Origin of the sequence: Corynebacterium tuberculostearicum (assembly GCF_030229345.1) — a bacterium.
Taxonomy (GTDB): Bacteria; Actinomycetota; Actinomycetes; order Mycobacteriales; family Mycobacteriaceae; genus Corynebacterium; species Corynebacterium tuberculostearicum_G.
Genome location: NZ_JASPGP010000010.1, coordinates 56799 through 113532, shown reverse-complemented (window position 1 = coordinate 113532; position 56734 = coordinate 56799). Strand labels below are relative to the sequence as shown.

56 protein-coding genes and 1 tRNA gene (1 of these 57 running past the window's edge) are annotated in these 56734 nt (G+C 58.5%); 31 read left to right on the top strand and 26 right to left on the bottom strand.

Annotation, left to right across the window (positions count from 1 at the left end; translation table 11 throughout):
- Window positions 1-39: 39 nt before the first annotated feature.
- Complete coding sequence (gene ychF / locus QP884_RS08340; RefSeq protein ID WP_284821679.1) at window positions 40-1125, bottom strand: redox-regulated ATPase YchF; 1086 nt, start codon at window positions 1123-1125, stop codon at window positions 40-42.
- A 47-nt stretch (window positions 1126-1172) separates the two neighbouring features.
- Here ychF and QP884_RS08335 point away from each other — a divergent pair, with 47 nt between their 5' ends.
- The 3 genes from QP884_RS08335 to QP884_RS08325 all read left to right on the top strand — a co-directional run bounded on the left by QP884_RS08335 (window position 1173) and on the right by QP884_RS08325 (window position 4615).
- Window positions 1173-2642: an AI-2E family transporter gene (locus QP884_RS08335; protein ID WP_284821678.1), complete on the top strand. Its 1470-nt coding sequence runs from the start codon at window positions 1173-1175 to the stop codon at window positions 2640-2642.
- Window positions 2643-2678: 36 nt separating this feature from the next.
- Window positions 2679-3749 (top strand): DNA recombination protein RmuC, encoded by a 1071-nt coding sequence (locus QP884_RS08330; RefSeq protein ID WP_239228024.1) that lies wholly within the window; start codon window positions 2679-2681, stop codon window positions 3747-3749.
- A gap of 62 nt (window positions 3750-3811) precedes the next feature.
- Window positions 3812-4615, top strand: a complete 804-nt coding sequence (locus QP884_RS08325; RefSeq protein WP_284821677.1) for a DUF6542 domain-containing protein — start codon at window positions 3812-3814, stop codon at window positions 4613-4615.
- A gap of 65 nt (window positions 4616-4680) precedes the next feature.
- On the opposite strand, the gene QP884_RS08320 is transcribed toward QP884_RS08325, so the two are convergent.
- Window positions 4681-5631, bottom strand: a complete 951-nt coding sequence (locus QP884_RS08320; protein WP_284597196.1) for a 4-hydroxy-3-methylbut-2-enyl diphosphate reductase — start codon at window positions 5629-5631, stop codon at window positions 4681-4683.
- 141 nt (window positions 5632-5772) lie between these two features.
- On the opposite strand from QP884_RS08320, the gene xseA reads away from it, so the two are divergent.
- From xseA to QP884_RS08305, 3 genes are read left to right on the top strand one after another with little or no spacing between them, the layout of a single operon-like run.
- Complete coding sequence (gene xseA / locus QP884_RS08315; protein WP_284821676.1) at window positions 5773-7014, top strand: exodeoxyribonuclease VII large subunit; 1242 nt, start codon at window positions 5773-5775, stop codon at window positions 7012-7014.
- 21 nt (window positions 7015-7035) lie between these two features.
- Window positions 7036-7305 (top strand): exodeoxyribonuclease VII small subunit, encoded by a 270-nt coding sequence (locus QP884_RS08310; protein ID WP_005323588.1) that lies wholly within the window; start codon window positions 7036-7038, stop codon window positions 7303-7305.
- Window positions 7305-7673: a hypothetical protein gene (locus QP884_RS08305; RefSeq protein WP_284821675.1), complete on the top strand. Its 369-nt coding sequence runs from the start codon at window positions 7305-7307 to the stop codon at window positions 7671-7673. Before QP884_RS08310 ends, QP884_RS08305 begins: the two co-directional genes overlap by 1 nt.
- Here the strand turns inward: QP884_RS08305 and QP884_RS08300 are convergent.
- Window positions 7657-8226, bottom strand: coding sequence for a DUF4245 domain-containing protein (locus tag QP884_RS08300; RefSeq protein WP_049378465.1), 570 nt, complete (start codon window positions 8224-8226; stop codon window positions 7657-7659). The two genes, QP884_RS08305 and QP884_RS08300, sit on opposite strands and share 17 nt — an antisense overlap.
- Before the next feature lie 188 nt (window positions 8227-8414).
- On the opposite strand from QP884_RS08300, the gene glpX reads away from it, so the two are divergent.
- The 4 genes from glpX to QP884_RS08280 all read left to right on the top strand — a co-directional run bounded on the left by glpX (window position 8415) and on the right by QP884_RS08280 (window position 13273).
- Window positions 8415-9428 (top strand): class II fructose-bisphosphatase, encoded by a 1014-nt coding sequence (glpX, locus tag QP884_RS08295; protein WP_284821674.1) that lies wholly within the window; start codon window positions 8415-8417, stop codon window positions 9426-9428.
- An 85-nt stretch (window positions 9429-9513) separates the two neighbouring features.
- Window positions 9514-10914, top strand: coding sequence for a class II fumarate hydratase (locus tag QP884_RS08290; protein ID WP_284821673.1), 1401 nt, complete (start codon window positions 9514-9516; stop codon window positions 10912-10914).
- A gap of 173 nt (window positions 10915-11087) precedes the next feature.
- A complete protein-coding gene (locus tag QP884_RS08285) occupies window positions 11088-11711 on the top strand; it encodes a TetR/AcrR family transcriptional regulator (RefSeq protein WP_284821672.1) in 624 nt (207 codons plus the stop codon).
- A complete protein-coding gene (locus QP884_RS08280) occupies window positions 11705-13273 on the top strand; it encodes an MDR family MFS transporter (protein ID WP_284821671.1) in 1569 nt (522 codons plus the stop codon). The genes QP884_RS08285 and QP884_RS08280 overlap by 7 nt, the downstream gene beginning before the upstream one ends.
- A gap of 303 nt (window positions 13274-13576) precedes the next feature.
- On the opposite strand, the gene QP884_RS08275 is transcribed toward QP884_RS08280, so the two are convergent.
- The 5 genes from QP884_RS08275 to QP884_RS08255 all read right to left on the bottom strand — a co-directional run bounded on the left by QP884_RS08275 (window position 13577) and on the right by QP884_RS08255 (window position 18416).
- Window positions 13577-14689, bottom strand: a complete 1113-nt coding sequence (locus tag QP884_RS08275) for a hypothetical protein (RefSeq protein WP_284821670.1) — start codon at window positions 14687-14689, stop codon at window positions 13577-13579.
- Between the two features lie 68 nt (window positions 14690-14757).
- Window positions 14758-15327, bottom strand: a complete 570-nt coding sequence (locus QP884_RS08270; protein ID WP_284821669.1) for a GNAT family N-acetyltransferase — start codon at window positions 15325-15327, stop codon at window positions 14758-14760.
- A gap of 78 nt (window positions 15328-15405) precedes the next feature.
- Window positions 15406-16770, bottom strand: coding sequence for a PhoH family protein (locus tag QP884_RS08265; protein WP_239235475.1), 1365 nt, complete (start codon window positions 16768-16770; stop codon window positions 15406-15408).
- A gap of 183 nt (window positions 16771-16953) precedes the next feature.
- Window positions 16954-17595: an LGFP repeat-containing protein gene (locus tag QP884_RS08260; RefSeq protein ID WP_284821668.1), complete on the bottom strand. Its 642-nt coding sequence runs from the start codon at window positions 17593-17595 to the stop codon at window positions 16954-16956.
- Between the two features lie 146 nt (window positions 17596-17741).
- Window positions 17742-18416 (bottom strand): LysR family transcriptional regulator substrate-binding protein, encoded by a 675-nt coding sequence (locus QP884_RS08255; protein WP_284821667.1) that lies wholly within the window; start codon window positions 18414-18416, stop codon window positions 17742-17744.
- Between the two features lie 71 nt (window positions 18417-18487).
- On the opposite strand from QP884_RS08255, the gene QP884_RS08250 reads away from it, so the two are divergent.
- Window positions 18488-18817: a DUF5997 family protein gene (locus tag QP884_RS08250; RefSeq protein WP_023021891.1), complete on the top strand. Its 330-nt coding sequence runs from the start codon at window positions 18488-18490 to the stop codon at window positions 18815-18817.
- Here QP884_RS08250 and glyA read toward each other — a convergent pair.
- Window positions 18814-20097, bottom strand: coding sequence for a serine hydroxymethyltransferase (gene glyA, locus QP884_RS08245; protein WP_005323605.1), 1284 nt, complete (start codon window positions 20095-20097; stop codon window positions 18814-18816). The two genes, QP884_RS08250 and glyA, sit on opposite strands and share 4 nt — an antisense overlap.
- A 118-nt stretch (window positions 20098-20215) precedes the next feature.
- On the opposite strand from glyA, the gene coaA reads away from it, so the two are divergent.
- A complete protein-coding gene (gene coaA, locus QP884_RS08240) occupies window positions 20216-21142 on the top strand; it encodes a type I pantothenate kinase (RefSeq protein WP_284821666.1) in 927 nt (308 codons plus the stop codon).
- A 3-nt stretch (window positions 21143-21145) separates the two neighbouring features.
- Here the strand turns inward: coaA and QP884_RS08235 are convergent, their stop codons facing one another.
- From QP884_RS08235 to mca, 3 genes are read right to left on the bottom strand one after another with little or no spacing between them, the layout of a single operon-like run.
- Window positions 21146-21922 (bottom strand): isoprenyl transferase, encoded by a 777-nt coding sequence (locus QP884_RS08235; RefSeq protein ID WP_284821665.1) that lies wholly within the window; start codon window positions 21920-21922, stop codon window positions 21146-21148.
- 12 nt (window positions 21923-21934) lie between these two features.
- Window positions 21935-22246, bottom strand: coding sequence for a hypothetical protein (locus QP884_RS08230; protein ID WP_204609642.1), 312 nt, complete (start codon window positions 22244-22246; stop codon window positions 21935-21937).
- A 3-nt stretch (window positions 22247-22249) separates the two neighbouring features.
- Window positions 22250-23140 carry a mycothiol conjugate amidase Mca gene (gene mca / locus QP884_RS08225; protein ID WP_284821664.1) on the bottom strand — a complete coding sequence of 297 codons (891 nt, stop codon included), beginning with the start codon at window positions 23138-23140 and terminating at the stop codon, window positions 22250-22252.
- Between the two features lie 95 nt (window positions 23141-23235).
- Between mca and QP884_RS08220 the strand changes: the two genes are divergently transcribed.
- From QP884_RS08220 to QP884_RS08210, 3 genes are all read left to right on the top strand, one after another.
- The gene (locus QP884_RS08220) at window positions 23236-23706 is read left to right on the top strand and encodes a DUF4307 domain-containing protein (RefSeq protein ID WP_284821663.1); all 471 of its coding nucleotides are present in this window, start codon (window positions 23236-23238) and stop codon (window positions 23704-23706) included.
- A gap of 120 nt (window positions 23707-23826) precedes the next feature.
- Complete coding sequence (gene greA, locus QP884_RS08215) at window positions 23827-24348, top strand: transcription elongation factor GreA (RefSeq protein WP_005323614.1); 522 nt, start codon at window positions 23827-23829, stop codon at window positions 24346-24348.
- Between the two features lie 41 nt (window positions 24349-24389).
- The gene (locus QP884_RS08210; protein WP_005323615.1) at window positions 24390-24668 is read left to right on the top strand and encodes a hypothetical protein; all 279 of its coding nucleotides are present in this window, start codon (window positions 24390-24392) and stop codon (window positions 24666-24668) included.
- Window positions 24669-24712: 44 nt separating this feature from the next.
- Here the strand turns inward: QP884_RS08210 and QP884_RS08205 are convergent, their stop codons facing one another.
- The 7 genes from QP884_RS08205 to QP884_RS08175 all read right to left on the bottom strand — a co-directional run bounded on the left by QP884_RS08205 (window position 24713) and on the right by QP884_RS08175 (window position 30860).
- The gene (locus QP884_RS08205; RefSeq protein WP_284821662.1) at window positions 24713-26296 is read right to left on the bottom strand and encodes a hypothetical protein; all 1584 of its coding nucleotides are present in this window, start codon (window positions 26294-26296) and stop codon (window positions 24713-24715) included.
- Window positions 26297-26604: 308 nt separating this feature from the next.
- Window positions 26605-27324, bottom strand: coding sequence for a DUF3558 family protein (locus tag QP884_RS08200; RefSeq protein ID WP_284821661.1), 720 nt, complete (start codon window positions 27322-27324; stop codon window positions 26605-26607).
- A gap of 365 nt (window positions 27325-27689) precedes the next feature.
- Complete coding sequence (locus QP884_RS08195) at window positions 27690-28439, bottom strand: Bax inhibitor-1/YccA family protein (protein WP_284821660.1); 750 nt, start codon at window positions 28437-28439, stop codon at window positions 27690-27692.
- 210 nt (window positions 28440-28649) lie between these two features.
- A tRNA-Leu gene (locus QP884_RS08190) sits at window positions 28650-28726 on the bottom strand.
- A 40-nt stretch (window positions 28727-28766) separates the two neighbouring features.
- The gene (locus QP884_RS08185) at window positions 28767-29732 is read right to left on the bottom strand and encodes a Ppx/GppA phosphatase family protein (protein ID WP_049379137.1); all 966 of its coding nucleotides are present in this window, start codon (window positions 29730-29732) and stop codon (window positions 28767-28769) included.
- 10 nt (window positions 29733-29742) lie between these two features.
- Window positions 29743-30291: a DUF501 domain-containing protein gene (locus QP884_RS08180; protein WP_198492793.1), complete on the bottom strand. Its 549-nt coding sequence runs from the start codon at window positions 30289-30291 to the stop codon at window positions 29743-29745.
- 8 nt (window positions 30292-30299) lie between these two features.
- Window positions 30300-30860: an FtsB family cell division protein gene (locus QP884_RS08175; RefSeq protein ID WP_150850942.1), complete on the bottom strand. Its 561-nt coding sequence runs from the start codon at window positions 30858-30860 to the stop codon at window positions 30300-30302.
- A 98-nt stretch (window positions 30861-30958) separates the two neighbouring features.
- Here QP884_RS08175 and QP884_RS08170 point away from each other — a divergent pair, with 98 nt between their 5' ends.
- From QP884_RS08170 to QP884_RS08160, 3 genes are all read left to right on the top strand, one after another.
- Window positions 30959-31489 carry a ribonuclease gene (locus QP884_RS08170; protein ID WP_284821659.1) on the top strand — a complete coding sequence of 177 codons (531 nt, stop codon included), beginning with the start codon at window positions 30959-30961 and terminating at the stop codon, window positions 31487-31489.
- A gap of 35 nt (window positions 31490-31524) precedes the next feature.
- Window positions 31525-32109 carry a hypothetical protein gene (locus QP884_RS08165; protein ID WP_005329004.1) on the top strand — a complete coding sequence of 195 codons (585 nt, stop codon included), beginning with the start codon at window positions 31525-31527 and terminating at the stop codon, window positions 32107-32109.
- A gap of 116 nt (window positions 32110-32225) precedes the next feature.
- Window positions 32226-33401, top strand: coding sequence for an HNH endonuclease signature motif containing protein (locus tag QP884_RS08160; RefSeq protein ID WP_284821658.1), 1176 nt, complete (start codon window positions 32226-32228; stop codon window positions 33399-33401).
- On the opposite strand, the gene eno is transcribed toward QP884_RS08160, so the two are convergent.
- From eno to QP884_RS08145, 3 genes are all read right to left on the bottom strand, one after another.
- Window positions 33391-34668 carry a phosphopyruvate hydratase gene (gene eno / locus QP884_RS08155; protein WP_005329008.1) on the bottom strand — a complete coding sequence of 426 codons (1278 nt, stop codon included), beginning with the start codon at window positions 34666-34668 and terminating at the stop codon, window positions 33391-33393. The genes QP884_RS08160 and eno overlap by 11 nt on opposite strands.
- Before the next feature lie 90 nt (window positions 34669-34758).
- Window positions 34759-35520: a lytic transglycosylase domain-containing protein gene (locus QP884_RS08150; RefSeq protein WP_005323641.1), complete on the bottom strand. Its 762-nt coding sequence runs from the start codon at window positions 35518-35520 to the stop codon at window positions 34759-34761.
- Between the two features lie 11 nt (window positions 35521-35531).
- Complete coding sequence (locus QP884_RS08145; RefSeq protein WP_034668562.1) at window positions 35532-36119, bottom strand: MazG nucleotide pyrophosphohydrolase domain-containing protein; 588 nt, start codon at window positions 36117-36119, stop codon at window positions 35532-35534.
- 57 nt (window positions 36120-36176) lie between these two features.
- Here QP884_RS08145 and QP884_RS08140 point away from each other — a divergent pair, with 57 nt between their 5' ends.
- Window positions 36177-37652, top strand: coding sequence for an amino acid permease (locus tag QP884_RS08140; RefSeq protein WP_284821657.1), 1476 nt, complete (start codon window positions 36177-36179; stop codon window positions 37650-37652).
- Here the strand turns inward: QP884_RS08140 and mfd are convergent, their stop codons facing one another.
- The 3 genes from mfd to QP884_RS08125 form a co-directional block, all read right to left on the bottom strand.
- The gene (mfd, locus tag QP884_RS08135; RefSeq protein WP_284821656.1) at window positions 37653-41291 is read right to left on the bottom strand and encodes a transcription-repair coupling factor; all 3639 of its coding nucleotides are present in this window, start codon (window positions 41289-41291) and stop codon (window positions 37653-37655) included.
- Window positions 41292-41897, bottom strand: a complete 606-nt coding sequence (locus QP884_RS08130; protein ID WP_284821655.1) for a TetR/AcrR family transcriptional regulator — start codon at window positions 41895-41897, stop codon at window positions 41292-41294. It lies immediately after the preceding gene.
- Between the two features lie 159 nt (window positions 41898-42056).
- On the bottom strand, window positions 42057-42773 hold the full coding sequence (locus tag QP884_RS08125) for a trimeric intracellular cation channel family protein (RefSeq protein ID WP_225747260.1): 717 nt from the start codon (window positions 42771-42773) through the stop codon (window positions 42057-42059).
- A gap of 122 nt (window positions 42774-42895) precedes the next feature.
- On the opposite strand from QP884_RS08125, the gene QP884_RS08120 reads away from it, so the two are divergent.
- The 12 genes from QP884_RS08120 (at window position 42896) to QP884_RS08065 (ending at window position 55572) form a co-directional block, all read left to right on the top strand.
- Window positions 42896-44092: an MFS transporter gene (locus QP884_RS08120; RefSeq protein WP_284821654.1), complete on the top strand. Its 1197-nt coding sequence runs from the start codon at window positions 42896-42898 to the stop codon at window positions 44090-44092.
- A 67-nt stretch (window positions 44093-44159) separates the two neighbouring features.
- Window positions 44160-45605: a bifunctional UDP-N-acetylglucosamine diphosphorylase/glucosamine-1-phosphate N-acetyltransferase GlmU gene (glmU, locus tag QP884_RS08115; protein ID WP_284821653.1), complete on the top strand. Its 1446-nt coding sequence runs from the start codon at window positions 44160-44162 to the stop codon at window positions 45603-45605.
- A 15-nt stretch (window positions 45606-45620) separates the two neighbouring features.
- Window positions 45621-46595 (top strand): ribose-phosphate diphosphokinase, encoded by a 975-nt coding sequence (locus QP884_RS08110; protein ID WP_005323655.1) that lies wholly within the window; start codon window positions 45621-45623, stop codon window positions 46593-46595.
- A 129-nt stretch (window positions 46596-46724) separates the two neighbouring features.
- The gene (locus QP884_RS08105) at window positions 46725-48101 is read left to right on the top strand and encodes a YkvI family membrane protein (protein ID WP_284821652.1); all 1377 of its coding nucleotides are present in this window, start codon (window positions 46725-46727) and stop codon (window positions 48099-48101) included.
- 225 nt (window positions 48102-48326) lie between these two features.
- A complete protein-coding gene (locus QP884_RS08100) occupies window positions 48327-48977 on the top strand; it encodes a 50S ribosomal protein L25/general stress protein Ctc (RefSeq protein ID WP_284821651.1) in 651 nt (216 codons plus the stop codon).
- A 91-nt stretch (window positions 48978-49068) separates the two neighbouring features.
- A complete protein-coding gene (gene pth / locus QP884_RS08095; protein ID WP_284821650.1) occupies window positions 49069-49599 on the top strand; it encodes an aminoacyl-tRNA hydrolase in 531 nt (176 codons plus the stop codon).
- Window positions 49600-49604: 5 nt separating this feature from the next.
- Window positions 49605-50465, top strand: a complete 861-nt coding sequence (locus QP884_RS08090) for a fumarylacetoacetate hydrolase family protein (RefSeq protein ID WP_284821649.1) — start codon at window positions 49605-49607, stop codon at window positions 50463-50465.
- Between the two features lie 76 nt (window positions 50466-50541).
- Window positions 50542-51429: a polyphosphate kinase 2 gene (gene ppk2 / locus QP884_RS08085; protein WP_284821648.1), complete on the top strand. Its 888-nt coding sequence runs from the start codon at window positions 50542-50544 to the stop codon at window positions 51427-51429.
- 29 nt (window positions 51430-51458) lie between these two features.
- On the top strand, window positions 51459-52637 hold the full coding sequence (locus QP884_RS08080; RefSeq protein ID WP_284821647.1) for a sensor histidine kinase: 1179 nt from the start codon (window positions 51459-51461) through the stop codon (window positions 52635-52637).
- Window positions 52630-53289, top strand: a complete 660-nt coding sequence (locus QP884_RS08075) for a response regulator transcription factor (RefSeq protein WP_284821646.1) — start codon at window positions 52630-52632, stop codon at window positions 53287-53289. The genes QP884_RS08080 and QP884_RS08075 overlap by 8 nt, the downstream gene beginning before the upstream one ends.
- Before the next feature lie 86 nt (window positions 53290-53375).
- Window positions 53376-54089 (top strand): ATP-binding cassette domain-containing protein, encoded by a 714-nt coding sequence (locus QP884_RS08070; RefSeq protein WP_284821645.1) that lies wholly within the window; start codon window positions 53376-53378, stop codon window positions 54087-54089.
- Window positions 54082-55572, top strand: a complete 1491-nt coding sequence (locus QP884_RS08065; protein WP_284821644.1) for a hypothetical protein — start codon at window positions 54082-54084, stop codon at window positions 55570-55572. Before QP884_RS08070 ends, QP884_RS08065 begins: the two co-directional genes overlap by 8 nt.
- Window positions 55573-55707: 135 nt before the next feature.
- On the opposite strand, the gene QP884_RS08060 is transcribed toward QP884_RS08065, so the two are convergent.
- A protein-coding gene (locus QP884_RS08060; RefSeq protein ID WP_005329046.1) for a glyceraldehyde-3-phosphate dehydrogenase crosses the window boundary here: on the bottom strand, window positions 55708-56734 show its 3' portion. 428 nt of this gene lie beyond the right edge of the window; the window shows 1027 of its 1455 coding nt (coding positions 429-1455); the start codon falls outside the window, past its right edge — the gene reads right to left on this strand; it ends in the stop codon at window positions 55708-55710.

The following is a 56734-nucleotide window of genomic DNA, read 5'->3' as shown; positions in this document are numbered from 1 at the left end:
CTTCTCCTTCTGACAAAGGGCCAGTTCAAAGGGGTGGGATTAGCCGCCGATCTTAAAGTCGCACACATCGCCGTCCTGCATGATGTAGTCCTTGCCCTCTTGGCGGACCTTGCCATGCGCACGAGCCTCGGCCATGGAGCCGGCGGCTACAAGGTCATCGAAGGAAACGATCTCGGCCTTAATGAACTTCTTTTCAAAGTCGGTGTGGATGACTCCAGCGGCCTGCGGTGCGGCAGAGCCCTGTTTAATAGTCCACGCACGGGCCTCCTTCTCACCGGCGGTGAGGTAGGTCTGCAGACCCAGGGTGGCAAAACCTGCCTTAGCCAGGGTGGCTAGGCCCGGCTCATCTTGGCCTACGGCCTCGAGCAACTCACGGGCTTCGTCTTCTTCCAGCTCAAGCAGCTCGGTTTCCGTCTGCGCATCGAGGAATACGGCCTCGGCCGGGGCGACGAGCTGGCGGAGTTCTTCCTTCTTAGCGTCGTCGGTAAGCACTGCTTCGTCCGAGTTAAAGACATAGAGGAAAGGCTTAGTCGTCATCAGGTGCAGATCGCGCACGAGGGCGAGGTCAATCTCGCCCTCCTTCGCGGCGGCGAAGAGGGTGCGATCATCTTCCAGAATCTCCTGGGCCTTCTTGGTTGCTTCTACCTCGGCGGCCAAGTCCTTATTCTTGCGCGCATCCTTTTCCAGGCGAGGCAGGGCCTTTTCGATGGTCTGGAGGTCCGCAAGAATGAGCTCGGTATTAATAACGGAGATATCGTTGCGCGGGTCCACCTTGCCATCGACGTGAATGACATTGTCATCAGAGAAGGCGCGTACTACCTGGCAAATGGCGTCTGCCTCGCGGATATTAGCTAGGAACGCGTTGCCCATACCTTCACCCTGCGAAGCGCCGGAGACGATGCCGGCGATGTCCACGAAGGACACGGTGGCAGGAAGGATGCGCTCAGAGTTAAACATCTCCGCCAGTTGGGTCAAGCGGGAATCCGGCAGCTCCACCAGGCCCACATTGGGCTCGATGGTGGCAAACGGGTAGTTCGCCGCCAGGATCTCGGAACGGGTCAGGGCATTAAACAAAGTGGACTTGCCCACATTGGGCAGGCCGACGATTCCTAGTGTAAGACTCACGGGGCCAATCCTAACGCACCCGCCTTCTTTTAAGGCAAGATGGTGGGGTGAATTCTGATAACCAACCGCTGCCCGATAACCCCCAAGCGGGCCTGGGCGATAAGTTTGATGAAAGCTTCGACACCAGCAAGCTGGAGGATGTATCCCCACATCCACCAGGCGATCAGGTAGACCGCTCCGTCATCGCCGGCGAGGTGGTTAAGGCCGCTTCCCTATGGGCCGTTCGCCTGCTCATCATCTGCGTATTCCTCTACGCCCTCTACCGTTTGCTGGGTAACTTCTGGCAGGGGCTTTTGCCAGTTCTTTTGGCCCTTATTATCTGCACCGTTCTGGCACCGGTGGCTAAAAAGCTGCGCAATATTGGCCTTCCCGCCGCGTTGGCGGCCGCCGTAACCATTTTGGTTTCTTTCACGGCTGTTGGCGGCCTCATTGCTTTTGTTGCCCCAGATTTCATGCGGCAATCCCGGTCGCTGTATCTGCAGACGGTCTCCGGCATCCAAAGCCTGCAGCTCTGGGCCCAGGGCCCACCGCTTAACCTCGATAGCGATGACATGAGTAGCTACATCGACGAGGCGGCGTCCTGGCTGCAGCAACGCGCCGGTGCCATCGCCGGATCGGTCTTTACCGGCATCGGCACCGCCACCTCCATTTTGGTCACGCTCTTCATCGTGTTGGTGCTGACCTTCTTCTTCCTGAAGGACGGCGCTAAGTTCCTTCCCTGGCTGCGCGATGCCACGGGCAAGCGCGCCGGCTGGCATCTGACGGAGCTGCTTACTCGCGCCTGGAATACGCTGGGCGGCTTCATTCGCGCGCAGGCAGTGGTTTCGCTTGTCGACGCCGTCTTTATCGGCGTCGGCCTCGCCCTTATCGGCGTTCCGCTGGCCATGGCTTTGGCGATCATCACCTTTATCGCGGGCTTCATCCCCTTCGTCGGCGCGATCGTAGCCGGCGCCCTCTCCGTCACCATCGCGTTGGTCTCCCTTGGCGTAACCAAGGCTCTTCTCGTCCTCGGCTTGGTGTTGCTGGTCCAGCAGTTGGAAGGCAATGTTCTCTCGCCCTGGCTGCAGTCCAAGGCCATGGACCTGCACCCGGTCATCGTCCTGGTTTCCGTCACGGTAGGCTCAGCTCTCTTTGGCCTGATAGGTGGCTTCCTCGCGGTTCCGGCGGCCGCTATGTTTGCGGTGGCCTACCGCTACGGCCAAGACATGATGAAGCTGCAGTCGGGCGAAAAGACCGCCGCTGATCTGGACTTTTCTACCGTGGCTGGTTATCTCATCGGCCGCTACACCGAAGACCAAGGGCGCTATAAGCGCGAGGCATGGCTCAAGATGCCGGACTATGCAGCCCCAGAAGGCGCGTTTGCCGACGTCTCCGCGGACGGCGATTCCAATTCCCTCGACGCCGCCCTCAATGTGGAATCCACCCCCAAGGAGCATGACAAGCCCGGCATGCGCGCAAACCTGCGCCGCGCCCGCGACGCCTTCGAAGGCCTTTTGAACGGAGATTCGAAAAAATAATGGGTCGTGTCGGCGGCGCGTGCCATGCTGGAAGTCATGACTTCCACTTTGCCCGTGCTGCTACTTTTTATCGGCCTCATCCTCGGCGCGGTAATGGGCTGGCTGGCCCATTCTTACTCCGCTACGCGCTCCGCGCCGAGCGCCGAGCACCGCGCGCTACAAGACTCGCAGCGCCGCCAAGCCGAACTCCAACCGCTAGAAAAGGCCATGGACCGCTTGGGATTTCAGCTCCAAGAAATTGAGGAGGACCGCACCGCGCTGCTCGCCTCCCTCTCCAGCCAGGTGCAGGCGGTGACCCGCACCTCCTCCCGCCTGACCGAACGCACCGACAAACTAGTAACCGCTTTGCGCTCGCCCAATGTGCGTGGCCGTTGGGGCGAGGTGCAATTAGAGCGCGTGGTGGAGCTAGGCGGTATGACCAAACACGTGGACTTTGATTGCCAGGTCTCCGCCCCATTAGGCGGACGCATCGTCCGCCCTGACATGCTCATCAATTTGGCCGGTGGCCGCCACATCATCGTCGATGCCAAGGTTCCTTTTACCTCTTACCTTGACGCCCTAGAAACCGATGACCCAGAAGAGCACGCCGGCTTCCTCCGCCGCCACGCGCACCTCATGCGCGGCCACGTCCAAGCACTATCGCAGAAGGACTATATTGAGGCGTTTCAACCAACGCCCGAGTTCGTCATCCTCTTCGTTCCCGCAGACCCCTTCCTTGATGCCGCACTATCGGTGGATCCAGAACTAATCGAGTATGCCTTTGAACGCAATGTAGTCATCGCCACCCCCAGCTCACTTTTTGCCCTCCTGCGCACGGTGGCCATGGGGTGGCACCAGGAAGACATTTCCGCCAAGGCTAAGGAGGTCCAGCGCTTAGGGCGCGAACTGTATACGCGCCTGAATACGCTTTCTGATCACTACAGCAAGGTGGGCCATAACCTGGAGAAAGCAGTCGAGGCTTATAACGCCACGCTTTCTTCGCTTGATTCCCGCGTGGGCGTGACCGCCCGCAAATTGCATGAGATGGATATCCCCGGCCGCACGGATCGCACCCCGCGGGAGCCCTTGCCTATTGATACCTGGCCGCGCGGGAATTCGGCACTATAAATCCGCCGCTTTCGTGCGTGGAAATAGCCATGGGCCGGCGGCAACCGGTAGGATCTTCCGACGTGTCACAAGCCAAGCAAAGAAAGTCCTCCACCGCCCAAAGCTCCGGTCTCCCCAGCATCACGCTGGGCAAGGGCCTTGGGCTGCTCGCGGCACTCTTGCTCACGGGCGCGTTGATTTCCATCCTGATGGGTTCCATCGGGTGGGCTTACCTCGCGTTCCTTGTCATCGGCTCGCTGCTGGTGGCGCTCATCGTAGAAGAACGCGGCCTCTTCCTCACCGTGGCTTCTATCCCCATTGTGTATGCCATAACGGTGGGCGTGGCCGGTTTCTTTATCACCAAGGCCAACTTGCCAGACGGCGCATCGGCGTTTTCCAAGACGGCGATCGTCACCGCGGCGTTCCCCCTTGTCCAGAGGTTCCTGTGGCTCCTCATTGCCTTCGTGGGTGCGGCAATCATCGCCTGGCTGCGCTGGGCACGCTATCGCAAGACGGCCAAGCGCACCGCCGAAATGGAAACCGCTTCCCGCCGTGCCGACGCCGAACAAGACCGCCGCAACCGCGAGGAACGCCTATCGGTTGCAGACTTGATGGCGCGCGATAAACCGGCAAAGAACTCCAAGCAGTCTCAAGCCGCTCCGCAGCGCGCCCGCGCCTCGCACACGTTAAAGAAGTCACGCCCCGCGCCCAAGGATCGCCTGCGTGGGCGCGACCGTGAAGAGCGCCGCCGAATGCAACAAGAGGAACGCGACAATCCGCTGCGCCCGGATCCAGCCCGGCGCGCTGGCGATTCCGTCCCGGCGTCTCAGCAGGAGAAGGAACAGCCCAAGCAAGGTTGGGACGATAACCTCTACGACGAGGATTAAAGCACAAAGAAAGGCCCGTTTCCGGGCCTTTCTTTCGTTTTAACTGCCGTATAGGCAAACGCTACTTAGGTGCGTGCTGGGCGCAGGTCGCGCGGTAGGGCGAAGGTAATCGTCTCAGTAGAGGTAGTTACCTGCTCTACGTCGCTATAACCGCGTTCGTCCAGGAACTCCAGCACTTCGCGTACCAGCAACTCAGGTACCGAAGCACCACAGGTTACGCCGACGGTCTGGACGCCTTCCAGCCAGGCTTCGTCGATTTCCTTGGCAAAATCAACGAGGTGGGAAGCCTTGGCGCCTGCCTCCAGCGCCACCTCAACCAAGCGCACCGAGTTGGAGGAGTTCTTAGAGCCCACCACAATCATCAGGTCGCACTGTGGCGCAATGGCCTTGACGGATTCTTGGCGGTTTTGGGTGGCGTAGCAAATATCGTCTGAAGGCGGGTTCTCCAGGTGTGGGAAGCGCTCGCGCAGCTTATTGACAATGGTGATGGTCTCATCCACCGATAGCGTGGTCTGGGACAGCCAAATAAGCTTCTCATCCTGCAAGAAATCTGGCAGCTTGGCGACGCCCTCGACGCCGTCCACGAGGTGGGTGACCTCTGGTGCTTCGCCTGCGGTGCCTTCCACTTCTTCGTGGCCTTCGTGGCCAACCAAGAGAATGTGGTAACCATCGCGCTGGAAGCGCTGGGCTTCCTTGTGCACCTTGGTCACCAATGGGCAGGTGGCGTCTAGAGTAAGCTGCTTGCGCTGCGTTGCCTCTGCGCGCACGGCTGGGGAAATACCGTGGGCGGAGAAGACTAGGTGGGCGCCTTCTGGGGCCTCAGAGGCCTCGTCGACGAAGATGACGCCGCGTTCTGCCAGAGACTCTACGACGTAACGGTTGTGCACGATTTGTTTGCGTACATAAATGGGCGCGCCGTACTTTTCCAGCGCCTTTTCTACGGTCTCAACCGCGCGGTCCACGCCTGCGCAGTATCCGCGCGGGGCCGCGAGGAGAACATTTTTACCATCAGTCATGGCTCCCAGAGTATCGAAACACTACGCAAAAAAATAGTGAGGCCTAACGTCACCTTTCTGGCTACCCCGAGCGGGACAATCAACTGCGCTGGCCCCTAAACTAGACGGAAGAACACGGCAGACTGAAGAAAGGGAGGCTGTGTGAATCAACCGGCAAATACACCGGATACTCCCTGGCCCGTTGGCAAGGTCAATGACCAAGTCAAGGGCTGGATCGAGCGCCTGGGTTACCTGTGGGTAGAGGGTCAGTTGACCCAAATTAACTTCAAGCCCACCTGGAAGCTGTCCTACCTCACGCTGCGTGACGTACAACAGGAAAAGTCCGTGCAGTTAACCTGCCCATCATCGATGCTGCAGTCATTATCGGCGCCGCTAAAAGACGGCGACCGCGTAATTGTCCATGGCAAGCCAGCCTTTTACGCGGGACGCGGTTCCTTTTCACTGTGGACCACCGAAATTCGTCATGTAGGCATTGGCGATCTGCTTGCTCGCATTGAAAAGCTGCGCCAACAGCTGGCTACTGAAGGCCTTTTCGATCCCGCACGCAAGCGGCCCCTCCCCTACCTGCCACACAAAATTGGGCTGATTACCGGCCGCGGCTCGGCTGCAGAGCGGGATGTGATGGCGGTAGCCCATGACCGCTGGCCAGCGGTGCAGTTCCGCGTCCTCAATACCGCGGTCCAGGGTGCGAATACCGTACCTGAGGTTATTGATGCGCTCCAGCAGCTTGATGCGGATCCTGAAGTCGACGTCATCATCATCGCCCGTGGCGGCGGCTCCGTCGAAGATCTGCTTCCCTTCTCAGAAGAAGCACTGCAACGCGCAGTGGCTGCGGCCGGCACCCCGGTAGTCTCTGCCATTGGCCACGAGCCGGATAGCCCAGTGCTCGATAACGTCGCCGACCTGCGCGCCGCCACGCCTACCGACGCCGCCAAGCGCGTCGTGCCCTCTGTGGCCGAGGAACGCGCCATAATCGCAGAAGCTCACTCTCGCATGGCGGCCGCGCTGCGCGGCTGGGTGGAAAGGGAACGGCGCGGCCTCGACAATATTCGTTCCCGGCCTGTCATGGCGGACCCAATGACCCCCATCCGTGCGCGCCGCGAAGAGGTGGAGCGCACCCGCGCCACCATGCGGCGAGAAATTGAAGTCATGGTGGAGCGAGAAACCCGCCACGTGGAATCGCTGCGCGCCCGCGTTTCGGCCTTGGGCCCGTCGGCGACTCTCGCCCGCGGATACTCCATTGTCCAGGTAGTGCCCAAGGACGGTTCCGGGCCCGAGGTTGTCACCTCTTATAAGCAATCCCCGCCCGGCGCTCAACTGCGCATTCGCGTGGGCGATGGATCTATTACCGCAGTTTCTATGGCCTCCCAGGCCGCCGATTAATCACCAGACGAGGAGAAAATCATGTCCGATGACACCATTGGTACCGGCCAGCCAGGCCAGGATGCTTTTACCCCAGTAGAAGAATTGAGCTATGAGCAAGCCCGCGATGAGCTCATTGAAACCGTTAAGATTCTCGAGCTCGGACAAATGGGCTTGGATGAGTCGCTGAAGTACTGGGAGCGCGGCGAGGCCCTTGCCCGTGCGTGCGAGGCGCACCTCGACGGCGCGGCGAAGCGTGTGGAAGACGCGCTCGACAAGGCCGAAGAAGCAGACGCTGAAGGAGACGAGTAGTGCAGATCTATGGTTATCCAGGCGAGCGCGTGGACTTTGTATCGAAATCCGCGGCCGCCGGTTCCATCATGGCGGGAGACTCCCGAGAATTCGTAGAAGAATTCTTCGGCCCTGCACACACCCGCGACGATAATGAGGTGAGCTACTTCTCCCAATCCGTGGTGCTGCGCTTTACGGACGACAAAGTACGCGAGATTGCCATTTATCCGCAGCGCTCGCAGCGCGAGCGCATCGATGTCTTTGCAGGAAAAACACGCCTCAGCGGCCTAGACTCGCAGGCCCTAGCTGAAGTTATAGCCCAGGCCCGCGACGGACTTAGCGCCACCGCCGCGGAAGAAGGCTTGGGCGAGGTTATTTTTCGGCTATAGGTGCGGCGTCGATAAACGCAGCGGTAGCAGCCTCAAAGTCACTGTCGTCCGCGGCGCCGGAGATGATGAGGCGGGCATCGCCCAAATCCGTAACCCAGAGGCGGCGCACGGAATCATCGTCGCTTTCTAGCACCCGCACTTGGTGCCCCTTGACCTCGCGAGCGGATTCAATGCCGCGGTAGTTGGCGTCGTACGTCTCGCCTGCCTTATCGGCCGCGACCTGCGTTTGTGTAGACTCCACAAACCCTTGGTCAGCGGTCACCCAGCTGACCACGGTGGCGTTCTCGCCGCCCATATCTACGCGGCGGGCAGCATTGGCCTCCCAGCCCTCCGGCATTTCGGGATTGCGAATAGCACCGACCCCTGCGCGAGCCTGGGTGTCTAGGAAGGTTTGTTCATCCACTTCCTGCACCGCTCCCTGCTGGGTTTCGGAGTTAATTGAGCACAGGCCGGTCGCTCCCACGGCGAGCAGCATCATAATCACCACGACGGCGAGAGACAGGGAAATATCCTTCGCGCCTTCAAAAATCTTTGGTCTTTCTTCTGCAGCCACGCGCCTTAGTATCGCACGGCCTGCTTTCAAAAAGCCACACGGCCCCTTTTGCTCCGAAAGATCTGTCAATCCCCCACAAATGGGGCGCAAAATCGAACCCATTAGAGCAAAAAAGTGCGAGAATGGAAAGGTAGAGCATCAAGGGGAACACCCCTCGATGAGAAAACTATGGAAGGCAACCACTACACATGTCCGAAAATACGTCTTATCTTCCTGACCGCAACCTGGCAATGGAACTGGTTCGTGTCACCGAGGCAGCAGCACTCGCTTCCGGCCGTTGGGTAGGCCGCGGCCAGAAGAATGAGGGCGATGGCGCGGCGGTCGACGCCATGCGCAAGCTCATCAATTCCGTAGCGATGAACGGCGTCGTTGTCATTGGTGAGGGCGAAAAGGATGAGGCCCCCATGCTCTTTAACGGCGAAGAGGTAGGCACCGGCGAGGGTGCCGCGATGGATATCGCCGTAGACCCGGTCGACGGTACCCGCTTGATGGCGGAAGGCCGCCCGAACGCCATCTCCGTCATTGCGGCTGCCGAACGCGGGACCATGTATGACCCTTCCGCAGTCTTCTACATGGAAAAGATTGCCGTTGGCCCCGAGGCAGTTGGCGCTATCGACATCAACGAGTCCGTGGAATGGAATATCCAGTCCGTAGCAAAGGCGAAGAATATTCGCCCCACCGATCTGACCGTGGTGGTTCTTGACCGTCCCCGCCACGAACAGCTCATCTCTGAAATTCGCGCCGCAGGCGCCAAGGTCCGCCTCATCATGGATGGTGACGTAGCCGGCGCTATCGCTACCTGCCAGGATTCGAACTCCATCGACATGATGATGGGCATCGGCGGCACCCCAGAGGGCATCATCACCGCCTGCGCTATGCGCTGCATGGGCGGCGAAATCCAGGGCAAGCTGTGGCCGAAGGATGAAGAGGAAGCAGAAAAGGCCCGCGCCGCCGGCCATGATTTGGACCGCGTCCTTACCACCACTGACCTGGTCTCCTCTGAAAACTGCTACTTCGCTGCCACCGGCGTGACCAATGGTGACATGTTGCGCGGTGTTTCCTACCGCAATTCCGGTGCTACGACCCGCTCGTTGGTCATGCGCTCCAAGTCCGGCACCATCCGCTACATCGACTCCATCCACAAGCTGTCCAAGCTGCAGGAGTATTCCGTCGTGGACTACGACACGCCAACCAAGAAGTAGGGTTCACCCCCAAAGGCGGCCCTTCTTTTGGTTCTCCGCCATACTGGAAAGCACACACTACCCAATTAACTGAGGTGATCTTCACATGACTGAATACCGCATTGAACATGACACCATGGGCGAAGTTAAGGTTCCTGCAGATGCCCTGTGGCGTGCACAGACTCAGCGCGCAGTGGACAACTTCCCTATCTCCGGCCGTGGCCTGGAAAATGCGCAGATTCGCGCCCTTGGCCTGCTCAAGGCAGCTTGCGCTCAGGTAAATAAGGATTCCGGCAAGCTGGATGCGGAAAAGGCCGATGCCATCATTGCTGCCGCCACCGAAATCGCCGAGGGCAAGCATAACGACGCCTTCCCAATCGACGTATTCCAGACCGGCTCCGGTACCTCGTCCAATATGAATACCAATGAGGTTATTGCCTCCTTGGCACATAACAATGGCGTGGAAATTCACCCGAATGACCACGTGAACATGGGCCAGTCCTCTAATGACACCTTCCCCACCGCTACGCACGTAGCCGCTACGGAAGCTGCCGTTAATGACCTCATCCCGGGCCTGAAGGTTCTCCACGAGTCCTTGACCAAGAAGGCCAAGGAATTCGCCGATGTGGTCAAGGCCGGCCGCACTCACCTGATGGATGCCACCCCGGTTACCCTGGGCCAGGAATTCGGCGGCTACGCCCGCCAGATCGAGCTGGGCATCGAACGCATTGAGGCCACCTTGCCGCGCTTGGGCGAGCTGGCCATCGGCGGCACCGCCACCGGTACCGGCCTGAATACCTCCGCTGACTTCGGCGCCAAGGTCACCGAGGAGCTGAAGAAGCTTACCGGCGTGAAGGAACTGAAGGAAGCAGAAAATCACTTCGAGGCACAGGCTGCCCGCGATGGCTTGGTGGAGTTCTCCGGCGCCATGCGTTCGGTTGCTGTATCCCTCAATAAGATTGCCAATGACCTGCGCATGATGGGCTCCGGCCCGCTGACCGGCCTGGCCGAGATTCACCTGAAGGACCTGCAGCCGGGTTCCTCCATCATGCCGGGCAAGGTCAACCCGGTTATCCCTGAGGCCGTCACCATGGTGGCGGGCCAGGTGGTAGGCAACGACGCAGCCGTAGCCTTTGGCGGCGCTCAGGGCCACTTTGAGCTCAACGTCTTCATCCCGATGATGGCGCGCAACGTACTCGAGTCCGCTCGCCTGCTGGCAAATGCTTCCCGCGTCTTCGCCGATAAGTGCATCGATCACATCGAGGCCAACGAGGAGCGCATGAAGCACTTTGCGGAGTCGTCTACCTCCATCGTGACCCCGCTCAACTCTGCCATCGGCTACGAGAACGCAGCTAAGGCGGCAAAGCACGCCCTGCACGAGAAGATCACCGTCCGCCAGGCCGTTATTGACCTGGGATTCGTCGACGGCGAGAACCTCACCGAGGAGGAGCTGGATAAGCGCCTCAACGTGCTGAGCATGACTAACCGCGACCGCGATAACTTCTAAGTAATCGCCGCACCGCCACCCCGCCCAGGCAGGACTCGGGCGGGGTTTTCGCATGCCTGGGGTAAGGGGCGTCGGCAAGCGCTATGGCATAGCACACATTAGGGAAAACGCACCTCTAAAATCACCACTTTTGCACTTGGTGCAAGTTTGCACCGAGTGTAAAGTTGCATGGCGTGCAAGAAGAATTATCACTACGCGAGCAGAAGCGCCTCGAGACGCGCCTGCGCATTGAGGATGCCGCCACGAAGCTGGTGGATGAACAATCCTTTAGCGCGGTCACGATTGAGAGGATCTGCGAAGTAGCCGGTATTTCTCGGCGCACCTTCTTCAATTACTTCGACTCTAAGGAATCCGCCGTACTAGGTGCTCCAAGCACCGAGTTTACGGAAGAGATGCGGGAATTCTTCCTCACTGAGCCAACGACCAGCATGGTAGGACTCGTCCTCCAGTTGGTCAGGCAGCATATGGAAGGCCACCACATCAACCCGACCATCCGGGACCGCCGCAAGCGCATCTCTAATGATCCTGATGCGGCCGCGGCGGCAATAAGCCGGAAGCGGGCAAAATCCATTGAGCTTATCGACCTCATTGAAGAACGCCTCACCACAGAACCGGAGCTTCGCGTCCTCGATAGCTGCTCCGCAAGCACCGAGGCGATGCTCATCGCCGGCCTCGTCCGCGAGGCACTGTGGCTCGCGATGGCATCCCCCGATGCGGATTGCAGCAAGGACCTCCACGCGCGACTCGATACTTCCCTCACGCTAATAACAGATTTTATGAAAGGAATGCGATGGTAGATACGGCTGCTAAAGCCCCCACGCAGGGCCAATCCCGAGCCGATAACCTCGGGCTTATCTTCTCGGCTTTGATGCTCACCATGCTGATGAGCTCTTTGGGCCAAATGATCTTCTCTTCTGCTCTTCCAACCATCGTTGGTGAGCTCGGCGGCGTCGACCACATGAGCTGGGTCATCTCCGCCTTCCTTGTCACCATGACCATCGCCATGCCTATTTCCGGCAAGCTGGGTGACATGCTGGGCCGCAAGTGGCTCTATATCGGCGGTATCGCCACCTTCGTCGTGGGCTCTACCCTCGGCGGCTTTGCAAACTCCATGACGCTGCTGATCATCGCCCGCGCTGTACAGGGCTTTGGCGCAGGTTTCATGATGATTTCCTCCCAGTCCATCATCGCCGAGGTCACCTCCTCCCGTGAGCGCGGCAAGTTCATGGGCATCATGGGCGGCGTCTTCGGCCTGTCCTCCGTTCTCGGCCCCGTCCTCGGCGGCTGGTTCACCGACGGCCCAGGCTGGCGCTGGGGCATGTGGATGAACATCCCGCTGGGTATCCTCGCCATTATCGTGTGCACCCTCGTGCTGCACCTGCGCGTGGGTGATGCCGATATGAAGCGCTTTGACTGGCTTGGTGCTACCTTCATCGCCATCACCACCGCCTCCCTTATCCTCATGACCACCTGGGGCGGCACCGAGTACGAGTGGGGCTCTTCCATGATCCTCAGCTTGGGTGCCATCACCATCATCGGCGCCATCATCACCGTCCTGGTAGAGCTGCGCGCTAAAGAACCGCTCATCCCGGTTCGCCTATTCAAGAACCGCAACATGGCCCTGACCACCCTCTCCGGCGTGGTACTTGGCCTGGCAATGTTCGGCGTTCTGGGTTATATGCCAACCTACCTGCAGATGGTGCACACCCTGACCCCAACCAAGGCGGGTCTCATGATGATCCCGATGATGGTGGGCCTTATCGGCACCTCCACTGGCGTGGGCTTTATCATCGCCCGCACCGGCCACTACAAGGTCTACCCCATCATCGGCCTGGCGGTTACCGCCGGCGCCCTGTTCTGGATGTCCCACCTCTCCGTGGAGACTTCTCTGACGCAGCTGGGCTGCGAATTCCTAGTCTTCGGTATCGGTCTGGGCATGGTTATCCAGGTCCTCGTGCTCATCGTCCAGAACTCCTTCCCGCTGTCCCAGGTGGGTACGGCTACCGCGGCGAATAACTTCTTCCGCCAGATCGGCTCCGCACTGGGTGCGTCCCTGGTTGGCTCCATGTTCATCCACAATATGAAGGATGAGATGGCCACCCGCTTGCCAGAGGCTTTCCAGAAGATGGGACCGGAGGGTGCCGCCTACGCGGAGAAGTTCGGCGACGCCAATGGCGGTGCCAATAGCCTCACCCCGGATTTGGTTGCGTCCTTCCCCAAGCCCATCGAGGAAGCAATCCTCAACTCCTACAATGACGGACTGACCCCGGTCATCGCCCTCATGGTTCCGCTGGTTATCGTCGCCCTCATCCTCCTCCTGCCACTGCGCGAGGAGCGACTGAAGGAAACGATTGACTAATATCACCTTCACCTGCAGAAATACAGGCCACTAGCCAGGAGCTGCACGCCCTGCGCGATGCACTCCCGCTTGCCGACGCCCCCATAGAATCCGCCCTTGGATATGCCCCGGCGCCCTCCAAGCGGCGTTGCAAATCCAGGCCGGCCCCATCGAGGTGTGGCGCAAGCCCGCGCGCACGGTACTCCAATCCCGCGCTTTAGCCGCTTGAGCGATGACATGCGCTCACAGGCCCAGCGTTGGTTTGGTTCCTGGGACGTTCCTGCAGTGTAGCACCCAAAATGCCCCGCCCTAGGCGGGGCTTTTTTATTGCCAGAACCCCATCTGCCGCAGTACTTGTGCCCCAATTCCCAAAACGGCAACGATGGCGGCGATGATACCAATTGCCGCGCCGGCGCTTGACCCGCCGGTAACGCCGCTTATAGCCGGCTTCTTGGTGACCTTTACCGTCTGGCTGGTCGCTTCTCCGGCCGGGCGGGTTTCACCGCCACGCAAAAGGTACGGCGTAATGCTCACCTCGGCCGTGCCTTGCTGCAATGCTTCGTAGGTGCCATCCGGATGCACCGCAAGAACTTCGGGGGCAGACGAGCTTACTATCGCCCCCGGAACTGCCAACCTGGCACCATTCCACCCCGCAATGCTTACGCCGATTTTTCCGGCATCGCCCACATGGGTTCCACCGGTGAAGCGAATATCCGCGTTAGCCAGAGCGGATTCAGGTACCGCAATGGGAAATGCGTGCCGTCCTTCAAAACGTTCTGGCGTTCCCGATACCGCGTGCTCGGAATAGTGACCGGCGGTCGTGCTCCCCACCTGGGCCTGCGCAAAGTAGTGATTTGCTGGGTTGAGCATGTTGTAGAGATGGCCCGCGCCGCCATAAAAGAATCCGTTGGAGCGAATAAGCCCATTCCACTCGCTCTCGGATCCGCCATCAGTAGACCAGCTGGCGATGGCGCTATCCATCGAGGCCGCGGTGAGGTTTTCTGCGGAAAAAGCGCCAGATTTCACTGTCCACGCCTCCGCACCGCCCGCACGATAATGATCAAAGTCGAAATTTTCCTCTGCCGCACGCTGCAGAGCGGTATGCTCCAGCCCCCTGCTCCAAGTCATGCCATTGATATATGCGGTGCGGTCCGGAGCGACGTCGCGAAGCCGGGCACCATCAAACGGAAGATTGACGTCCCACGCCTGCGCGCGCAATTCACGCAACTGACGCATCACTGTATCGATATGGGACTGCAGTTCCGGCGTGGAATACACATAGGCCACACCGCCATCAACCTGGGTGATATCCAATTGGGCTACAGGTACAGAGCCCGCGGATGGATAGGACACAGCTCCCGCAGAAGGGACAGATAGTGCCCCTGCCGTCATAGCCGCAATGGTAGACAAAGCAAGGGCACGAATACGCACAGACATGGAGAAAACCTTAGAGAGAAATGCGGTACGATTACTCCCTTAACTTTATCCCTGTGCGCTGGGAAAATCTACCGCTTCTTTTCCTCCGGCTTGGGCAAAAGAAGCTCATATACGTCGGTATCGCGCCACTGGCCCGCAAGCTCGCCATAGGTCATCTTCGCCATGTGCGAGTAGGTGCCCACCTTCACGAAGCCGCGCGACTTGTGCAGCCCCGCAGAACCTGCATTTTCTGGGAAAATCCACGAATGGATGGCCCACTTGTGCAGGTCCTGACACACCTCAATCAGGCGGTCCAAAAGTGCGCCGCCGATACCGCGGCCCTGCGCCTCGGTGCCTAGGTAGATGGAATCCTCCACTACTCCGTGGAAGACGGTGCGGGTAGATACCGGTGCCGCGGAAACCCACCCCAAAACCTTAGAATCATCATTTGCCTCAACGGCCACATGCACCGAAGGCATGATCTTGCCGGCTTTGAATTCTTCAAAGGTCAGGGAGCGGGTCTCATAGGTGGCGTGCCCAGTGTTGAGCCCCTGTTCATAGATCTCTCGCATTTGCGGGTAGTCCGCCGCGGTAAAGGGGCGAATGCGGAAATCTTTCTTCTTGTCGTCCGAAGACGTCTGCTTGGCGTTCTCGCTCATATACAACATTATTACTGGGACATGCCCAGCTTCGCCACGCTGTACACATAAAGATCGCCCAACGCGAACGAACTTGGCCTAGTTGCCGCCTTCCAATAGGTCAGTGACGAGCTCCGCAATGGCAGAGCGCTCGGAACGCTGCAGCGTTATATGCGCAAAAAGCTCATGCCCCTTGAGCTTTTCAATCACTGCCTGGACTCCGTCATGGCGACCCACGCGAAGGTTATCGCGCTGCGCCACATCGTGAGTAAGAACTACTCGCGAGCCTTTCCCCAAGCGGGACAGCACAGTAAGCAGGACGTTTCGTTCCAAGGACTGCGCCTCATCCACGATGACAAACGCATCATGCAGCGAGCGACCGCGAATATGCGTCAGGGGCAAGACCTCGATGAGGCCGCGCTCGTGCACCTCTTCCATGACGTTGTCAGACACCAAACCCTCCAAAGTGTCATAGACCGCCTGCGCCCACGGGTTCATCTTGTCCGATTCCGTGCCCGGTAGGTATCCCAGCGACTGCCCGCCAACCGCATACATTGGGCGGAAGACCACAATGCGCCGGTGCTCGCCGCGCTCGAGCACCGCCTCCAAGCCGGCGCACAGCGCAAGTGCCGACTTGCCGGTGCCGGCGCGGCCACCGATGGAGACAATCCCTACGTTGGGATCCATCAGCAAATCCAAAGCAATACGCTGCTCCGCGGAGCGTCCCTGGAGGCCAAAGGCATTGATATCACCACGTACGAGCTCGACCACGCCATCAGCACTCATGCGCCCCAGCGCGGATTGCGCACCTGCCGCCAAGGTCAAGCCGCAGTGCACTGGCAGCTCCTCCACGGCGGTACCCTTTTCCGTTTCGACGCCGTCTAGCATGACTTCCCCATCACGATAGAGGGCATCGATGACATCCGAGCTGGTTTGCACCGTCGCCATTCCGGTATAGCCGGTCAAGACTACGTCCTGGGCGTGATATTCATCCGCCTGCACGCCAACCGCGCCGGCCTTTACGCGCAGGGGAACGTCCTTCGTGACCAGCACGGTGTCCTTCCCCTCGTGTGCAAGGTTAAGAGCGCACGCCAAGATGCGGTGGTCGCCTTCTGGCCCGCGGAACGCGGTAGGCAGCAAGGATTGGTCTTGATGGTTCAATTCCACGCGCAGGGTGCCGCCATCCACGTTGACCGGGACCGGCTGGTCAAGGGCCTCATAGGTAGCGCGCAGCTCCTCCAAAAAGCGAAGAGCTTGGCGGGCGAACCAGCCAAGCTCCGGGTGATGACGTTTTCCTTCCAGTTCAGAAATAACTACAACAGGAAGGACCACATCGTGTTCTGCAAATTTGCGCAGGGCCCAAGGGTCAGACAGCAAGACCGAGGTATCCACTACATAGGTCTTGGTAGCGACGGTGTTATCAGTAGTGGCAAGCGGAGTAGACAGTACAGAGGGACGAGACATGATGGCAGGGTTCTCCCTTAGTGTGCGGTAGATCAGACTTCTTCCGAATCACCCCGGATCCCCGAGGTTGCTACCCAAAGTAGGCACCGAAGGTTGAAATTACATGGGTGCAAGATGAACATTAAGAAAACGAAAAATCCCTCTGCAGCACATGCTGCAGAGGGAGAAGCTCTAAAAGAGCTTTTACTTCTCTACGGAAGAGGTGAACTTGCCGCTCTCGTCCTGGATCCAGGAGATTACGCCATCGTCGAACTGCTGGGTCCAGCCCTTGCCCTGAGCAGCCTTTTCCTCAGCAGCCTTAGGCAGGCCTACCTCAGAGTCCAGGCCGCCCTGCTCCTTCCAGGTTTCAGCAATCTTGCCGACGATAGGCTGAGCGCCCTCATCGTCGTCGAAGGTCAGCAGGTTGCCGTTATCGAAGTTAGCGAGGAACTCATCGTCGTCACCCTGCTCGATGCTCTTTACGTCGCCCCACTCAGCCTTCTTCTCTTCAATAGCGGAAGCGAAATCAGCCGGAACGTCTACGTCACCGTTAGCGGTAGCGATGGACTTGGTAGCGCCGCCCTTGTCGTCAGCGTCATCCTTGTCGTCGGCATCTTCAGAGTCAGATGCTTCCGCATCCTCGGAAGCGTCCGCGTCATCAGCGTCATCATTGGAAGTAGCCTCAGCAGCAGCGGAGCCAGCAGCGTCGGTAGCGTCTGCAGCTACGGAGCCGGCGGAATCCTTAGCGTCGTTAGCTGCATCCTCAGCATCGGAGCATGCTACGAGAGCTACGGACAGGGTTGCGGCTGCAAAGCCACCTGCGATACGACGGGTCATCTTCTGCATTACTGCATCATCCTTTCATCGAGAAAGTAAGTTAATCCTAAATTTATTGTTAAATCGTCCTTTATGACGAACAAAGCCCACCGTAACGACGACTCCCAGCTGGCGCCACCCGCTCAGACAGGAAGTAGACAGCAAACAGTAAAGGCCTACCTACGTTTGCGCTGCTTAGGGGCCTTCTTTTTCTTTTGTAACGAATTGTTAACGTTTCTCCGCGCTTGCTTCGCCTTCGCCTTTTCCTTGGCGCTGCGTTTCGGCTTCTCTTGGCGGGAGGAACGGGCCGTGCGGCCCTTAGCGACGCCCACGAAGTCCTGAATTGCTTCCCCGTCATCGTCCTTGCGCCACACCAGTGCAATCTCCGTCACCGGCACGGACTCGTCCTTAAGGCCCAACGGCACCACCTGCTTTTTACTCAGGACCTTCAGCAGGGGCCGCGGCGCAATCGCGATACCCACATTGGCCGCCACTACCTGCAAGGCGTCGCGGACGGCGGGGACATCGACAAGCCCGGAATCGGCGAGGCGGTAGTTGAGGTGTTCATCGGCGACGTCGGCAAGCGCAAGCTCCTCGCCCACCTCCGCATAGACCGAGTCTTTGGGAACGGCAATGCCAGGGGCCTCTTTATAAAGTCGCACCACATGAAAGGTGTCATCCACCCGCGCATCCGGCAAGCGCGCAAGAGCTAGGTCCACCTCGCCGGCTACCAGCGGGGCAAGCGCATCGTCCGCATCAACGGTGTACAAGCCACCATGAGCAGTATTTTCCTCGAATCGGCGGAACCACTTTCCGGGTTCTGTACCGGTGGCAAAAGCTAAGCGCAGCATAGAGGACAGTCTACTGAAAGTGCTACGGTAAAAGCGTGACTGAAGAACAAAAGCAACCATCCGGCACCGCCATGCGTGCCCAAACCGCGGCGAAGAAGCTAGGCATCTACCTGCCCGCCGCGCCGGACGAGTTCCAAAATAGTGCCATTAGCCACGAAGAGCTGCGCGAACTGCAACACAACCCACCCGAGTGGCTGCAAACCTTGCGCCGCGAAGGCCCCCATCCCCGCCCCGAGGTTGCCCATAAGCTGGGAATCTCTGTTACCGCGCTCAAGAAGAACGATATGGATAAGCCGCTGACCACAGCGGAAATCAATCAGCTCCTCCAAGAGCAGCCGGAATGGCTCCAGCAGGCCCGCGCTACCATGGCGCAGGCCCGTGGCCATGAGGTGAAGGACTAAACCAGCTTCCAGTCCTCGAGGCCCTCATACAGCGGGTAGTGCTGGGCGATCTTGTCCACGCGAGCGCGCAGGGCCTCCACATCGGCATTCTTGCCCTGGACCAGGGCGGTGCCGATAATATCTGCAACCTCGGTGAAGGCCTCGGCATCGAGGCCGCGGGTTGCCAGCGCAGAAGTACCAATGCGCAGGCCGGAAGTGACCATCGGCGGACGCGGGTCATTCGGTACGGCATTGCGGTTAACGGTAATGCCCACCTCATGCAGCAGATCCTCTGCCTGCTGTCCATCCAATTCGGAATTGCGCAGGTCCGCCAAGACCAAGTGCACATCGGTGCCGCCGGTCAGCACGTCCACGCCAGCCGCCTTGGCATCATCTGCGGTAAGGCGCTCTGCCAGAATGCGAGCACCCTCCAAGGTGCGCTCCTGGCGCTCCTTGAATTCCTCGGTAGCAGCAATCTTCATAGCAATGGCCTTGGCAGCGACCACGTGCATCAGCGGTCCGCCCTGCTGGCCCGGGAAGACGTTGGAATTGATCTTCTTGGCATAATCCTGCTTGGCCAAAATCATTCCGGAGCGCGGGCCACCCAGGGTCTTATGCACGGTGGTGGACACGATATCCGCGTGAGGCACTGGGCTCGGGTGCAGGCCGGCTGCCACGAGACCAGCAAAGTGGGCCATATCTACCCACAGGTAAGCGCCGACCTCATCAGCGATCTCACGGAAGGCCGCGAAATCCATGGTCCGCGGGTAGGCAGACCAGCCGCCGATAATCACCTTCGGCTTTTCCTTCAGCGCCTGCTCGCGCAGCTTATCCATGTCCACACGCATGGTCTCTGGATCCACCTCGTAGGCGGCGACATCATAAAGCTTGCCAGAGAAGTTCAACTTCATGCCGTGGGTGAGGTGACCGCCGTGTGCCAGGGACAGGCCCAAAATCTTGTCGCCAGGCTCAGCGATGGTGGAAAGCACCGCTGCGTTCGCCTGCGCACCGGAGTGCGGCTGAACGTTGGCGAATTCCGCACCAAAGAGTTCCTTAGCGCGGTTGCGGGCTAGGTCCTCCACGACGTCGACATGCTCGCAGCCACCGTAGTAGCGGCGACCCGGGTAGCCCTCGGCGTACTTGTTAGTGAGCACGGAGCCCTGTGCCTGGAGCACAGCGCGAGGCACAAAGTTCTCAGAAGCGATCATTTCCAGGGTTTCGCGCTGGCGGGAAATCTCTCCCTGAATTGCGCCGAATACGTCCGGATCGAGGTCGCGGAGGTCAGAGGTAAAAGAAGCCATAAAGGTGTGGTCCCCTTCTCAAAATCAAGCGGTATGGGATGCTGCATATCTTATCGTGCCATGCACCCTTAGGGGGCATACTTTTACCCACGGATTATGCAAGTGCGACAATAGAGCCATGGCGCGCACATTGGATTCGAGTCCTTACCTAGATTTTGACCGCGAGACCTGGCGTGAACTGCGTAAATCCATGCCTCAGGTGCTCACGGAAACCGAGGTGGAAAAGCTTCGCGGCCTAGGAGACCGCATCGACCTAGACGAGGTAGCTGATGTCTACCTTCCCCTCTCTCGCCTCATCCATATGCAGGTCATGGCACGCCAGCAGCTCACCACGGCTACCGAATCCTTCTTAGGCAATCCTCCGACGCACGTTCCCTTTGTCATCGGTGTGGCCGGCTCCGTGGCAGTGGGAAAATCCACCACCGCCCGTCTCCTGCAGGTGCTGCTGCAACGCTGGGAATCCCACCCCAAGGTGGCGCTCGTGACAACCGACGGCTTCCTCTTCCCCACCAAGACTCTCAAGGAACGCGGCCTCATGCAGCGCAAGGGATTTCCGGAATCCTATGACCGGCGCGCACTCCTCCGCTTTGTCACGGACGTAAAATCAGGAAAGCCATTTGTCAAGGCACCGCTTTATTCCCACATCACCTATGACATTGTGGACGGGGAATACCAAGAAGTTCATCAGCCCGACATCCTTATTCTGGAAGGGCTCAACGTGCTACAAACGAGCCCCACGTTGACCGTGGCGGACCTCTTTGATTTCTCGGTCTACGTTGATGCCCGCACCGACGATATCGAGCAGTGGTATATCGACCGCTTCCTTACTCTGCGACACACCGCTTTTCGCGAGCCCAACGCCCACTTCTCTGCCTTTGCAGACATGAACGATGAGGAGGCCCGCGACCAGGCCCGCGAAATTTGGCAGTCCATTAACCTGCCGAACTTGGTGGAAAATATCTTGCCCACCCGTGTGCGAGCCTCCCTCGTGCTGAAGAAGGGCTCGCATCACCTGGTAGAACAGGTGCGGATGCGAAAGCTCTAGAGCCTATTTGCCAAAGCGGCGCGAACGTTGGGAGTAATCCCGCAAGGCGCGGAGGAAATCCACCTTGCGGAATGCAGGCCAGTAAGTATCCGTGAACCAGATTTCGGAGTACGCGGCCTGCCACAGGAGAAAGCCCGACAGGCGTTGTTCACCGGAGGTGCGGATAACCAAGTCCGGGTCCGGAAGGCCCTTGGTGTACAGGTGCTCCCCAATGGATTCTGCGGTGACGCGGTCCGCCATGTCCGCTGCGGTAGTTCCCTTTTCCGCTTCCGCGCGCACCAAGTTCTGCACGGCGTCCACAATTTCTTGGCGCCCGCCATAGCCCACCGCCACATTGACGATGACACCCGTATTGTCCTTGGTTTCCGCTGCCGCCGTCACCATGCGCTGGCGAATATCATCCGGGAGTAGATCGAGGTGGCCGACCAAGCGCACCTGACAGCCGACGTCGCTATGGGATAGGTGCGTGACCACATCCGAGATGATGTCAAAGAGCAGCTCTACTTCCTGCTCGCTGCGCTTCAGATTCTCCGTGGACAGCAAATAAATGGTGACCACTTCGATATCGGTATCGCGGCACCACGAAATCATCTCTCCGATTTTCTTCGCACCTTGGCGGTGACCATGGCTGATATCGGTGAAACCAGCCTCACGCGCCCACCGACGATTGCCATCGGCCATGATGGCGATGTGCTTAGGCTGCGGCTTGCCCTTGATCAGGCGCGCCAGCCGCGCTTCATAAGCTGGGTAAGCCAGCTGCTTGAGAGAACTCACGCTCATCAGTCTATCCGCCTAGAAAATGGACTTCTTGCGGTTATCGTAAATGCCGGCTTCCTTCATCGCCTCATCCACGGCTTCCTCATCGAACGGATCGATTCCGTGATCTTCCGCAAACATCATGCGGCGGCGAAAGCGAGAGTAACGGCGATGGAAATTCCAGCCCGCAAACAACACCGCAACTCCCATAAGCGCCAAGATCAGCAGGCCAATGGGCGAAGCTTTGCCAAATTCAGGGCCCATTGGGCCGCCTTCGGCGCCCTCGGTTCCTTGGGCGAGTACAAATACGTCATGTGCGGCAAGCACGAAAGAACCATACATGCTCATATCTTAAGCCTCCTCTTCCTCTTCGATGCCGGCGAAGAGGTCATTTTCTGGCAGGGAGGTAGAAACGCGAGTCTTCGCCAGCTCGAACTCCTCGGTGGGCCAAAGGCGCTGCTGTACCTCCACCGACGTCGCCAAGAAGGCACCCGCCGGATCGATCTGCGTAGCGTGCGCCCGCAAGGCCTCCTCGCGATTGCTGAAGTAATCCGCGCATTCCACCTGGGTGGTTACACGCGCCATGATATCGCCAAAAGTGGTGTCCCAGCGCGCCAGCATCGGCCCATAGGGGCTGGTATTCCCCTCTTCTAATAGCAAATCATGGAACATCTTCATGCGCTGGTAGACGAAGCCGTGCGAGTAGTAGAGCTTCAGCGGCTCCCACGGCTTACCCAGCTCTGGGTGATACTCGGCATCGCCCGCCTTCTCCCACGCGATCATGGAAGCCCGGTGCACCATAAGGTGGTCTGGGTGCGGGTAGCCACCATTTTCGTCATAGGTAACAATGACGTGTGGACGAAATTCTCGGATAACCTGGACGTATTCCTGCGCAATGGTGTCATCCCCCAGCAACGCAAAACAGCCCTCCGGCAGCAATTCCTCCATAGTCTTGCCTTCAACCGGATCCGGCAATCCGGAATCAACGTGGCCCAGCCAGCGATGTTGTACGCCCAGCGCCCGCGCAGCGTTAGCCATCTCTTCCCGGCGCACCTCGCCCATCTTTTCCTTGATTCCCGGGCGATCCATGGCGGGGTTAATCACATCGCCGCGCTCGCCGCCGGTACAAGTCAGCACCAAAACCTCATTGCCTTCTGCGGCATAGCGCGCGGTGGTTGCAGCACCCTTAGATGATTCATCGTCTGGGTGCGCGTGGATAGCTAGTAGGCGAAAATCGCTCACTGAAAATCCATCCCCTTATTAATCTAGGTTCTTTGAACAGATGTTTATCCTAGTAGATAATTGGAAAACAGTGGTCCTCGGCTAGAGTGGAAGCTATGACTTCCGCCGGAAAATCTCGCCCAGCCGCCCGCTACGGCTCCCGCGGCTCCTCTGAAAAGAACTCTGGTAGCTGGACTAATAAGGCGCTGGTACTCATCTTTGTCGCCATTTTTATCGCGCTCATTTTCTTCGGCTTCCGGTATTTCCAGGAGAAAGAACGCGTGAACGCACAGGTGTCCATCGTGACCCAGGAGGTTTTGAGCGATGATTCCACCCGCGTTTGGGTCGATGTCACCCGCAATCACACCGATGAAGACGCTTATTGCATTGTCCAGGCCTTTGACTACTCCAAGTCCGAAGTAGGCCGCCGCGAATTCCCTGTTCCCGCGGGCGGAAACGAAACCCAGCGCATCGCTGTCGACGTCCCGACCAACGCTCGTGCCGTAGCTGGCGGGGCCTATGGTTGTTCCGGCAATATCCCCGAATACTTAGATATGGATAACCCTGACTACGCGGAAAGCCGCTAGCCGCGTGTGCTAGGATTTGTAGCGCCTAGAACTGGGCATATGCCCCGTTCCACTTTTACTTATAGCCCCAGGGATTAGCAGGGGCTTTGACCACAATTCCTATCTACGGAAGGTTGCAGAATGGCTGAGCAGCAAAAGCAGTACATCACCCCGGAAACCAAGGCGAAGCTCGAGGCCGAGCTGCAGGAGCTCATCGACCACCGCCCAGTAGTCGCGGCTGAGATCAACGAGCGTCGTGAGGAAGGCGACCTCAAAGAGAACGCCGGTTACGACGCCGCACGTGAGATGCAGGACCAGGAAGAGGCCCGCATCAAGCAGATTTCTGAGGTTCTTGCGAATGCCACCACCGAGCGCGGTGCAGTTCAGGAGGGCGTCGCCCACACCGGTTCCGTAGTTCACGTTTACTACAACGGTGACAAGGACGATAAGGAGACCTTCCTCATCGGTACCCGCGCCGCTGCTTCCGATAACAAGGATCTGGAAACCTATTCCGAACAGTCCCCGCTGGGCGCTGCCATCCTTGGCGCACAAGAGGGCGAGACCCGCGAGTACACCGCTCCGAATGGCAAGACCATTTCAGTCACCATCGAATCCGCAGCGCCGTATGATTCTGCTAAGGCCGCTGCTCCACGCGAGTCCTAAACTTTTAACCACTTACTACTCTGGAGAAAGAGCACATCCCCATGAAGAAGTTCTCCCGTTTCGCCGCCGCTGGCCTGGTCTTCACCGCTGGCCTCTCCCTCGCTGCTTGCCACCCACCGAACCAGCAGGATTCTGATTCCAAGGTAGAAAATGCCTCCACCTTCACCGGTGAGGCCCCGATGCAGAAGGATGCTGAGACCAGCTCTTCTGCACCCGAGACCGTTGTTGAAGAGGAAGCACCTGTAGTCGAGTCCGGTGTTCCAGAAGAGCCTGCACAGCCGCATTTGAACGGTACCGCCACCGAGCTGCCACAGCAGTAATAAAGCTTGAAGGGTCGAGGGATTTCCTCGGCCCTTTTTTCATGCTATTTTCCTGGGTCCATTTCCCGCACCCAATCCCCGATGACACCGGGTACGACGGCGGGCGGCTCCCCCAGGAGGTCGCGCTTATTCGGGTCCCTTTCGACCTGCGTGGTGACGGACTTTACGCGCTTTTTCTCACTGTCTTTGCCTCCGCGCATCCCCATCATTGGACCATAGGCTCGCACCCCTCCGGTTGAGCGGCCTGCATTGCCACCGCGCGCTGCCGCAGCGCTTTCGCCGCCACCTGTTCCTGGAACAAGGCCGCCACCCACGCCGGGCCGCATGCCCGCACCAGCACCGGTTCCAGCACCGCTGCCAAGACCAGCGCGCATGCCCGAACCGCCGCCGATTGCATTGCTATGGCCAGCGCGCATGCTCGAACCGACACCGGCGTAGGGCGCTCCGGCTCCTCGTCCAAGGTGCAGGCCCGACTGCGCTCCTCTTCCGGCACGCGCAATATTGGCGCTGCCACTTACATTTCCTGCAGCGGATCCAATTCCGCCTCGTAGCGACTGACCGCCGAGTACGCCGCGGCCCGCATCCGCAGGCCTTCCGGCTGCCATCATCGGCGCCATCCCAGTATTGGCGGATTGCGCTGTAGCTCCCGGCGCCATCGCACCGCTGTTATTGAGCGCGCCTGCAGTTGCTCCTGGGGCAACCGGATGCGCTGTACCACTAGGAACCTGCCCCATCGCCCCATTCGGCGCAGTTACGCCCGGCATGGATGCACCTTGGGTGGATACTTCATTTCCGCCGATGGCTACGTGGTCTCCCAGGCCCAGCTTTTCCAGCGCATTTCTGCCGCTAGTATGCATCTGCTGGTGAAAATCATTAATTTCTTGTGGGCTCATCCCCACTGCTTCTAGCCCGTCCACATTGCCATTGACGACGTCGAAGTTCCCCGGCCCCAAATCTCCTCGCGCTATCGCTTCCGCAATCTTCTTTGGCCATACCACGGCATCGGTGGTGTAGCGCTGCCCATCACCGTCAACTCCGGCAAGGCCCGCGTCGACACCGCCGCCTCCCGAAGCCGGCGATTGTTCCATCAAAGCGTGCTGGTACGGCATTGCCTCAACCGCGAAGCGCTGCAGGTCAGGCTGCAATGCGGCCAATGCGGCCTTTTCCGCAATCTCGCGCTCAACCGGTTCTGGAATAGCCATCACTTCCATCGCCATGGCCATCGCAGTTGGCTGCATGCCCATCAGCTTGGCGTGGAATCCGGTCAGCTTCTCCCCCATGACCTTGGCATTTGCTACAAAGTGGCTTCCCGACGCCGCCACTTCCCTAATCTTGGCCGCCGCCCTCGACGTTGCCTCACTGTCGTTCTCGCCTTCCAAAGACCCGGCTGCTTCCTGCAACCCGCTAACGATATCGTCGACTTCCGACGCCAACGAGCTCCACCGCGCATTCGCCTCAGACACATTCCAAATCTGCGTCGACATTAGGTCTGTAGCCAGCTTCACAATGTCCGTACCGACATTCACCACCGGCATGGAAAACCCAAATGGGCTGTACCCCGGCTCCGGCTGGTTCATAATCGGCATCGACTCAATGCCGATATCCCCACCCGCATCCGCGATCTCCATTCCCCGACTATTCGCGTCCTCCTGCGCCTGAAATCCTCGAGCCTCCCTACCCAGGCTATCTTGTAGCCAATCCAACTGTTCCGAAAATGCCTTCAACGAAGACCGAGCAGAGCCAGGATCGGTTTCAAGAACTCGTTGGTGAACAGCTCCCACATGGTCGATTCCAACAACGGGAGAAAATCCAGCATCAAGAGGCGAATATGTGCGACCTCCAGATAGTGCAATTTCCTCCTTCAGATTTTCCGTTTTCATAGCAGTAGCCATGATGTTGTCCGGTCGCAATTCCATAATTCCCCCGATTTTTATTTTCAGTAAAATTTGTTTAGCAGTTCTTCGGCCTGTGAACATTTAGCTTCGTAGTCATCGTCAGGTCGTTTCCCAGAATGACTAACTTTTAAAATTCCACGCGAAGTAGAAACGCCGACAGTACAGAACATATCCCCGAACAATTCACTTTCGATCTGCACTATCGGCGCACTGTGTCCCCCACCGTCAGATAGGGAGGCTACTTGAATTTCTGCGCCATCAAATGATTGCCTAGAAGTAGTCAATCCAATGACAGCTCCTCCAGAGCCTTCGACACTGTCAAAAGCACAAAAGGAAAACCCCGATTGCTGTCCTGACTCCTCAATTTGTTCACCGAGTCCGAAGGCTCGAAGATGCTCGCGAGGAATCTCCGTACACGGATCAAAAAGCTCGAAGCTCGGGTCTGCCGGATCGAATTCCCCCAGTGGCGGTAGGACGCCGGAAGTGTCTCCCGACCCCGTGGCGCCGGCCTCCCCCGGTTGGCCGGCGCCGTCCGCATTCTTCCCGCCATTGGCGTGTGCCGATTCCCCCTGATTGCTTTCCGCATCATCCCCCGGGTCCCCGTTGGTTCCCCCTGCACCGTCGGCCGAACTAATGCCGCCAGCCTCGTCGACCTTGGCGGTCTCCTCTGACGCGCTCCTCGTACCGATATCCGCAACGCAGCTACTCAGCATAACGGTGCTGCTGACCATCAACGTTGCTACGGTGACCTGACGCTTCACAACAATCCTTCGCGCACTCACTTCCTGACGAGAGGAACAGGAAAAGTGAAACAGAGAACTTTTCACTTCGTAATTCCCGTTCCGGTACACAGCATGCATGAGGCACCAAGAATTTTCTACGCAACCGCAAAGGTTAACGGCAATTTAACAAAATTATTTGCCCCATATGTCACATCCATAACGTCTAGAGGGCGAAATTTCCTGCTCATTAGCTGTACCACCCCTGGGAGTGGTTTTGTAGACCAAATGAAGGCTAAACCCGCACTTTATCCCCCAGCACTACCCCAGAAATTACACGGTTGTAAGCGATTTTTTCGGCATCAAAAAGGCCCGCACCGAAGTGCGGGCCAATACAAAAGAGTCAGTTAGTCTCGCTGGAAATAGCTCAGCAGACGGAGAATCTCAGTGTAGAGCCAGACCAGGGTCACAGCGAGGCCAAGAGCTACGCCCCAAGCGTTCTTAGCAGGAGCACCAGCGCGGATCATGCGGTCAGCCTGATCAAAGTCGGTCAGGAAGGACAGGGCGCCAAGAACGATGCAGACAAGCGAGAAGATGATGGCAATCGGGCCACCATCACGCAGTGGGTTGAAGTCGAAGAAAATCGCGCCCAGGAAGTTAACAAGAGCCATCACAGCAACGCCAGCAATCAGGCCGAAAAGGATCTTGGTGAACTTCGGAGTCACCTTCACTGCGCCAGTCTTGTACACAATCAGCATGCCAATGAATACACCAATCGTGCCGACAATCGCTTGGCCAATGATGGCCATGCCGCCCTCGCCCTGGAAGTTGACGTTGGCGAACATCAAGGAGAATCCACCGACAAATAGGCCTTCAAATACGGCATAAATCAGGGTGACTGCAGCAGAACCCCACTTCTTGCCAAAAGAGGCAACGAGCACGGTAATGAAGCCACCGATACCACCGACCAGAGTCAAGGCCATGGCGATACCTGGGCTTACTAGCATTCCCAGGGCGAAGTTGATGGCTGCGGCGACGATGATAACGCCGAGGGTAATGCCCGTCTTGGTCACTACGTCATCCACGGTCATGGGACGAGTAGATACGCCTTCATAACCAGAATTTTGGCGGCTACTATTTTCGGTCAGAGAACTCATTACCGGATTGCTTGAACGCACGGTTGTCCTTTCTAAGAGAGGTGCAATTTAGCTATCTCACCCCATTTAACGAGACACCACCCCATAAAGTTCCATATTCTTTCCATTTAGCTAGAAGTTTTGTGGGTAGCTTCCGCATAAAGTCTGTGGAGACCTGTTGACGAGAAAAGCCTCGAGACACCGACCGGAACGATGTCTCGAGACTTCACATGGTGCCCCCAGTGGGACTCGAACCCACACTGAATCGATTTTAAGTCGACTGCCTCTGCCGATTGGGCTATGGGGGCAAGGGCAAGGAATATTTTAGGCCACCTCACCCTGCAGGAGTTAACGAGGGGTACCCTCCGCAGCCAGACCAGCGATAATGCCGTCGAGAATGTCCTTTTCACTGATGAAAAAGCTGCGCGCATCGCAATTGCGCTCGATAAGCTGCATGATGCCTTCGACGGCTACCGCCCCACCGCCAATGACGTCGGCACGGCCGGGGTGAATAACGGGGTTGAGGGCGCGGACGTCGGAAGGCAGGCTAATTAGCTGCTGCAAAAGCACGCGCAGGGCATCGAAGCGGAGCTCAGAACCGTGGATGGCATCGGCGTCGTAGCGCTCAAGACCCTGAGCCAATGCGGAAAGAGTGGTGAAGGTGCCTGCGCAGCCGACGATGGTACGGGCCTTAGAAATAGGTACTATCTTCTCCACTTCTGCCGTGCGCTCGCCGACGTACTCGGAAGCAATCTCAATCTCCGACTCGGTAGGCGGATCGGTACGCATAATGCGCTCGGTTAGCCTGACACACCCCATGCGGGCTGAGTGGGTGCCCAAGATATCGCCATCTGCCGTGCCTACGACAAACTCGGTCGAACCGCCGCCCAGATCGATGACACAGAATGGCCCGCGGTCTGGCTCCACATCGGCCACGGCGCCATTAAAAGACAGCAGAGCCTCTTCCTCGCCCGAGACGACCTCGGCCTGTGCGCCAGGCTGAATTTGGCCGAGCAACTCAGCGGTCATGTCGAAGAATTCCTGTTGATTCTTGGCATCGCGAGTAGCGGAGGTAGCGACCATCCGCACGCGGGTGACCTTCTCAAACTTCATCTGGCGTACGTAGCCTTCCAAGGCCACGCGGGCGCGGTCTAGGGCCGCAGGGGCAATTTCGCCAGTGGCATCGACTCCCTCTCCTAGGCGGATGATCTCCATGGTGCGGGTAATATCGCGGACCTTTCCGTCATCCTGAATCTCAGAGATGAGCAAGCGAATCGAATTGGTACCGCAATCAATCGCAGCAACGCGAGTCATAGCAGCCCTCCTATTCCGCGTTAGAGAAATCGAACTGGGCCAAGTCAATCCCCAGATCCTCGACGCTGGGCCAATCCTGCGGGATGGCAGAGCCTCGAAGCTTGCCGTGGTCAGCAGCCATGGCAACCGCTTCAGTTCCCAAACGGAAATGCTGCGGGCCTTCAGCAAGCGCGTATGCGATGAGCACATGCAGACACTTGACCCGATCGGGCATGCCGCCACCGGAGAAATCGGTGCCAAGGTCTTCGATGTCATTGCGCTTGGCCAAGAAGTATTCGTGGGCGCGCTGATAGTCGGCAGCCAATTCCTCGTCCTCACCCAAGCGGGCCTCCATCCACTTCATAACGTGGGCAACCTCCAAGCGTGAGGCTTCGGCAGTAAGCCGTGGGTCGGTGAGGTAGTAGAGGGTGGGGAATGGGGTGCCGTCGGCAAGCTTGGGCGCCGTCTTAATTACCGCGGGCTGCCCATCCGGCGTGCGATAAGAAACCTCTAGGACCCCGCGCGGGGTGCGGCCCAATTGCTCAGTTACTACAGCGATATCTGCATCAGTGACGGTCATGCGGACAATTATCGCACATCTGGATTCTCTTCCGGCGCCGGCTCAATCGGAAGATGATTTACCTGCTCGGATGGAGCTTCCTCCTCAGGGGGCTCAGCCACGGAATCCCACAAAACCTCGTACCATTCGCGGGAATCTTCTTCCTTCTGACCATCTGTAGTGAGCTGGTCATCCGGCTTTATCTGCGGGTCAATGATGCGGTAGGCGGTCTCGCCCTCATCGACGACCCCGAATCGGCGCCGCGCCTCCTGCTTGATGTACTCATCAGACTTATATCTATCGATCTTCTCCAGCAAAGCAGCCTTCTCATCCTGCTTGGCGGCGATTGACTCATTGAGGCGGGCAATTTCGGACCGGCCGTGGTAGTAATTGCGCAGCGGAATAGCGATAGCAAACAAGACCACAAGCACGATGGCCACGATCACGCCCACTCCGGCAATACTCATCCGGTCCGGCTTCTGCTTCTGCTTCAGTTGTGCACGTTGAGCTTTGCGGATATCCGCAGCACGCGAGGCCACCGGAACCCTAGTGCGGCTCCGGTTTCGCTGCGTCTTCTTTTCGCGTGCCATAGGCCTCTAATCCTAACGCCGTCACTCCTGTAACAGGGACGTGGCACGCGCAATTTGGATACACTAAAAGAAATTCTCCCTCCCAGGAAGGAAGTTTCATGTCCCTCAAGCGCCTCCTCCCCGTTCTCACCGCAACCCTATTCCTTGCCAGCTGCAGCCCTTCCGCCCAAGACGGCGAATACCCCGTCTACGGAGACGGCTACGACCTAAACACCAAGGACGGCATGGCCGACTTTCTCAAGGAGTACAAAACCCTGCCGGATGATTACATCAACCACGATGCTGACCAGCTCGAGGGCGACGATCAGCCCGAGACCTTTGAAACCAACGCGGATTCCGTGAAGAAGGCCGGCGAAGCTACCTGCAAGAATGACGAGCTGCTCGACATTTCAAAGGAATATTTCCGAGGAAACACCGACAAATTTGGGGAAGCTGTTATGTCATCAGTCAGCGGCTCTGATGATAAATACAGTGATGTTTTTGAAGCACTGAACATCCCCGATGACGCACCAGACAATGACAAGATCATGGCTGCAGCGATGACCTCACTCGGTGCCGTGATGGCTTGCGGCGATGAATTCAGCGATGAAGAACTGGAAAAAGTCGCTGAGTCCATCCATTCCAGCTAGAGCTTCGAACCAGATTCCCTACTTAAGGAATAGCTATGCCCCTCAAGCGTCTCCTCCTCCTAGCCGCCGTAGGCACCCTACTTACCGGGTGCAGCTCGACCGACCACAAAGAAGAAGCAGCCACCAAAGCGGAATCCCCCACTAGCGAAAGCCCTACCAGCAGCCAAACCCCCACCACCACAAGCAGAAAACACGACCTCAACACCAAAAGCGGCTTCATTTACCATATAAAAGAACATGGCACTATCCCGGACTTTTACCTAGACCTGTTCGGCGCTGGGGCTTCCGAAGAGCCCGACGGACCAACAAGCTACGAGGTCAATGCCACAACATTGAAGAAGGCTGGAGCTGTTGCCTGCGAGAATGAGCAAATCCTGGACGACGCCAAGTATTTGCTAACCCATGGCGACAGCGCATTTGAAGAACTCGTCCCTAGCCTTGAGGAGTTCGATAGGAAATACGCTCCCGTCTACGAAAAGCTTGAAATATCAGCGGCTTCTCCCGTCCTAGACAAGCTTTTTACCATGTACATGGCTGGCGTGGGTTCCCTCGCCACCTGCGGTGACAAATATGACGATAAGGAACTCGAAGCAGTAGCTGACAACGTTTTTAGTTACTAACCCCCGGAGTTTCGCACACTCTTTCGTTTTACCCCTTGCACGCGCCGAAAAGGTGACTTATACTAGGGGCAGAAATTCGATTGGGTGTGCGATTCATTTCAGAGGGGGAACTTTCCGTGACAGCCAGCGACGCACCACCAAAGAAAGCTTATTTTTCTACCAATAACCTCGACGATACGGTTTGCGTTTTGGGCATGCTCCAACGCATTCAATCCTGGCAGCTATACCAATCCGTGCTTCCGCGATTAGAAAACGATGTCGAATGCACTACCACTGCTTTAGCTAAGCGGGTGGGCTTGAGCTACTGGCGCGTCTTATCCGCTCTGCGCTCTCACCTGCGCATGCGTGAGTTGCCGTTAACCACGGCGGTACAGACCGAACATTGGATTCTTGACCTCCCGCGGCTGCACGTTATTGATGCCGAGCTTGCCCCGCTTGGCGACGACGCCGAGGGCATCCAACTAGTCGATGCCGCCCTTGCAGACTTCCTCACCCCAAAGGAACCTGCCCAACATGTCCCCACGGAATCTGAAATCCGTAGATTCTTGCGCGACTACATCGACGGAATTCTCAAGCCAGAAATTGAGAAGGAAATCGAGCGATCCGTTTCCATTTCTTATTCCAAAGGCCAAGCCACCATCACCCTGAAAACGGATAAAGCAACCGCCAGTGCTATTTCACGACACATCGATAAAGCAGCGCGAAAGAAGAACATCACCAAGCCAGAGGCTTTGGAAGCGCTGATTTTTAATCGCACCCAGACAAAAGTAGTTATAAACACCTATGCAGCGGGTGACGATGCTTCTCGGGTATACATACCTTCGGCGGGATGGTGCGTTCTTACGGAGCATTTAAGCAATTACTCGATGACTCGCGAGTTGTGCCCAGAAGAAACTTCCTCCTACGTTCCCACCGAACAAATCAGGACATGGGTCCACGGTCGCGATGCCACGTGCCGTTGGCCAGGGTGTTCCATGCCTGCACATTACTGCCAGCTTGATCATCGAGTGGAGTATGCCGACGGCGGACCGACGAGCGTCGATAATCTTGTCACTCTCTGTCAACACCACCACAACGTGAAGACCGATGGTAGGGCACGCTACATCATGGATCCCATCACTGGAGACGTTGCGTGGCTCTTTTCGGACGGCACCTTCGAAATTGACCGTGCCCAAGGGCCTTTAGCGCCGCGAACCGTGAATTGGAAGCAAACCTGGCAGCAATACCTAGACATGCGAAAGCGCCCCCGCGGCAATGCGAGGGCGCTACGAAAGGAGGCGATTAAGCCTTAAAGCGCGGGAAAGCGGAGCGGCCGGCGTAAACTGCGCCGTCGCCAAGCTCCTGCTCGATACGCAGCAGCTGGTTGTACTTAGCTACACGCTCGGAACGTGCCGGTGCGCCGGTCTTGATCTGGCCGCAGTTCAGAGCAACAGCCAGGTCCGCAATGGTGGTGTCCTCGGTCTCGCCGGAGCGGTGGGACATCATGGTGCGGTAGCCGTTGCGGTGAGCCAGCTCGACTGCGTCGAAGGTCTCGGTCAGGGTACCGATCTGGTTGACCTTAACCAGCAGGGCGTTGGCAGCCTTCTTCTCAATGCCCTCCTGCAGACGAGCAGGGTTGGTGACGAAGAAGTCATCGCCGACGATCTGTACCTTCTCGCCAATTGCGGCGGTCAGGGCGGTGTAGCCCTCCCAGTCATCCTCCTGCAGCGGATCCTCGATGGAGACGATCGGGTACTGGTCGATGAGGTCCTCGTAGACCTTGGACATTTCTTCAGCGGTGTGCTCGCCACCCTCGAAGTGGTACTTGCCGTCCTTGAAGAACTCGGAGGAAGCAACGTCGAGTGCCAGGGCTACATCCTTGCCGGGCTCGAAGCCGGCCTTCTTGATGGCGTCCACGATGACGTCGAGAGCAGCCTTGGTGGAGTCAACGGACGGAGCGAAGCCGCCCTCGTCGCCCAGACCAGTGGACAGCCCCTTGTCCTTCAGCACTGCCTTCAGTGCGTGGTAGACCTCGGCGCCCATGCGTAGAGCCTCGGCGAAGGACTCAGCACCAATCGGAGCGATCATGAATTCCTGGACGTCAACGCCGGAGTCTGCGTGTGCACCGCCATTGAGGATGTTCATCATCGGCACTGGCAGTACGTGCGCATTCGGGCCGCCGATGTAGCGGTACAGCGGCAGTGCAGCGGACTCTGCAGCGGCCTTGGCTGCGGCGATGGAAACGCCCAGGATGGCGTTTGCGCCGAGCTCGGATTTGTTATCGGTACCGTCCAGCTTAATCAGTGCCTGGTCAATGAGGCGCTGATCGTCGGCTTCGAAGCCAGCAATTTCGTCGGCAATCTTCTCGTTGATGTTCTCAACAGCCTTTAGAACACCCTTACCCTGGTAGCGCTCGCCACCGTCGCGCAGCTCGTGAGCCTCGTGCACACCGGTAGAAGCACCGGAAGGAACGCCGGCAACACCGCGGGCGCCGTCATCAAGGAAGACCTCGGCCTCGACGGTTGGGTTACCACGGGAATCAAGAATTTCGCGGGCGAAAGTGTGGATGATGTCAGCCATGCTGTTTTTCACTCCTCATTAAAAAGTTCGCTCTGGACCAGCCGGCCCAGCTACGTTGTCAATTGTTGCAGAAAACTTTACTGTGTGACACTACTTTGCACTTTGCGGAACCGAGTAGGCATTGGCGGCGTGTGCAACTTTATGCAAATACTCGCTGGACTGATTGTAATTTAGGATTGCTTCCTCCCACTGTTCTGGGTTAGAGAGATCTCTATCACCAAAACATAAAAGTCCGGCGGCGCCAACTGCGGCGTCGTCAATTTGATTGGGATCTGCCTTGCCATCGCCGTTGGCATCAGCGCCCACCGATTCCCACGTGGTCGGGATAAACTGCATCGGGCCGACGGCGCGGTCATATTCGGAATCCCCATCGATTTTGCCGTTATCGGTATCTGGGGTGTGCGCCGTATTGTTCAGGCCATCGAGGGCGATGCCGTTGATGGGTGGTTGGGGGTAGCCGGCGTCGTCAAGCTTGGAGGGCTTAAACCAATTGCCGTTGTAGGTGCCATGGCGGGTCTCCACGTAGCCCAGGCCGGCAAGGGTATTCCACCGCAGATGGCAATTCGGCCATTTTTGCTGAGCGATGAGTTCGGCGTTGCCATAAGCGCGCAGGGCTGCCGGTGGGATACCCGTCTGCTCAGCTAGGTCAGAGGCCCAGTAGGTGAGCTTATCGGCGGTGCGGCCGGGGGCATTGACGTCAATATGCGCGACCTCTTTGCCCTCAACGGGCGGAATGTTCTCCGGTACGGGCTCCTGTGAAGTGCCGTGCCCCGTCAACAGCCATGCCACCAGCGCGATTATCACGGCTACGGCCACCCCGCAGCCCCCGAATATCTGCAGCAGCCTCTTCATGAGAAGCCATCCTACATTCCCTTGCCTTCGCGCCACAGCCTCTCTTGCGTGTCAACGTCGACAATCTCCGTGGTGCCATCAAATAGGTATGGGGCGCGGGCGCGCATTTTGGTGAGGAAGCTCTGGGCGACGTCGTCAAGCGAAAAGGTGGAGATTTCCGCATGGAAAAGTACTTGGAGGAAGATATCCCCCAATTCCTTAAGCATCTCGCTTTCCGGTTCGCGGCTGCGCACGGCCGCGGCGAATTCGGCGGACTCCTCCTCGAGGTACGGCAAGAGGGAAGTATGGGTTTGCTCGCGCTCCCACTCCCCGATGCGCCGCGCCGTGGCCATGGTCTGGCGCGCTTGCATGATGGGATCTGCGAGGGATTCGGCGCGAATGACGGGCTCGCCGCTAGCGAGGCGGGCGCGAGTGTCCGGATCGTGTTCGTCGGTGCTTACCAAGGTGCCGGTGGCGTCCTCGCCTACCAGCAGATCGGAAAAATTCCACCGTACGGACACGGGTACCTCACCCGTGAAGTGGACGGGGCCACGCAGCTTCCCGTATGCCTGCATGGGGATCATGGTGGGCCAGCGTTCATCGAGCAACAGCACAGTCATGTGCACAAAGTCTAGCCCGAGTTCCCATTATGGGGCTATTCAAGGTATTTTAGGCCAATGACCTCCAGCCAGAATAAATCCCACTCCGTGACGTTGTGGACCCTCGTCGCGCTGATTATCGGTTCCACCGTGGGCGCGGGCATTTTCTCGCTGCCCCAAAACATTGCCTCCGTTGCCGGCCCAGGCGCGATGCTCATTGGCTGGCTGGTGGCGGGCATCGGCATGCTTTCCGTGGCGTTTGTTTTTCAGATTCTGGCCCGCCGCAAGCCGCACCTTGATTCTGGCGTTTATTCCTACGTGCGTGCCGGCCTCGGCGATTTTATTGGTTTTACCTCCGGCTGGGGCTACTGGCTGGGCTCCGTTATGGCGCAGGTGGGTTATGCCACCCTCTTTTTCAATACCTTGGGCCATTACCTGCCGCTTTTCGACGCCGACCATTACTGGACCTCCGCCATCGCCGTCTCCCTCCTATCCTGGGGCATTTTTGCGGTACTTGCCCGAGGCATTAAGCAGGCCGCGTTCATGAACCTCATCACCACAATTGCCAAGATTGTGCCCATCCTGGCCTTTGTGGTGCTCATTGCGTTCCTCGGGTTCAGCTGGGATAAATTCACTTTGGATTTCTGGGGACGCGCGTCTGAGGCCAGCGTCTTTGAGCAGGTCCAGGGAATCATGCTCTTTACCGTGTGGGTCTTCATCGGCGTGGAGGGAGCATCCGTTTATTCCAAGCAGGCTTCTAAGCGCACCGACGTCGGCCGCGCGACCGTCATCGGTTTCTTCTCCGTGCTGGCGCTGCTGGTTTCCGTGTCTACCTTGAGCTTTGGCGTGATGAGCAAAGAAGAATTGGCCGCATTGCCGGATAATTCCATGGCCTCCGTACTCACCGAGGTCATCGGCCCTTGGGGCGGCGCGCTGGTGTCTATTGGACTGTGCTTGTCGGTCCTAGGAGCCTACGTATCCTGGCAGATGCTGTGCGCCGAGCCCATCGTGATGATGGCCATCGACGGCCTCATTCCCCGCCGCATCGGTACCATCAACGTGGCGGGTGCGCCGTGGGTAGCGCAGCTGATTTCCACGATGGCCATCCAGCTATTCATCATCGTCTTCTACCTCAACGAGGCGTCCTATAACGCCATGGTGCAGCTGGCGACCATTATGTACTTGCTGCCCTATATCTTCTCTTCCCTATACCTCTTGCTCTTGGCGCTGCGGGGCAAGGGGCTGTCTCACCCGCAGGCGGGTATCAAGTTCGATCTTTCTGGACCAGAGGTAGGCCGCAAGGATAACCGCAAGCACTTGGTCATTTCTTTGCTCGCGTTTATCTACTCCCTGTGGCTGATTTATGCGGCCGACCTCGTCTACGTCCTGCTCGGCGCATTGGCCGTGGTTCCAGGCCTTATCCCGTATGTCGGCACCCGGTTGTGGAAGAAGGAACGCATCTTCAACACCTTCGAGTGGTGCGTGGTGGCCATTGTCCTGGCCGGTGCCGCCACCGCCATTTGGGGCTTGAGCACCGGCTGGCTCACCCTCTAGCTACTCCCCTACGCTGACCACGTTCGAGGTGGGCTGGGCGCCGCTGACGTTGATGGGGTCGACGTCGAAAAGCGCGCTTAGGAAGTCCGCCGCCCACTGAATGAGCTCGGTATCGCGCAGCTTCGGCGAGGTGACATTGCGCCCTGCCTTGGGGAACGGCACGTTGATTGCCTTCGCCGCCGCACGGAAGCTGGAGCCCGGATATAGGCGCTTGAGACGCACCTGCTTGGAATCCGGCAGCTCCACGGGGTGGAACTTGACGCGGGTGCCCTGAACGGTGATATCGGAGATGCCGGCGCGGCGCGCCTGGTGGCGCAGGCGAGCAACGGACAGCAGGCGCAGGACCTCCTGCGGCAGCGGGCCGAAGCGGTCTTCCATTTCCTCGATGACGGCCTTGAGATCATCGTCATTCTGCGAGGCCGCAAGCTTGCGGTAGACCTCCAGGCGCAGGCGCTCGGAGTCGATATAGCCTTCCGGAATATGCGCGTCCACGGGGAGATCGATGCGGATTTCCTTCGGGCCCTCATCGGTAACGGTGGGGGCCTCGCCGCGGGCGAGCGATTTGAAGGTCTCAACCGCCTCGCCAACGAGCCGCACGTAGAGATCGAAGCCCACACCGGCAATGTGGCCGGACTGTTGAGCACCGAGCACGTTACCAGCACCGCGCATCTCCAAGTCCTTCATGGCTACGGCCATGCCGGCACCAAGGTCATTGTTCTGAGCGATAGTGGCCAGGCGGTCATAGGAAGTTTCCGTGAGCGTGGCCCCCTTGGGGTACAGGAAGTAGGCATAGCCGCGCTCGCGGGAGCGACCCACGCGCCCGCGCAGCTGGTGCAGCTGGGACAAGCCCATATGGTGGGCGTTTTCCACAATGAGGGTATTCGCATTAGCGATATCCAGGCCGGTTTCCACGATGGTGGTACATACCAAAACGTCGTACTCGCGATCCCAGAAACCCTGGACGGTCTGCTCGAGCACCTCCTCGTTCATCTGGCCATGCGCGACGACGACGCGGGCCTCTGGTACCAGGTCACGCAGTTCGCGGGCCTTCTTTTCGATATCAGAGACTTTGTTGTGGATGAAAAAGGTCTGACCATCGCGCAGCAGCTCGCGGCGGATGGCCGCGGCTACCTGCTTATCCTCATAAGCGCCGACGTAGGTCAGCACCGGGTGGCGGTCTTCCGGCGGGGTCAGGATGGTGGACATCTCGCGGATGCCAGCCATGGACATCTCCAAGGTGCGCGGAATAGGTGTTGCGGACATGGTGAGCACATCCACGCTGGCCTTGAGCGCCTTGATGTGTTCCTTGTGCTCCACGCCGAAGCGCTGCTCCTCGTCCACGACGATGAGGCCAAGGTTCTTCCAGTGCACGCCGGTCTGGAGGAGGCGGTGGGTGCCGACGACGATATCGACGCTGCCATCGGCCAAGCCCTTGAAGATGTCCTTCGCTTCCTTCTTTGAGGTAAAGCGCGAAAGCACCTCAATCTTGACGGGGAAGCCGGTCATGCGCTCGCTGAAGGTATCAAAGTGCTGCTGCGCCAGCAGCGTGGTGGGCACGAGGACGGCCACCTGCATGCCGTCTTGCACGGCCTTGAAGGCGGCACGGATGGCCACCTCGGTCTTGCCATAGCCCACATCGCCGACGACGACGCGGTCCATCGGCACCGTGGACTCCATATCGTGCTTGACGGCGTCAATAGCCAGCATCTGGTCTTCGGTTTCGACGAAGGGGAAATTATCCTCCATCTCCGCCTGCCACGGATTATCCGGGGAGAATTGGTGCCCCGGCGCGGCCTGGCGCTTAGCGTAGAGCTCAACCAGCTCGCCGGCGATTTCGCGCACGGCGGCGCGGGCCTTCTTCTTGGTGTTCTTCCAGTCGGAACCGCCCATCTTGGACAGGTGAGGTGATTCGCCACCGGTGTACTTGCTGAGCAGATCCAGTGAGTCCATGGGAACCCAGAGCTGATCGGCGGGCTGACCACGCTTGGAGGGCGCGTACTCGAGCACGATGTATTCGCGGCGGCTGGTTTCATCGCCGGACTGGATGGTGCGCTCGGCCATCTTGAGGAACTTGCCGATGCCGTGGGTCTCGTGCACCACAAAATCGCCCTGCTTGAGGGCAAGCGGGTCAACCTTATTGCGGCGTTTGGCGGGCCGGCGCTTTGCTTCGGCGATATCGCCTACGCGGTTACCGGTCAGATCCGTCTCGGTTACGACGACCAGCGGGAGGGCCTCGGCGTCCTTGGGCTTTTTCACCTTGGGGAAAACTAGGCCGGCGTGGCTTAGTGCTTGGTAGAGGGTGACTTCACCGGCGGTGGGTTCCCAGCCAGGGGTAGCCACCTTGGTGCGGATTCCCTTTTCTGCAAAGCGGTCCACCATGCGTTTGATGGCACCTTGCGCCGGCGCGATGAAGGCTGCCCGGCCGCCGGCGTTGGTGTGCGCGAGGAGCTGGGCCATCATGGCATCGATTTCTTCGATATTGCCGCGCGGGGTGGGCCCTGGTTCGAATTCGAGCGGAAGGGTCTCCTCTTCCGGGGCGGCGAGCATTCCCGGTGGGGAGAAAGTCCACAAAGGCAGGCCGGACTCGCTGATGGAGACCTCGAGCGACTCATAGGAGCGGTAGCTGGATGCCGCGGTATCGAGTCCTTCGGTAGCCAGCGGGCCATCGGCGCCCATGGCCGCAGCCTCCCAGCCGGCGGCGAGGAATTCCGCATCGGTCTTTTCTAGATCTGCCACGCGGCGGCGAATCTTTTCCGGGCCGACCATCACCACGTGGGTGGTGGGGCGCAGGAATTCGGGGAGGGTGATCATGGGGGCGTCGGAAAGCGCGGGCAGGAGCGCTTCCATACCTTCGGCCGGGATGTGCTCGCTTACCTTGGTCAGCAGCTCCACCAAAGCGGGATTGCCGGGGTGCTTGACGGCGAGATCGGCCGCACGCTTGGCAATGGCGTCCGTAATAGGCAGCTCGCGAGCCGGGAAAATGTCTACGCGGCCCACCTCGATTTCCGGAATGGTGCGCTGGTCAGCTACGGAAAATTGGCGGATATCGGTAATCTCATCGCCCCAAAACTCCACGCGGACCGGATAATCCAGCGTGGTGGGGAAAATATCGATGATGCCGCCGCGCGTAGCGTACTCGCCGCGCTTAGCCACCATGTCTACGTGCTTATAGGCGCGGAACTCGAGCTCGCGGACTACCTCATCAAAGTCATATTCGTGATCTTCTTCGAGGTGGACGGGAGCGCGGCCCTCCACCTCCTGGAGGATGGGCTGGGACAGGCCGCGGGCAGCCGTGACGATGACCTGCAGGCTATCGAGATTATGCAGAACTTCAGCGCGGCGGCCGATGATGTCTACGCCGGGGCTCAGGCGCTCGTGCGGCAGGGTCTCCCAGGAGGGGAACATGGCCACCTTCTCCCCTAGCATCGCCGTAAGCTCCGCCGTGAGATCCTCGGCCTCGCGGCTCGTAGCGGTTACCACGAGAACTGGGGCATGATGAGCCAAGGTGCCCAAGGCCCACGGCCGAGACTGATCCAAGCCCGTGATGTGGAGGTCTTCACCCACATGAGAAATCATGCCCTTAAGCTTGGGATCCGAGGCCGCTACCTTGAGCAGGCCGGCCAACATTGGGGTCGCCATTTATTTGCCTCCTAGCTTGGGTTTTACTTCCATACCGGACAAACCATTCCAGCATAGATTGACAATATGCGTGGCGACGACTTCCTTGTCCGGGTTGCGCTCATCCAGCCACCATTGCGCGGTAGTCGATACCATTCCCACCAGCGCTTGGCCGTAAATATCCGCCAAATCCGGGTCAATGCCGCGGTGCTCGAACGCTTCTCGCAGGATATAGGAAACCTGGCCCACCGCGGAATTCAACAGCGTGGAGAAACTGCGTTCATCGCCGGGCTTGGCATCGCGCACCAGGATGAGGAAGCCATCGGTTTCTTCCTCGACATAGGTCAAAATGGCCATGACAGCCTGCTCGATGCGCTCGCGCCAGCTGCCGGTCTTCAAGGAATCAGTAATGACCTTTTCTAGGGCCAGCATCTCGCGGTCAACAACCACCGCATAAAGGCCTTCCTTGCCCCCGAAGTGCTCATAGACAACGGGTTTGGATACCCCGGCGCGTGCCGCTATCTCTTCGACGCTGGTTCCTTCAAAGCCTAGTTCCGCGAATGCGGCGCGTCCGATGGAAATGAGTTGTTCGCGGCGTTCCCGGCCGGTCATCCTTTGTCGAGCCATGCCCTCTACCCTATCCTTTGCCCCGCAATTTGTGATTTACCCGGGGGCGTCAGGTACGCTATGCCTACAGCTTTTGCTGTGTTTCCCCATGGTGTAATCGGCAACACTACGGTTTTTGGTACCGTCATTCTAGGTTCGAGTCCTGGTGGGGAAGCTTTTTTAGTTTTTCTTCCTGCCGCGGCGAAAGCCTTTGAGCTCGGCTTTCTTCGCAATCGCCGCCACTTGGGCGGCGGTGTAGTTAACGGGGGCTACACCAGCGCGGGGCAGGACCCAGCCGCGCCAATAGGACACGATGGCCATGCCACTGCCGACGATCGGCGCAACCACCATGCCGAGCGCAAACTGCCCGTAATCGGCAAAGGTAACCATGACGATGCCGGTGAGGATAGAGGGCACGGCATACAGGGGGCTGCCGCCAAAGATGGACGGGATTTCCCCCGAAGCTATATCGCGGACCATTCCGCCGCCCACCGCGGTAAGCACGCCCAGAAAGACACAGGGAATAAGGGGCATGCCGTGGGTGAGCGCCTTAACGCAGCCGGTGGTGGACCACACGCCGAGAATGATGGCATCGCCGTGTTCGCGGAAAAGCTCCCACGCCTTGCCCTTGAGATCGATAAGAAACGCAATAAGGGCACCACAGCAAGCAAGGCCGAGGTACCACGGGTCTGAGATCGCTGCCGCTGCTCCATCCCCGATGAGCATGTCACGGATCATGCCACCGGCCAGCCCAGAAAAGAGGGCGAGGAACACGAAGCCCACGATGTCGAATTCACGGCGGCGGGCAAGGGTGCCGCCAATGATGCCGTTCAAAACCACGCCGAGAAGATCGAAGGCTTGGTACAGCGAATTGATGAGGGGATCGACATCGTGCATGATTCTTAGGCCTCCTGCCGCGCGGGTAGAATTTCGGCGTGACTGCGGCCGTGTTTTACTCTCCGGCGTGTCAGCATGGCTCTTATTTAACCAACTCGTTTCTCTGAAAGATCGCATTTCTCATGTCTAATTCCAATGCCCGGTATTTCATCTGGTCCAATGGTCTGCAAAATTTGGGCGATCAGATTGTTGCTGCCAAGACGGTGCTGCCCGCGCTCTTTAGTGCGGCCGGAGTGCCTGCGTTCTTTACCGGCCTACTCACCCCTATCCGCGAGTCCGGTTCGATGCTGCCGCAGGCGGCGCTGACCCCGTGGGTGACTACCTATAGGGCCCGCAAGCGCCTGTGGATTATCGGCTCTTTGGGCCAAGCGGTATCCGCCGCGGTCATCGCGCTCGCGGCATTTTTTACCCGCGGGGCTGTATTGGGCGTGGTGGTGCTGGTGGCCTTGGCGGCGCTGTCCCTCTTCCGCGCGCTGTGCTCGATTGCGGGCAAGGACGTGCAAGCGCGCACGATTTCTAAGGGCGCACGCGGCCGAGTGACCGGTAGCGCGGCAGCCCTCGGTGGCGGTGCCACTTTGCTGACCGGCATTATCCTTTACTTTCTCGGCGAGCTCAGCATTCCCATGATGGGCACGGTCCTCGCCGTTGGTGCGGCCACGTGGGCCATTGCCGCGTGGGTCTTTTCGCACGTGGATGAGCCGGTGCCAGAGGAAGCCGAAGGGGGCATCGATAAGCGCTGGTGGCAAGATACCTGGCAGCTTTTTACCAGCGACGGCCAATTTCGCAACTTCGTCATCGTCCGCGCGCTCCTGCTCGTTTCGGCGCTATCGACCTCCTTTATTGTGCTGCTCAGCAGCAACCTTTCCGGGCTCTACGGATTCGTGCTTGCTTCCGGCCTAGCCTCCCTGGTGGGCGGGCGCATCTCCGGGGTGTATTCGGATAAGTCCTCTAAGAACACCATGGCCGCGGGCGCGGCCGTGGCTTCCGTCGTGCTGGTGCTTTTGGTCGCCAGCTCGCACTGGGCACCGGATGCGGTCAATGCCTGGGTCATGCCGATTGGCTTCTTCGCCGTCAACCTAGCTCACACGGCCATTCGCGTGGCACGAAAGACCTACGTGGTGGATATGGCCGGCGGCGATAAACGCACCCAGTACGTAGGTGCGGCCAACACAATGATGGGCATTATCTTGCTTATCGTCGGTGGCATTTCCTCCGTGGTGGCACTGGCCGGACCTGAGGCCGCGCTGCTCTTCCTTGCCCTCATTGGTTTCCTCGGTGTGTGGCGCGCCCGCGGCCTCAAAGAGGTTTCTCACACATAAATCGCACTCGGGCTATAGGATGTAGTCCGGATAAGAATCAGACTCGACCCCAGGAGTTCAATAACCCGTGGTAGCAACAACCTCGTGTGCTGTCGTCGTCCTTGCGGCTGGCGCCGGCACCCGCATGAAGTCCACCAAGCAGAAGACCTTGCATGAGATCGGCGGGCGCACCTTGCTCGGCCACGCTCTGCATGCTGCGGCCGGGATCAACCCGGAGCGCATCGTGACGGTGGTGGGCCACCAGCGCGATCAGGTCTCCCCCGCCGTGGATGCCATCGCCCAGGAGCTGGACTGCGAGGTACTCCAGGCGGTGCAGGAAGAGCAGCTGGGCACCGGTCATGCCGTGGCCTGCGGCTTGGAGCCGATTCCGGACTTCGAGGGCACCGTCATTGTCACCAACGGCGATGTCCCTCTGCTGACCCCAGAGACCATCGAGGGCCTGCGCGCCACCCACACTGAGCAGGGCAATGCGGTCACTGTGCTCTCGATGCGCCTCGATGACCCGACCGGTTACGGCCGCATCATTCGCGCTGAGGACGGCAGCGTGTCTGCCATCGTTGAGCAAAAGGATGCCACCGAAGAGCAGCGCCAGGTCGATGAGGTCAACTCCGGCGTCTTTGCCTTTGATGGGCGCGTGCTTGCCGACGCCCTCCAGAAGCTCGACTCCAATAACGCGCAAGGCGAGCTGTATATCACCGATGTGCTCGAGATTGCCCGCACCGCAGGACACGGCGTCGGCGCGCACGTAGCAGCGGATCCGGCCGAACTCGCGGGCGTCAATGACCGCGTGCAGCTCGCCGCTGCCGGCCGTGAGCTCAACCGCCGCATGGTAGAAAAGGCGATGCGCGGCGGCGCCACCATCGTGGATCCGGAGACCACCTGGATTGGTGTCAACGTCACCGTGGGCTCCGATGTCATTATTCACCCGGGCACCCAGCTGTGGGGCGCTACCAGCATCGCCGATAACGCCGAGATTGGCCCCGACACCACCTTGACCAATATGCAGGTGGGCGAGGGCGCTTTCGTCGTGCGCACCCATGGCAGCGATTCCGTCATTGGTACCAACGCCAAGGTCGGCCCGTTTACCTATATCCGCCCGAAGACCGTGGTGGGCGAGGACGGAAAGCTCGGCGGCTTCGTAGAGGCAAAGAACGCCCAGATTGGCCGCGGCTCCAAGGTTCCGCACCTGACCTATATCGGTGACGCCACCGTGGGCGAGCAATCCAATATCGGTGCCTCCTCGGTCTTCGTGAACTACGACGGCGTGAACAAGCACCACACCACCATCGGTAGCCACGTGCGCACCGGTTCTGACACAATGTTTATCGCTCCGGTCAATGTCGGTGATGGCGCATACTCCGGTGCGGGTACAGTAATTAAAGACGATGTTCCTGCGGGAGCACTCGCAGTCTCCGGTGGCAAGCAGCGCAACATCGAGGGCTGGGTTCAAAAGAAGCGTCCGGGTACTCCCGCGGCTGAGGCCGCAGCCCGTGCGCAGGACAACGAAAAGTAAGGGGCATATTCTCCCATGACTGGCAAGGTAACTGGTAGCAGCAAGAACATGAAGCTCTTCTCTGGGCGTGCACACCCAGAGTTGGCAGAGGCTGTGGCCAAGGAGCTCAAGACCGATCTGGTTCCTACCACCGCCCGCGACTTCGCTAACGGCGAAATCTTCATTCGCTTTGAAGAGTCCGTGCGTGGTGCCGACTGCTTCGTAATGCAGTCTCATACCCAGCCGCTCAATAAGTGGCTGGTGGAGCAGCTCATCATGATCGATGCTTTGAAGCGCGGCTCCGCTAAGCGCATCACCGCCATCCTGCCCTTCTACCCATATGCACGCCAGGATAAGAAGCACCTGGGCCGCGAACCGATTTCCGCCCGCCTGGTGGCAGACCTTCTGCAGGCTGCTGGCGCGGACCGCATCGTGTCCGTGGACCTGCACACCGATCAGATCCAGGGCTTCTTCGATGGCCCGGTCGATCACATGCACGCTCAGCCCATCCTGACCGATTACATCAAGTCCAAGTACGCCACCGATAACATCACCGTGGTCTCCCCGGATGCTGGCCGCGTGAAGGTGGCAGAAAAGTGGGCCCACGACTTGGGCGATGCCCCACTGGCCTTCGTGCACAAGACCCGCTCCAACACCGAGGCCAATAAGACGGTGTCCAACCGCGTGGTCGGCGATGTAGAGGGCAAGGACTGCGTGCTTCTCGACGACATGATTGACACCGGTGGCACCATCGCCGGCGCCGTGCGCGTTCTGAAGGACGCCGGTGCGAAGAAGGTCATCATCGCCTGCACCCACGGCGTCTTTTCCGATCCAGCCCGCGAGCGCCTGTCCGAGTGTGGCGCGGAGGAAGTTATCACCACCGATACCCTCCCGCAGTCCACCGAGGGCTGGTCCAACCTCACGGTGCTGTCCATTGCACCGCTGTTGGCACAGACCATCCACGAAATCTTTGAGAATGGTTCCGTGACCACCCTTTTCGATCGCGCCTAAACACAGCATAACCAAAGGCGGTGAGCAATATTTTTGCTCACCGCCTTCCTTTTTGCTGCGAAACCAACATAAGTCTCCTACCCTAAACCTCGTCTCTAGTAATTTTCTCTTTCAGTTTTAGGGTTTTCAGTGAAAAAGGTTTTTCTCTTAGCTCTCGCGTATTTCAGCTCCGTCGTCGGCGCCGGATTCGCCTCTGGACAGGAGCTCTTGCAGTACTTCACCGCCTTCGGCATTTGGGGCATTGTAGGCGCAGTCGTTGGTCTCATCCTTGCCCCGCTGACCATCATGATTGCAATGCAGTACGGCTCGTACTTTCAGGCGACATCCCACGGGCGCGTGTTTTCCTCGATTGCTTCCAAACCGGTAGCACGCTTTGTGGATTACGCGATTATCTTCACTCAGTTCTGCCACACTTTTGTCATGCTGTCTGGCGGCGGCGCTAACTTGAACCAGCAATGGGGGTTGCAGCCATGGGTTGGCTCCGCGCTTATGGCTGTCCTGGTCCTCATTGTCGGCTCCATGAACGTGGCCAAGGTGACGAATGTCCTCGGCGCGATTACTCCCTTCGTCCTCATTCTCCTCCTCTTGGCCGTAGGTGCTGCTTTTATCGATCCACCTTCTGGCCTGCAACAAGCACACGAATTCGCCACCGCCAACGTTGAGTCACCGCTTCCATTCTGGTGGGTAGCGGCACTGAACTACCTTGGATTGTCTCTCATGGCCTCCACCGCGATGAGCATTGTGATGGGTGCAGATACGCTCAATTCCAAGCAAGCCGGCCGCGGTGGTTTCTTCGGCGTCCTGCTCTTTTCCGGCATGCTGGTTTTGTTGGTCATCGCGCTTCTTCTCAGCGTGGAAGACGTGTGGGATGCGGACCTGCCTACCCTAGCCATGCTTAATGAGATTCATCCGTGGTTGGGCGTCGCCGCAGCGGTCTTTATCTACTTGATGATTTTCTCTACCGCAATCTCCAATTTCTATGGAATGGCTCGGCGCCTCAGCGCCCAGCGGCCAAATAGGTACCTTCCGATTTTGGGTGCCAGCGTCATCATCGCGTTCATTTTGTCGTTTGTTCCGTTCGGCACACTCGTCGGCATAGTCTTCCCAATTTTGGGCTATATCGGCATCATCGTCATCGGCTTGCTCATCTTTACCTGGCTCCACCGTGGTCGCCGAATCGTAACGGCGGAATCGCGCCGCCGCGACAAAATTCGCACCCTGCTGTTACGCATGATTGACCCGAAGGAAAAATTCAGCAAGGAGGATCAGACGCAGCTATCTCGCGAAGTGTATAACTCCAATCTTTCGGGTAAGCACCTCCACACAGAAGTAGCGAATGATGTCATTTCAGAATTGGATGAAGATGAATCCTCAACTTTCCATGCGGAGGACTACCAACTAGACAAAGAATGGCAGAATCTCGAAGCAAAGCAACCACCCGCTGAGGAGCTACAGGATCCGAACACCGAGCATTTCCACATTCCAAAGAACGACGGAAGCCACTAAGGTGCCGGTAAGGGTTTTGATTACTCACTGGCTGACGTGCTAATCTAACTCAGTCTCGGCGAGGGCGACCTCAGGATGAGGAAGCCGTTATCGACGCGATTGAAGTTAGAGCATGTTGCTTTTTATATACGCCTGCGATGACTCGTCCAAGACGTCCATCGGCAGGCTTTCGTCGTTTTTATCGCGTTGGCCGCGCCGCACTACTTTAACTAAGGAGAATGAAGCATGGCACAGCGCCCAGTAATTAAGGCTGAAGCACGTACCGAATTTGGCAAGGGTGTCGCACGCCGCCTGCGCCGCGAGTGGAAGGTTCCAGGCGTCATCTACGGTTCCCACCAGGAGCCGGTCCACTTCGCAGTTCCGCTGCTGGACATCCAGTCCCTCGTCCGCAACAACGGCGTCAACGCCGTTCTGGAGCTGGAAATCGACGGCGAGCAGTACCTGACCATGGTTAAGCACGTTGACCAGAACGTCCTGACTTTCGACATCGACCACGTTGACCTGCTGGCTATTAAGCGCGGCGAGAAGGTTGAGGTTGAGGTTCCGGTTACCCTGACCGGCGAGCCGGCCCCAGGCACCATGCACATCCAGGATGCTGACGTACTGCTGGTTGAGGCAGACGTACTGAACATTCCGGAGGAGATCGAGGTTTCCATCGAGGGCCTCGAGGACGGCGCAGTTGTCACCGCTGCCGACCTCACCATGCCGGAAGACACCACCCTGGTGGCAGAGGAAGACACCGTTATCGTCTCCATCTCCCTGCCTGAGGTTGATGAGGAGCTCGAGGAAGCAGCCGAGGCGGCTGAGGAAGGCGGCGCTGACGCTGGCGCCGAGTCCGTCGACGAGGGCGCAGAGTCCTCCGACTCCGAGGAGTAATCCCCTCCCCTTCACACGCAAGGCCGCCGTGAAATTCGCTTCTCACGGCGGCCTTGCCGTTTTTCTCTCTGCCTATGAGACAATTGAGCGCGTGACTCCACTTCTCGTAGTAGGCCTTGGCAACCCCGGCCCCAAGTACGCAGGCACCCGGCACAATATCGGCTTCGATGTGGCAGACGAACTTGCAGGAGAGCTCATGAGCAGCTTTTCGGTACACAAAAAGACCAACACCGAAGTCGCTGAGGGCATAGCTAGCGGCCGCAAGATTATCTGCGCAAAGCCACGGTCCTTTATGAACCTTTCCGGCGGGCCGATCAAAGCTTTGGCCCAATACTTTCATCTCTCCGCCGCCGACATCATCGTTGTCCACGATGAGCTAGAGCTCGATTTCGGCACTATAAAGCTCCGCACAGGCGGAGGCGATCATGGCCACAATGGACTGCGCTCAACCACAAAGTCTCTGGGCACCAAAGACTATCAGCGCCTTTCGGTAGGAATCGGGCGACCACCGGGGCGCATGGACCCGGCGTCGTTTGTGCTCAAGCCTTGGGCAAAACAGGAAAAGGCAGAAATCCCCATCCTTTGCGCCGACGCGGTCGAGGAGATCTTGCGCGTAGGATAGTCGCCATGAAATTGGCTACCCTACGCACTGGATTTGGTACTTCCGCTATCCGCATCGACGGCGAAAACGTAGGCGTTGAATTGGATTATGAGGACGTGGGCCAGCTGCTGCGCAGCGAGGATTGGCGCAAGGCCGCCCAGCTTTCCGGCGAGCCTGTGGTCTTCGACCACGCCGACTTGGAAGCCGTCGTACCAACTCCTGGCAAGGTCATCTGCGTGGGGCTCAATTACGCCAAGCATATTCGCGAGATGGGACGCGAATTCCCCGAACATCCCACCTTGTTCATCAAGTTCGCCGATGCTCTCACCGGCCCCTATGATGATGTCTTCATTCCCGAATATGGCACACAGAAGCTGGATTATGAGGGAGAATTGGCGGTCATCATCGGCGAGCGTGCCCACCGTGTCAACCGCGACGAGGCCCTAGATTATGTGGCCGGCTACGCCATCATGAATGACTACACGCTGCGTGACTTCCAACGCCAGACTAGCCAGTTCCATGCCGGTAAATCCTTTTATCGCACCGCCGGCTTCGGTCCTTGGCTTACCACCGCGGATGAGTGGTCACCGGGGTCCGGAGCTGTCCTCACCACGACCGTAGACGGTGAGGAAAGGCAGCGCGATAATACCGATGACCTCATCTTTTCCGTAGCTGAGCTCATCGAATTCTGCTCACAGCTCTATCCGCTCAATCCGGGCGATGTCATCGTTACCGGCACGCCGGAGGGCGTGGGCTTTGCCCGCACCCCGCAGCAATTTATCGAGGACGGTCAAAACGTCACCATCGCCATCGAAGGCTTGGGGCATATTTCCAATACCACCCGCTATGGCGAACCCGGCTGCGGCCCCGGCTGTACTTGTCCCTAAGCTGTGCCCAGGTTCTCACTCCAAAGTGGGCGGTCCCGTTTTCATCCCAGCCGCTTGCGCCGGTTAAGCTGGATTAATGAGCACAAAAAGCAGTAAAGCCCCTAAGAAACTCAACAAGAAGGCCTACGAAAAGGAGCTCGAACGCCTCCAAGCAGAGCTCGTGGACATGCAGCAGTGGGTCGTTGAAACCGGCGCCCGCGTAGTCATCATCATGGAGGGCCGCGACGCCGCCGGCAAGGGCTCCGCGATCAAGCGCATCACCCAGTACCTCAACCCGCGCACCTGCCGCATCGAGGCGCTGCCCGCTCCCAACTCTCGCGAACAGGGCCAGTGGTACTTCCAGCGCTACGTGGAAAAGCTTCCCACCAAGGGCGAAATCGTCATCTTTGACCGCTCCTGGTACAACCGCGCCGGTGTCGAGCGCGTCATGGGCTTTTGCACCGATCAGGAATATGTCCGCTTCCTGCACCAAGCACCCACCTTTGAGCAGATGCTGGTCGAAGACGGAATCATGCTGCGCAAGTACTGGTTCTCTGTTTCTGATGAAGAGCAGATTAAGCGCTTTGAATCCCGCCGCAACGATCCGCTGCGCCGTTGGAAGCTCTCCCCTATGGATCTGCAGTCCATTACCCGCTGGGAGGACTACTCCCGTGCCAAGGATGCAATGTTCATCCACACCGATACCCCAACTGCGCCGTGGTACACCGTGGAATCAGAAGACAAGAAGCGCTCCCGTATTAACGTCATTTCGCACCTTCTGAGCACCATTCCGTACGAGAAGCTCGAGCACGAGATGCCGGAAATTCCGCAGCGCCCGGATTCCGATGGCGAAACCTATGAACGCCCTGCCCGCGAAGAGTTCCGCTACGTGCCAGACGTCGCTGCAAAGCTAGAGCGCAAGTCCGAACAGAAGACAGCGAAGAAGACGTCCAAGAAGGGCAAGAAGAAGGATAAGAAGAAGTAGCAGCACCGGCTGTATTACTATCTTCATTCATGAGCACTGACACCGTCGCGCAAGCGCGTTTAGGAGATAAAATCCTCACTGCGGTGGCGGTGCTCATTGCGCTGTTTTATGTGATTTCTGCCGCGAAGAATCCCAGCATAATTGAGATTATTCAGGCAGGTCTATCGTTGCTATTCCTGCCATTTATGTGGGTCTGGCGGAGCCGTCCCGTGCTCAGTGCCACGGGCTTTATTGTGCTGCTCGCGGCATGGGCCGTGGCTTGGATGAGCCAGCTGCCCACCAATCTAGGGCTTACCCCTTGGGCCCTGACGGCACCCATGGCGGTGTATGCCACCTCCCGCTATGTCACGCGCCGCGTTATTCCCCGAACGGTACTGGCGCTGGCGATTCTTGGCTCCTTCATCTCGCCATTCATGTGGCGCATTGATCCGGAGTCATTCCTGCTGCACTACCAGCTAGACCGCCGCTTCTTGGCCATGCTGGTGGTGCACTGGGCAGTTTTGGGCAGCACCTATTTCATAGCCGCGCGCTACTTTGACTTGGCGCGCCAACACGAGCGGCTAGCCCAGGAGCGTTTCCACCAAGCCCAAGAAGAAGAACGCCTGCTCATTGCTAGGGAATTGCACGATGTACTCGCTCATTCTCTTACTTTGATCAAAGTTCAGGCGAATGCCGGGATCATTGCCGGGCGTGTAAATAGTGACGCTGCCCAGGATGCTCTTGCCACTATTCGTGAGGGCGCGGATTCTGCATTGGAAGAGGTCCGCGGCATTGTCACGGCACTGCGGAGCACCGGCCCCTCCGCTCTCAAACCGACAGAGCAGCTAGAGCACCTCGAGGGCATCATCGACGGTTTCCGCGCGGCGGGCTTAGAGATTGCAGCGGACTTACCGGTGACCTATGAGGCGCCTGCACTTACGCAATTGGCCTTGGTACGTATCATTTCTGAAGGCCTGACCAATGCTCTGCGCCACCAAGGCCCCGGCACGCACGTCGAAGTAGAGCTCGCGCTTGCCGACGCCGCCCGGATCACCCTAACCTCTACCAATCCCTCCCCGACTCCCAGCGAAGTTACTGGCAGCGGAGTTGGCCTCATCGGCGTCGAAGAGCGCGCCCACGCGCTGGGTGGAAGACTAGAGTGCTCGGGTGATGCAACAAAGTTCATCCTGCGCGCCGAACTACCCTTGCAGAAGGAAAACCGTGTCTAAGATTCGTGTCCTGCTTGCCGATGACCAAGCAATGCTTGTTGCCGCATTGTCTACCATCCTTAACGCTCAAGATGATATTGAGGTCGTGGCCACCGCCAATACCGGTTCAGAAGCCGTCACCGCAGCGTTGAGCCACCGCACTGACGTAGCCATCCTGGATATCCGAATGCCCGGCATGGACGGCATCGCTGCGGCCCAAGCGATCCTTTCCCGCGTCCCCGAATGCCGAATCATCATGCTCACCACGTTTAATGAAGAAGAATTGGTGGCTCAATCTATCGCCGCTGGCGCGCATGGGTTCCTTCTCAAAGATGCAGATCCGGAGGTGTTAGCTGGCGCAGTCCGGGACGTCGCCAAGGGCGAATCGGTGCTGGCCTCTCAGGTGACCCGACCGGTTCTGGAAGCCTATCGCACCGCCCTTACGCGAGGCGAGTTGAGCGCGCAGGAGCGCCAAGGGCTCAGCCTGGTGACCCGGCGCGAAATGGAGGTCCTTTCGCTGATTGCGCGCGGTGCTACAAATTCCGAGATCGCCGCCGAGATGGTCATTGCGGAAACGACAGTAAAGACGCACGTCTCTTCGCTCATGTCTAAGCTTGCGGCGCGCGACCGCGTGGCGCTGGTGCTGTTCGCCCAGCGCGCCGGAATTGCCTAGTCTCCTACTACGGTCGGAGATATTCACTGCGAAGTCCGTCTTGTAGGCGGAAGATTTTCGCGCCCCGGCACGCGAGACTTCACAGTATGAACTATGACATCTCTTTTGAGCACGTCTCGAAGTCTTTTGGCCCCCACACAGTCTTGCGGGACGTAGATTTTCGCATCACCCCTGGTCGCGTCCATGCTCTTTTAGGGCGAAACGGTGCCGGCAAATCTACGCTCTTTTCCATCTTTCTAGGCCTGCTGACCGCCGATTCCGGGACTATTCGCGTGGCCGGTGCGCCCTGGTCACGCGAGGTTCTCGACCACGTGGGGGCTTCCGTTAACGGTCCAGCTTTTTATGGGCACCTTTCTGCAGCAGCCAATCTTCGCGTCCATACGCGGTTGCTTGGTCTACCAGAATCCGAGATAGAGCGAGTACTTGCCATCGTGGGCCTCAACGGGGCTGGGAAGAAAAAGGCTAAGTCATTTTCTACTGGCATGAAGGCACGGCTCGCCCTAGCCCAAGCACTGCTCGGTGATCCCGAAATCCTCGTTCTCGATGAACCACAAAATGGCCTTGATCCGCAGGGCATCGTAGAGCTTCGTGAGCTCCTGCAGAAGCTGGCTGGCGCCGGTCATACCGTAATTGTCAGCTCCCACCAGCTCGGTGAGATTGTCCACTTAGCCCAGGACATCACCATCCTCTCCCAGGGCACCATCCGCTATTCCGGTTCGCTTAAGAACTTGGCTCCCAGCGGTCAGCTGGAAGCCGAATTTTTCCGCCTGACCTCCCCGGATGGTGAGGCTCATGTTTAATCGCTACCTTTCCGCCGAGGTCCTTCGCAGCCGCGGGAGCGCGCTGCAATGGCTCCCTCTACTGGCCGTACCATTAGTGGTGATGACAGCGTTGTTTTCCGCGCTGGCTTCTCCCACACAAGACGCCACCGGCGTTTTGGGGTGGCAGTCCATGTTCATCACGGGGATGTATGCACCTCTCATTGCGCTTTTTGCCGCCATTCCTGAGCGTCGAGAAGCCCGTACACGCGGCGGCGGTACGCTCTGGCGCCGGTTCAACGCCCACTATGAACAGGCCTCGCGCTATCTTGCCGTCCTTTCTAGCTTGGCGATCTTTCATGTCCTCAATTTCGGTCTTTCTTGGGCAATCGTGGCTCTTCAGGGCCGTGCCAACCATCAACTATTAGTGGTGGCTGGGCTCTATTCCTTCCTAGGGGCTATCGGGATCGCCGGGCTCGCTGTAGGGTGTTCGCGCCGCTGCGGCCTCGTCGCCGCCTTAGCTGGAAGCATTGTCTGGCAAGGAATTGGAATTTTACCGAGCACTGTCGAGGGCAACGCGTGGTGGGCATTCCCACCTGCGTGGCCGATGAGGTTATTGCTTCCTGCCCTGCGGATTCATCAGAACTCTGTTCCTCTCGATCCAGGTGATCCGCTACTACAAGAAGGTCCACTGCCCGCCGCGGTACTATGTCTGGTTCTAGCGGCTGTAGGTACGTGCGCGGCAATCTTTACTCCCCGCCGCATACGACCTCTTAGGTTGCGTCTGCGCCAGGGCGGTACCGCTGAAGATACGGCCGCAATCACCACTGGTGAGGTGTGGACCCCAACTGCTACACCGAGAGCTGCCGCTCGCTCCAAGCTACCTGGCGCGCTGATCGGGCTGCACCGTGCGACGTCGAGCCCCTTGCTCATTGGGTGTCTAGTACTGAGCATCGTGGCTTTAGCCGTCATTGCCCTTACCTACCCTGCCGATTATGTCCACGGCTTCTTCGTCTTTGCGCTACTGCCTGTGGGCGCGGGAGTCCTCCCTTGCATAGTGTGGCCACTGCTAGCGGCGGCGTGGCCGCTAAGCTACAGCGAATCACGTCATAGCCCTAACGCCCTTCTCATCTGGATCTTTGGGCTAATAGTATTCGTGTGCACGGCTGCATCGCTCGCTTCAATCAGCGCCGGTTCTTCTGCTCCTGCTGTCCTGGGACGACTGCCGCTGGCCGTAGGTGTGGGTTTCAGTATTGCGGTGATTTCCCTGTGCATCGTAGTGCGCTTCAGGATTATAAGTGCACTCGCCGTGACCATAATGGGCACCATTGTTTCCGTAACTCTCGGCGGTGATGTCCTCGCCAAGACTTACCTGTGGCTAATTGCCTTTTCGGCGTGGCCGATAAATGCCAACACTCCTGCACGCTACGTTGTCGCGGCATTCTTAACATTGCTCATCGCCGCTGCTGGTTCGTGGACGGCGAAACGACTGCTGCGGACAAAGGCACTGCAGCCAATGGATTAACCACATAAAGCGGCCACGTTTCAACTCCATTGGCGTGCTTCCAGGCCGATAGCGAGGCTGCTTTTCGGGGTTGGGTGATTGGAGCAGGGAAAACGGCAAAAGCCCGCGGAAACCGCGGGCTAGAGCTAGGTGAGCTTAAAGCTCAGACGGAGATACGCGCTTTGGCAGAACAACCGGGCGGGTGTGCGCCAGCTCTTCTACGATGCGTACTACCTGGTTGGAGTAGCCATACTCGTTGTCGTACCACACGTAGAGCACCAGGTGCTTGCCGGAGGCGATGGTAGCTACGCCGTCGACGATGCCGGCGTGGGTATTGCCGATGAAGTCAGAGGAAACAACCTCTGGGGAGGCAATATAGGAAATCTGCTGGCGCAGGTCCGAGTGCAGGGAAACGTTGCGGAGGAAGTCGTTGACCTCATCGCGCTCTACTTCCTTGGACAGCTCGAGGTTGAGCACGGCCATGGACACGTCCGGGGTAGGAACGCGGATGGCGTTGCCGGTGAGCTTGCCCTCAAATTCCGGCAGAGCCTTAGCCACGGCTTTGGCTGCGCCGGTAGCGGTAAGCACCATGTTCAGGCCTGCGGCGCGGCCGCGGCGATCGCCCTTGTGGTAGTTATCGATGAGGTTCTGGTCATTGGTGAACGAGTGCGCGGTCTCCACGTGACCGTGGGTTACACCGTAGCGGTCATTAATGACCTTAAGAACCGGGGTAATGCCGTTGGTGGTGCAGGATGCAGCGGAGAGAATCTGATCCTCATCGCTGATGTTGTCGTTGTTGATGCCGTAGACGATGTTCTTGATATCGCCCTTGCCCGGTGCGGTCAGCAGCACGCGGGAGATGCCCTTGGCCTTGAGGTGCTGAGACAGGCCCTCGCGGTCGCGCCATGCGCCGGTGTTGTCCACCAAGATGGCGTTATTGATGCCATAAGAAGTGTAGTCAATCTCGGCGGGATCGTTGGCGTAGATCATCTGGATCTTGGTGCCGTTAGCCCAGATAACCTCGTTTTCCTCATCTACAGAGATGGTGCCGTTGAAAGCACCGTGGACGGAATCGCGGCGCAGCAAGGAAGCGCGCTTGAGGATGTCACCGTCGCCCTTCTTGCGCAGGACGATGCCGCGCAGGCGAACGCCACCGTATGCTGCCTCGCGGGCGACGAGCAGG

Bases quoted from the DNA above. Each gene is read 5' to 3' on its own strand.
- QP884_RS08330 (WP_239228024.1), top strand. From the start codon at position 2,679: ATGACTTCCACTTTGCCCGTGCTGCTACTTTTTATCGGCCTCATCCTC.
- QP884_RS08145 (WP_034668562.1), bottom strand. From the start codon at position 36,119: ATGACTGTGCTGTTGCTCGATGAACGCTGGCCCACCATGATCCCCATG.
- QP884_RS08130 (WP_284821655.1), bottom strand. From the start codon at position 41,897: ATGGCTCGACAAAGGATGACCGGCCGGGAACGCCGCGAACAACTCATT.
- QP884_RS08270 (WP_284821669.1), bottom strand. From the start codon at position 15,327: ATGAGCGAGAACGCCAAGCAGACGTCTTCGGACGACAAGAAGAAAGAT.
- QP884_RS08210 (WP_005323615.1), top strand. From the start codon at position 24,390: ATGAAGAAGTTCTCCCGTTTCGCCGCCGCTGGCCTGGTCTTCACCGCT.
- QP884_RS08065 (WP_284821644.1), top strand. From the start codon at position 54,082: ATGTTTAATCGCTACCTTTCCGCCGAGGTCCTTCGCAGCCGCGGGAGC.
- QP884_RS08180 (WP_198492793.1), bottom strand. From the start codon at position 30,291: ATGACCGTCACTGATGCAGATATCGCTGTAGTAACTGAGCAATTGGGC.
- glyA (WP_005323605.1), bottom strand. From the start codon at position 20,097: ATGGCTTCTTTTACCTCTGACCTCCGCGACCTCGATCCGGACGTATTC.
- ppk2 (WP_284821648.1), top strand. From the start codon at position 50,542: ATGAGCACAAAAAGCAGTAAAGCCCCTAAGAAACTCAACAAGAAGGCC.
- mfd (WP_284821656.1), bottom strand. From the start codon at position 41,291: ATGGCGACCCCAATGTTGGCCGGCCTGCTCAAGGTAGCGGCCTCGGAT.
- QP884_RS08255 (WP_284821667.1), bottom strand. From the start codon at position 18,416: ATGCTGCGCTTAGCTTTTGCCACCGGTACAGAACCCGGAAAGTGGTTC.
- QP884_RS08195 (WP_284821660.1), bottom strand. From the start codon at position 28,439: ATGAGTTCTCTGACCGAAAATAGTAGCCGCCAAAATTCTGGTTATGAA.
- coaA (WP_284821666.1), top strand. From the start codon at position 20,216: ATGGCGCGCACATTGGATTCGAGTCCTTACCTAGATTTTGACCGCGAG.
- QP884_RS08290 (WP_284821673.1), top strand. From the start codon at position 9,514: ATGACTGAATACCGCATTGAACATGACACCATGGGCGAAGTTAAGGTT.
- QP884_RS08110 (WP_005323655.1), top strand. From the start codon at position 45,621: ATGACTGGCAAGGTAACTGGTAGCAGCAAGAACATGAAGCTCTTCTCT.
- QP884_RS08140 (WP_284821657.1), top strand. From the start codon at position 36,177: ATGACCTCCAGCCAGAATAAATCCCACTCCGTGACGTTGTGGACCCTC.
- QP884_RS08250 (WP_023021891.1), top strand. From the start codon at position 18,488: ATGCGTGCCCAAACCGCGGCGAAGAAGCTAGGCATCTACCTGCCCGCC.
- QP884_RS08150 (WP_005323641.1), bottom strand. From the start codon at position 35,520: ATGAAGAGGCTGCTGCAGATATTCGGGGGCTGCGGGGTGGCCGTAGCC.
- QP884_RS08235 (WP_284821665.1), bottom strand. From the start codon at position 21,922: ATGAGCGTGAGTTCTCTCAAGCAGCTGGCTTACCCAGCTTATGAAGCG.
- QP884_RS08320 (WP_284597196.1), bottom strand. From the start codon at position 5,631: ATGACTGATGGTAAAAATGTTCTCCTCGCGGCCCCGCGCGGATACTGC.
- glpX (WP_284821674.1), top strand. From the start codon at position 8,415: ATGTCCGAAAATACGTCTTATCTTCCTGACCGCAACCTGGCAATGGAA.
- QP884_RS08275 (WP_284821670.1), bottom strand. From the start codon at position 14,689: ATGTCTGTGCGTATTCGTGCCCTTGCTTTGTCTACCATTGCGGCTATG.
- QP884_RS08125 (WP_225747260.1), bottom strand. From the start codon at position 42,773: ATGCACGATGTCGATCCCCTCATCAATTCGCTGTACCAAGCCTTCGAT.
- QP884_RS08185 (WP_049379137.1), bottom strand. From the start codon at position 29,732: ATGACTCGCGTTGCTGCGATTGATTGCGGTACCAATTCGATTCGCTTG.
- QP884_RS08175 (WP_150850942.1), bottom strand. From the start codon at position 30,860: ATGGCACGCGAAAAGAAGACGCAGCGAAACCGGAGCCGCACTAGGGTT.
- QP884_RS08265 (WP_239235475.1), bottom strand. From the start codon at position 16,770: ATGTCTCGTCCCTCTGTACTGTCTACTCCGCTTGCCACTACTGATAAC.
- QP884_RS08280 (WP_284821671.1), top strand. From the start codon at position 11,705: ATGGTAGATACGGCTGCTAAAGCCCCCACGCAGGGCCAATCCCGAGCC.
- QP884_RS08070 (WP_284821645.1), top strand. From the start codon at position 53,376: ATGAACTATGACATCTCTTTTGAGCACGTCTCGAAGTCTTTTGGCCCC.
- QP884_RS08165 (WP_005329004.1), top strand. From the start codon at position 31,525: ATGCCCCTCAAGCGTCTCCTCCTCCTAGCCGCCGTAGGCACCCTACTT.
- eno (WP_005329008.1), bottom strand. From the start codon at position 34,668: ATGGCTGACATCATCCACACTTTCGCCCGCGAAATTCTTGATTCCCGT.
- greA (WP_005323614.1), top strand. From the start codon at position 23,827: ATGGCTGAGCAGCAAAAGCAGTACATCACCCCGGAAACCAAGGCGAAG.
- QP884_RS08120 (WP_284821654.1), top strand. From the start codon at position 42,896: ATGTCTAATTCCAATGCCCGGTATTTCATCTGGTCCAATGGTCTGCAA.
- QP884_RS08090 (WP_284821649.1), top strand. From the start codon at position 49,605: ATGAAATTGGCTACCCTACGCACTGGATTTGGTACTTCCGCTATCCGC.
- QP884_RS08220 (WP_284821663.1), top strand. From the start codon at position 23,236: ATGACTTCCGCCGGAAAATCTCGCCCAGCCGCCCGCTACGGCTCCCGC.
- QP884_RS08205 (WP_284821662.1), bottom strand. From the start codon at position 26,296: ATGGAGATCGCGGATGCGGGTGGGGATATCGGCATTGAGTCGATGCCG.
- QP884_RS08260 (WP_284821668.1), bottom strand. From the start codon at position 17,595: ATGCAGAAGATGACCCGTCGTATCGCAGGTGGCTTTGCAGCCGCAACC.
- QP884_RS08080 (WP_284821647.1), top strand. From the start codon at position 51,459: ATGAGCACTGACACCGTCGCGCAAGCGCGTTTAGGAGATAAAATCCTC.
- QP884_RS08310 (WP_005323588.1), top strand. From the start codon at position 7,036: ATGTCCGATGACACCATTGGTACCGGCCAGCCAGGCCAGGATGCTTTT.
- QP884_RS08100 (WP_284821651.1), top strand. From the start codon at position 48,327: ATGGCACAGCGCCCAGTAATTAAGGCTGAAGCACGTACCGAATTTGGC.
- QP884_RS08170 (WP_284821659.1), top strand. From the start codon at position 30,959: ATGTCCCTCAAGCGCCTCCTCCCCGTTCTCACCGCAACCCTATTCCTT.
- QP884_RS08230 (WP_204609642.1), bottom strand. From the start codon at position 22,246: ATGAGCATGTATGGTTCTTTCGTGCTTGCCGCACATGACGTATTTGTA.